The sequence below is a fragment of the Faecalibacillus sp. MSK20_93 genome, assembly GCF_020589945.1.
In the GTDB taxonomy this organism is placed as follows: Bacteria; Bacillota_I; Bacilli_A; order Erysipelotrichales; family Coprobacillaceae; genus Faecalibacillus; species Faecalibacillus intestinalis.
Genome location: NZ_JAJDKA010000001.1, coordinates 57672 through 115342 on the forward strand (window position 1 = coordinate 57672; position 57671 = coordinate 115342).

General features: G+C 27.4%; 69 protein-coding genes and 3 tRNA genes (2 of these 72 cut by a window edge). 67 read left to right on the top strand and 5 right to left on the bottom strand.

The annotated features are described in order from the left end of the window. From LJD34_RS00245 to LJD34_RS00420, 36 genes are all read left to right on the top strand, one after another. Positions 1 to 465: the 3' portion of an ACP S-malonyltransferase gene (locus LJD34_RS00245; RefSeq protein WP_227358888.1), read on the top strand. The gene continues 795 nt to the left of window position 1, outside the view; 465 of the gene's 1260 nt are visible here — the last part of the coding sequence; the start codon falls outside the window, past its left edge; it ends in the stop codon at positions 463 to 465. Further along, entirely contained in the window at positions 465 to 3986 is a 3522-nt protein-coding gene (locus LJD34_RS00250) for a beta-ketoacyl synthase N-terminal-like domain-containing protein (RefSeq protein ID WP_227358889.1), read from the top strand. The genes LJD34_RS00245 and LJD34_RS00250 overlap by 1 nt, the downstream gene beginning before the upstream one ends. 7 nt (positions 3987 to 3993) lie before the next feature. After that, complete coding sequence (locus LJD34_RS00255) at positions 3994 to 4458, top strand: nucleoside deaminase (protein WP_227358890.1); 465 nt, start codon at positions 3994 to 3996, stop codon at positions 4456 to 4458. Positions 4459 to 4469: 11 nt separating this feature from the next. Further along, complete coding sequence (locus LJD34_RS00260; RefSeq protein WP_227358891.1) at positions 4470 to 5147, top strand: 7-carboxy-7-deazaguanine synthase QueE; 678 nt, start codon at positions 4470 to 4472, stop codon at positions 5145 to 5147. 15 nt (positions 5148 to 5162) lie between these two features. Further along, positions 5163 to 6524: a coproporphyrinogen-III oxidase family protein gene (locus LJD34_RS00265; protein WP_227358892.1), complete on the top strand. Its 1362-nt coding sequence runs from the start codon at positions 5163 to 5165 to the stop codon at positions 6522 to 6524. After that, positions 6514 to 7686 (top strand): class I adenylate-forming enzyme family protein, encoded by a 1173-nt coding sequence (locus tag LJD34_RS00270; protein WP_227358893.1) that lies wholly within the window; start codon positions 6514 to 6516, stop codon positions 7684 to 7686. The genes LJD34_RS00265 and LJD34_RS00270 overlap by 11 nt, the downstream gene beginning before the upstream one ends. Then, positions 7683 to 8045: a 6-carboxytetrahydropterin synthase QueD gene (gene queD, locus LJD34_RS00275; protein ID WP_227358894.1), complete on the top strand. Its 363-nt coding sequence runs from the start codon at positions 7683 to 7685 to the stop codon at positions 8043 to 8045. Before LJD34_RS00270 ends, queD begins: the two co-directional genes overlap by 4 nt. A gap of 15 nt (positions 8046 to 8060) precedes the next feature. Continuing rightward, entirely contained in the window at positions 8061 to 8819 is a 759-nt protein-coding gene (folE2, locus tag LJD34_RS00280; protein ID WP_227358895.1) for a GTP cyclohydrolase FolE2, read from the top strand. 14 nt (positions 8820 to 8833) lie between these two features. After that, complete coding sequence (locus LJD34_RS00285; protein WP_227358896.1) at positions 8834 to 9100, top strand: hypothetical protein; 267 nt, start codon at positions 8834 to 8836, stop codon at positions 9098 to 9100. 13 nt (positions 9101 to 9113) lie between these two features. Beyond that, the gene (locus tag LJD34_RS00290; protein ID WP_227358897.1) at positions 9114 to 10166 is read left to right on the top strand and encodes a BtrH N-terminal domain-containing protein; all 1053 of its coding nucleotides are present in this window, start codon (positions 9114 to 9116) and stop codon (positions 10164 to 10166) included. A gap of 2 nt (positions 10167 to 10168) precedes the next feature. Then, positions 10169 to 11002, top strand: coding sequence for a 3-hydroxyacyl-CoA dehydrogenase family protein (locus tag LJD34_RS00295; protein WP_227358898.1), 834 nt, complete (start codon positions 10169 to 10171; stop codon positions 11000 to 11002). Between the two features lie 17 nt (positions 11003 to 11019). Further along, positions 11020 to 11262, top strand: coding sequence for a hypothetical protein (locus tag LJD34_RS00300; protein WP_227358899.1), 243 nt, complete (start codon positions 11020 to 11022; stop codon positions 11260 to 11262). After that, positions 11259 to 12383, top strand: a complete 1125-nt coding sequence (locus LJD34_RS00305) for an acyl-CoA dehydrogenase family protein (RefSeq protein ID WP_227358900.1) — start codon at positions 11259 to 11261, stop codon at positions 12381 to 12383. Before LJD34_RS00300 ends, LJD34_RS00305 begins: the two co-directional genes overlap by 4 nt. A gap of 6 nt (positions 12384 to 12389) precedes the next feature. Next, positions 12390 to 13421: an HAD-IIIC family phosphatase gene (locus tag LJD34_RS00310; RefSeq protein WP_227358901.1), complete on the top strand. Its 1032-nt coding sequence runs from the start codon at positions 12390 to 12392 to the stop codon at positions 13419 to 13421. Then, positions 13414 to 14853, top strand: a complete 1440-nt coding sequence (locus tag LJD34_RS00315; RefSeq protein WP_227358902.1) for an AMP-binding protein — start codon at positions 13414 to 13416, stop codon at positions 14851 to 14853. Before LJD34_RS00310 ends, LJD34_RS00315 begins: the two co-directional genes overlap by 8 nt. Further along, positions 14850 to 15110: a phosphopantetheine-binding protein gene (locus LJD34_RS00320; RefSeq protein WP_227358903.1), complete on the top strand. Its 261-nt coding sequence runs from the start codon at positions 14850 to 14852 to the stop codon at positions 15108 to 15110. Before LJD34_RS00315 ends, LJD34_RS00320 begins: the two co-directional genes overlap by 4 nt. Next, a complete protein-coding gene (locus tag LJD34_RS00325) occupies positions 15103 to 15660 on the top strand; it encodes a 4'-phosphopantetheinyl transferase family protein (protein ID WP_227358904.1) in 558 nt (185 codons plus the stop codon). Before LJD34_RS00320 ends, LJD34_RS00325 begins: the two co-directional genes overlap by 8 nt. An 85-nt stretch (positions 15661 to 15745) precedes the next feature. Further along, positions 15746 to 16291: an accessory gene regulator B family protein gene (locus LJD34_RS16690; RefSeq protein WP_227358905.1), complete on the top strand. Its 546-nt coding sequence runs from the start codon at positions 15746 to 15748 to the stop codon at positions 16289 to 16291. Between the two features lies 1 nt (position 16292). Then, a complete protein-coding gene (locus tag LJD34_RS00335; protein ID WP_227358906.1) occupies positions 16293 to 16382 on the top strand; it encodes an AgrD family cyclic lactone autoinducer peptide in 90 nt (29 codons plus the stop codon). A gap of 549 nt (positions 16383 to 16931) precedes the next feature. Beyond that, positions 16932 to 17237 (top strand): hypothetical protein, encoded by a 306-nt coding sequence (locus LJD34_RS00340; RefSeq protein ID WP_227358907.1) that lies wholly within the window; start codon positions 16932 to 16934, stop codon positions 17235 to 17237. Positions 17238 to 17320: 83 nt separating this feature from the next. Next, positions 17321 to 17488, top strand: a complete 168-nt coding sequence (locus tag LJD34_RS00345; protein ID WP_227358908.1) for a hypothetical protein — start codon at positions 17321 to 17323, stop codon at positions 17486 to 17488. After that, positions 17489 to 17671 carry a hypothetical protein gene (locus LJD34_RS00350; RefSeq protein ID WP_227358909.1) on the top strand — a complete coding sequence of 61 codons (183 nt, stop codon included), beginning with the start codon at positions 17489 to 17491 and terminating at the stop codon, positions 17669 to 17671. Positions 17672 to 17761: 90 nt separating this feature from the next. Then, on the top strand, positions 17762 to 18184 hold the full coding sequence (locus LJD34_RS00355; protein WP_227358910.1) for a LuxR C-terminal-related transcriptional regulator: 423 nt from the start codon (positions 17762 to 17764) through the stop codon (positions 18182 to 18184). Positions 18185 to 18642: 458 nt separating this feature from the next. Beyond that, entirely contained in the window at positions 18643 to 18990 is a 348-nt protein-coding gene (locus tag LJD34_RS00360) for a type II toxin-antitoxin system PemK/MazF family toxin (protein WP_227358911.1), read from the top strand. Positions 18991 to 19103: 113 nt separating this feature from the next. Beyond that, positions 19104 to 19295, top strand: a complete 192-nt coding sequence (locus LJD34_RS00365) for an excisionase (RefSeq protein ID WP_227358912.1) — start codon at positions 19104 to 19106, stop codon at positions 19293 to 19295. A 22-nt stretch (positions 19296 to 19317) separates the two neighbouring features. Beyond that, entirely contained in the window at positions 19318 to 20472 is a 1155-nt protein-coding gene (locus tag LJD34_RS00370) for a tyrosine-type recombinase/integrase (RefSeq protein ID WP_227358913.1), read from the top strand. Positions 20473 to 20841: 369 nt separating this feature from the next. Beyond that, complete coding sequence (locus tag LJD34_RS00375; RefSeq protein WP_227358914.1) at positions 20842 to 21429, top strand: TetR/AcrR family transcriptional regulator; 588 nt, start codon at positions 20842 to 20844, stop codon at positions 21427 to 21429. After that, on the top strand, positions 21413 to 21583 hold the full coding sequence (locus LJD34_RS00380; RefSeq protein WP_264474759.1) for a hypothetical protein: 171 nt from the start codon (positions 21413 to 21415) through the stop codon (positions 21581 to 21583). Before LJD34_RS00375 ends, LJD34_RS00380 begins: the two co-directional genes overlap by 17 nt. Before the next feature lie 32 nt (positions 21584 to 21615). After that, positions 21616 to 21924: a response regulator gene (locus LJD34_RS00385; RefSeq protein WP_264474760.1), complete on the top strand. Its 309-nt coding sequence runs from the start codon at positions 21616 to 21618 to the stop codon at positions 21922 to 21924. A gap of 124 nt (positions 21925 to 22048) precedes the next feature. Continuing rightward, positions 22049 to 23293: a diguanylate cyclase domain-containing protein gene (locus LJD34_RS00390; protein ID WP_227358916.1), complete on the top strand. Its 1245-nt coding sequence runs from the start codon at positions 22049 to 22051 to the stop codon at positions 23291 to 23293. 346 nt (positions 23294 to 23639) lie between these two features. Then, on the top strand, positions 23640 to 24242 hold the full coding sequence (locus tag LJD34_RS00395) for a cache domain-containing protein (RefSeq protein ID WP_227358917.1): 603 nt from the start codon (positions 23640 to 23642) through the stop codon (positions 24240 to 24242). Further along, complete coding sequence (locus LJD34_RS00400) at positions 24243 to 25106, top strand: diguanylate cyclase domain-containing protein (protein ID WP_227358918.1); 864 nt, start codon at positions 24243 to 24245, stop codon at positions 25104 to 25106. It abuts the gene before it with no gap. A 95-nt stretch (positions 25107 to 25201) separates the two neighbouring features. Continuing rightward, positions 25202 to 26089, top strand: a complete 888-nt coding sequence (locus tag LJD34_RS00405) for a DMT family transporter (protein WP_227358919.1) — start codon at positions 25202 to 25204, stop codon at positions 26087 to 26089. 18 nt (positions 26090 to 26107) lie between these two features. Continuing rightward, positions 26108 to 26971: a LysR family transcriptional regulator gene (locus LJD34_RS00410; protein WP_227358920.1), complete on the top strand. Its 864-nt coding sequence runs from the start codon at positions 26108 to 26110 to the stop codon at positions 26969 to 26971. Between the two features lie 87 nt (positions 26972 to 27058). Next, positions 27059 to 27343 carry an HAD family hydrolase gene (locus LJD34_RS00415; RefSeq protein ID WP_227358921.1) on the top strand — a complete coding sequence of 95 codons (285 nt, stop codon included), beginning with the start codon at positions 27059 to 27061 and terminating at the stop codon, positions 27341 to 27343. 57 nt (positions 27344 to 27400) lie between these two features. Next, a complete protein-coding gene (locus LJD34_RS00420) occupies positions 27401 to 28150 on the top strand; it encodes an arginase family protein (RefSeq protein WP_227358922.1) in 750 nt (249 codons plus the stop codon). 10 nt (positions 28151 to 28160) lie between these two features. Here LJD34_RS00420 and LJD34_RS00425 read toward each other — a convergent pair whose 3' ends face one another. Beyond that, entirely contained in the window at positions 28161 to 28910 is a 750-nt protein-coding gene (locus tag LJD34_RS00425) for a MurR/RpiR family transcriptional regulator (protein ID WP_032091397.1), read from the bottom strand. 142 nt (positions 28911 to 29052) lie between these two features. Here LJD34_RS00425 and LJD34_RS00430 point away from each other — a divergent pair, with 142 nt between their 5' ends. The 20 genes from LJD34_RS00430 to LJD34_RS00525 all read left to right on the top strand — a co-directional run bounded on the left by LJD34_RS00430 (position 29053) and on the right by LJD34_RS00525 (position 47500). Next, entirely contained in the window at positions 29053 to 30525 is a 1473-nt protein-coding gene (locus tag LJD34_RS00430; RefSeq protein WP_032091396.1) for a glycoside hydrolase family 1 protein, read from the top strand. A 77-nt stretch (positions 30526 to 30602) separates the two neighbouring features. Next, a complete protein-coding gene (locus LJD34_RS00435) occupies positions 30603 to 31736 on the top strand; it encodes a cysteine desulfurase family protein (protein ID WP_227358923.1) in 1134 nt (377 codons plus the stop codon). Beyond that, a complete protein-coding gene (locus LJD34_RS00440; RefSeq protein WP_227358924.1) occupies positions 31723 to 32547 on the top strand; it encodes a tRNA 2-thiocytidine biosynthesis TtcA family protein in 825 nt (274 codons plus the stop codon). Before LJD34_RS00435 ends, LJD34_RS00440 begins: the two co-directional genes overlap by 14 nt. Beyond that, entirely contained in the window at positions 32537 to 33211 is a 675-nt protein-coding gene (locus LJD34_RS00445) for an AzlC family ABC transporter permease (RefSeq protein ID WP_227358925.1), read from the top strand. Before LJD34_RS00440 ends, LJD34_RS00445 begins: the two co-directional genes overlap by 11 nt. Next, on the top strand, positions 33204 to 33518 hold the full coding sequence (locus LJD34_RS00450; RefSeq protein ID WP_227358926.1) for a branched-chain amino acid transporter permease: 315 nt from the start codon (positions 33204 to 33206) through the stop codon (positions 33516 to 33518). Before LJD34_RS00445 ends, LJD34_RS00450 begins: the two co-directional genes overlap by 8 nt. 93 nt (positions 33519 to 33611) lie before the next feature. Beyond that, positions 33612 to 34412 carry an SDR family NAD(P)-dependent oxidoreductase gene (locus LJD34_RS00455; RefSeq protein WP_032091392.1) on the top strand — a complete coding sequence of 267 codons (801 nt, stop codon included), beginning with the start codon at positions 33612 to 33614 and terminating at the stop codon, positions 34410 to 34412. A gap of 73 nt (positions 34413 to 34485) precedes the next feature. Next, positions 34486 to 35766: an amidohydrolase family protein gene (locus LJD34_RS00460; protein WP_175300709.1), complete on the top strand. Its 1281-nt coding sequence runs from the start codon at positions 34486 to 34488 to the stop codon at positions 35764 to 35766. 10 nt (positions 35767 to 35776) lie between these two features. Further along, the gene (locus LJD34_RS00465; protein WP_227358927.1) at positions 35777 to 36562 is read left to right on the top strand and encodes an HAD-IIB family hydrolase; all 786 of its coding nucleotides are present in this window, start codon (positions 35777 to 35779) and stop codon (positions 36560 to 36562) included. Positions 36563 to 36676: 114 nt separating this feature from the next. Then, positions 36677 to 37468 carry a MerR family transcriptional regulator gene (locus LJD34_RS00470; RefSeq protein WP_147579992.1) on the top strand — a complete coding sequence of 264 codons (792 nt, stop codon included), beginning with the start codon at positions 36677 to 36679 and terminating at the stop codon, positions 37466 to 37468. Positions 37469 to 37480: 12 nt separating this feature from the next. Next, positions 37481 to 38122: a GyrI-like domain-containing protein gene (locus LJD34_RS00475; RefSeq protein WP_227358928.1), complete on the top strand. Its 642-nt coding sequence runs from the start codon at positions 37481 to 37483 to the stop codon at positions 38120 to 38122. 221 nt (positions 38123 to 38343) lie between these two features. Next, positions 38344 to 38949 carry a 30S ribosomal protein S4 gene (rpsD, locus tag LJD34_RS00480; protein WP_117812041.1) on the top strand — a complete coding sequence of 202 codons (606 nt, stop codon included), beginning with the start codon at positions 38344 to 38346 and terminating at the stop codon, positions 38947 to 38949. Between the two features lie 49 nt (positions 38950 to 38998). Then, positions 38999 to 39349, top strand: a complete 351-nt coding sequence (locus LJD34_RS00485; protein WP_032091383.1) for a DUF3783 domain-containing protein — start codon at positions 38999 to 39001, stop codon at positions 39347 to 39349. A 61-nt stretch (positions 39350 to 39410) separates the two neighbouring features. Continuing rightward, entirely contained in the window at positions 39411 to 40121 is a 711-nt protein-coding gene (pyrF, locus tag LJD34_RS00490) for an orotidine-5'-phosphate decarboxylase (RefSeq protein WP_022001157.1), read from the top strand. Positions 40122 to 40123: 2 nt separating this feature from the next. Beyond that, the gene (gene pyrE / locus LJD34_RS00495; protein ID WP_022001156.1) at positions 40124 to 40756 is read left to right on the top strand and encodes an orotate phosphoribosyltransferase; all 633 of its coding nucleotides are present in this window, start codon (positions 40124 to 40126) and stop codon (positions 40754 to 40756) included. A gap of 116 nt (positions 40757 to 40872) precedes the next feature. Next, positions 40873 to 41691: an ABC transporter permease gene (locus LJD34_RS00500; RefSeq protein ID WP_119363195.1), complete on the top strand. Its 819-nt coding sequence runs from the start codon at positions 40873 to 40875 to the stop codon at positions 41689 to 41691. Between the two features lie 9 nt (positions 41692 to 41700). Beyond that, positions 41701 to 42528 (top strand): ABC transporter ATP-binding protein, encoded by an 828-nt coding sequence (locus LJD34_RS00505; protein WP_032091380.1) that lies wholly within the window; start codon positions 41701 to 41703, stop codon positions 42526 to 42528. 10 nt (positions 42529 to 42538) lie between these two features. After that, the gene (gene tagD, locus LJD34_RS00510; protein WP_032091379.1) at positions 42539 to 42931 is read left to right on the top strand and encodes a glycerol-3-phosphate cytidylyltransferase; all 393 of its coding nucleotides are present in this window, start codon (positions 42539 to 42541) and stop codon (positions 42929 to 42931) included. 14 nt (positions 42932 to 42945) lie between these two features. Beyond that, entirely contained in the window at positions 42946 to 45177 is a 2232-nt protein-coding gene (locus LJD34_RS00515) for a CDP-glycerol glycerophosphotransferase family protein (protein WP_227358929.1), read from the top strand. Positions 45178 to 45212: 35 nt separating this feature from the next. Next, entirely contained in the window at positions 45213 to 46391 is a 1179-nt protein-coding gene (locus LJD34_RS00520; RefSeq protein ID WP_264472079.1) for a CDP-glycerol glycerophosphotransferase family protein, read from the top strand. Between the two features lie 8 nt (positions 46392 to 46399). Next, positions 46400 to 47500: a CDP-glycerol glycerophosphotransferase family protein gene (locus LJD34_RS00525; RefSeq protein ID WP_227358930.1), complete on the top strand. Its 1101-nt coding sequence runs from the start codon at positions 46400 to 46402 to the stop codon at positions 47498 to 47500. Here the strand turns inward: LJD34_RS00525 and LJD34_RS00530 are convergent, their stop codons facing one another. Further along, positions 47501 to 48151 carry an HAD family hydrolase gene (locus tag LJD34_RS00530; protein WP_117347120.1) on the bottom strand — a complete coding sequence of 217 codons (651 nt, stop codon included), beginning with the start codon at positions 48149 to 48151 and terminating at the stop codon, positions 47501 to 47503. It lies immediately after the preceding gene. 115 nt (positions 48152 to 48266) lie between these two features. On the opposite strand from LJD34_RS00530, the gene LJD34_RS00535 reads away from it, so the two are divergent. Genes LJD34_RS00535 through LJD34_RS00545 form a run of 3 tightly spaced genes read left to right on the top strand, consistent with a single transcriptional unit; the run spans position 48267 to position 50279 of the window. After that, a complete protein-coding gene (locus tag LJD34_RS00535) occupies positions 48267 to 48602 on the top strand; it encodes a type II toxin-antitoxin system PemK/MazF family toxin (RefSeq protein WP_022001148.1) in 336 nt (111 codons plus the stop codon). Positions 48603 to 48654: 52 nt separating this feature from the next. Then, positions 48655 to 49530, top strand: coding sequence for a DUF975 family protein (locus LJD34_RS00540; protein ID WP_227358931.1), 876 nt, complete (start codon positions 48655 to 48657; stop codon positions 49528 to 49530). Between the two features lie 14 nt (positions 49531 to 49544). Then, on the top strand, positions 49545 to 50279 hold the full coding sequence (locus LJD34_RS00545; RefSeq protein ID WP_227358932.1) for a CPBP family intramembrane glutamic endopeptidase: 735 nt from the start codon (positions 49545 to 49547) through the stop codon (positions 50277 to 50279). Between the two features lie 19 nt (positions 50280 to 50298). Here the strand turns inward: LJD34_RS00545 and LJD34_RS00550 are convergent, their stop codons facing one another. After that, positions 50299 to 51015, bottom strand: coding sequence for an N-acetylmuramoyl-L-alanine amidase (locus LJD34_RS00550; protein WP_227358933.1), 717 nt, complete (start codon positions 51013 to 51015; stop codon positions 50299 to 50301). Between the two features lie 75 nt (positions 51016 to 51090). After that, positions 51091 to 51288, bottom strand: a complete 198-nt coding sequence (locus LJD34_RS00555) for a helix-turn-helix domain-containing protein (RefSeq protein WP_022001144.1) — start codon at positions 51286 to 51288, stop codon at positions 51091 to 51093. Positions 51289 to 51388: 100 nt separating this feature from the next. On the opposite strand from LJD34_RS00555, the gene LJD34_RS00560 reads away from it, so the two are divergent. The 5 genes from LJD34_RS00560 (at position 51389) to LJD34_RS00580 (ending at position 53758) form a co-directional block, all read left to right on the top strand. Continuing rightward, the gene (locus LJD34_RS00560; RefSeq protein WP_032091374.1) at positions 51389 to 51646 is read left to right on the top strand and encodes a hypothetical protein; all 258 of its coding nucleotides are present in this window, start codon (positions 51389 to 51391) and stop codon (positions 51644 to 51646) included. A gap of 58 nt (positions 51647 to 51704) precedes the next feature. Beyond that, positions 51705 to 51780 (top strand) — tRNA-Lys (locus tag LJD34_RS00565). A 246-nt stretch (positions 51781 to 52026) separates the two neighbouring features. Beyond that, positions 52027 to 53508, top strand: a complete 1482-nt coding sequence (locus LJD34_RS00570; protein ID WP_032091372.1) for an HAD hydrolase-like protein — start codon at positions 52027 to 52029, stop codon at positions 53506 to 53508. Positions 53509 to 53582: 74 nt separating this feature from the next. Further along, a tRNA-Ser gene (locus LJD34_RS00575) sits at positions 53583 to 53673 on the top strand. A gap of 8 nt (positions 53674 to 53681) precedes the next feature. After that, positions 53682 to 53758: transfer RNA gene (locus LJD34_RS00580), tRNA-Asp, on the top strand. 31 nt (positions 53759 to 53789) lie between these two features. Here LJD34_RS00580 and LJD34_RS00585 read toward each other — a convergent pair. Next, a complete protein-coding gene (locus LJD34_RS00585; protein ID WP_117347116.1) occupies positions 53790 to 54323 on the bottom strand; it encodes an NUDIX hydrolase in 534 nt (177 codons plus the stop codon). 253 nt (positions 54324 to 54576) lie between these two features. Here LJD34_RS00585 and LJD34_RS00590 point away from each other — a divergent pair, with 253 nt between their 5' ends. The 3 genes from LJD34_RS00590 to mnmA all read left to right on the top strand — a co-directional run. Then, positions 54577 to 55557: an RluA family pseudouridine synthase gene (locus LJD34_RS00590; RefSeq protein ID WP_147580002.1), complete on the top strand. Its 981-nt coding sequence runs from the start codon at positions 54577 to 54579 to the stop codon at positions 55555 to 55557. 48 nt (positions 55558 to 55605) lie between these two features. Beyond that, entirely contained in the window at positions 55606 to 56523 is a 918-nt protein-coding gene (locus LJD34_RS00595; protein ID WP_032091369.1) for an ROK family protein, read from the top strand. A 91-nt stretch (positions 56524 to 56614) separates the two neighbouring features. Next, a protein-coding gene (mnmA, locus tag LJD34_RS00600; RefSeq protein WP_227358934.1) for a tRNA 2-thiouridine(34) synthase MnmA crosses the window boundary here: on the top strand, positions 56615 to 57671 show its 5' portion. It continues 77 nt past the right edge of the window; only the first 1057 of its 1134 coding nucleotides appear in the window; its start codon is at positions 56615 to 56617; the stop codon falls past the right edge of the window.

A 57671-nucleotide genomic window follows, 5' to 3' on the forward strand; every position in this document is an offset into this window, starting at 1 on the left:
AATGAAAAAATAGATGTTTTTTATGAATTGGGACCTAGAGATGTTCTTAGAAATCTCTATTTAGATCAAAATGTTAGTATTTTCTCTTTAGATAATCCTAAAGATTTAAATGATGTGATTTGTAAATTTGATAATAATTATGAAATTTGTACGAACGTCAAATATAAAATTAATGCTATCAAACAAGTTATAAAGTATATTTTAGGTTGTAAAAATTTCGAATATGATGTTAATAGTTACAGAAGTAATATTGAGATTCCATACATAAAGCTATATGCATATATATACCCATTTCTTGATGAAATAGATATACCTAGTTTATATCAAATTGTGAATATATATTTAGCTGCAAATAAAATTATTAGGCATAAATTTAATAGTGAAAAAGATGCTAATAAATACTTGAATAGGTTGATTATAAATATGAGACTTTATGATTTGCTACATTTGGAGGTGATGAATTGATGAGTGGTATACAAGATTTTTCGGAAGGTGATATTGCTATTGTAGGAGTTGGTCTAAAATTTCCTAATGCGAACAATCTTGAGGAATTATATATAAATTTAAAAGAAAAAATTGAATTTATTTCCGAATGTCCTCCTAATAGAAAGAAACTTATTTTAGATAATTTAAAGGATTTAGAGAAAGAGTCTATTAAATTTCCTAAAGCTGCATTTTTAGAAGATATAGTTGGATTTGATAATGAACTATTTAATATTTCTCCTAAAGAGGCAAAACTAATGGATCCAATTCAAAGAATAACGTTAGAAGTATGTTATTCTGCATTAGATGATGGTGGGTATACAAGTGGGAAAGAACAAAACATAGGAGTTTTTATTGGGTGTCCAACTGAATATTCACGGAATTCATATCAAAATCTAATTATGAAATATTCTACAGAATTGGCTAACGATTCATTTTCGGGAAACTTACCAGCCGTAATTAGTTCGAGAATCTCATATTTCTTAGATTTGCATGGACCTTCGATGTTAATAGATACATCATGTTCTTCATCATTAATAGCTTTTGATGTAGCTATTAAATATATTTTATCAGACTCATGCAAAATGGCCCTTGTAGGTGGAGTAAATATTATGGTAGACCCTTCAATAAATAGTATTGTTGACTCAATTGGTATACTTTCATCTGATGGTAAAACTAAATCTTATGATGATAGTAATAGTGGAGTTGGTCAAGGAGAGGGGTGTGGAATAGTACTTATAAAAAAACTTTCAGATGCTATAAAAGATAAAGATCATATCTATTCAGTAATTAAAGCTATAGAAGTAAATCAGGATGGTAAATCAATTGGGATTACAGCACCAAGAAAAAGTGCACAAGTTGATGTTATAAAAAGAACGTGGGATAAAGCAAATATTGATCCTAATGATATTGGTTTTATAGAAGGTCATGGAACTGCAACGAAGTTAGGGGATTTAACAGAAATCGGTGCATTGAAAAGTGCTTTCTTATCGTATACTAATAGGAGACAATTCTGTGCATTAGGATCTGTTAAATCAAATTATGGACATACTGTGGGTGCAGCGGGGGTTTTAGGAGTTCTAAAATGTATACTTAGTTTAAATAAGAAAACTATTTTTCCAAATTCCAATTTAGATATACCTAATAGACGTGTTGATTTTATTCAATCACCATTATACATAAGTTCAGATTTAGAGAAATGGATAAGTTCATCACCATTAATCTGTGGCGTTAGTTCTTTTGGGATAAGTGGAACTAATTGTCATATGATACTTCAAGAATGGGATAATGAAAGATATGTTGATTCTATAAATTGTATGTATCCAATCCTTTTATCTGGTAGAAACAATCAAGAAGTGTTGGCATCTTTGAAAAAATTACGTAGTTATATTATCAATAAAAATATAAGACTGGAAGATGTATCATATTCGTTATGTACTAGAAAAAAAAGATTTACAAATAAACTTATACTTACAGTGAATAGTTTGGATAGTTTATTAAGTAAAATTGAAAATATATTAAAAATTTGTAGTATTAATTCAAATAATATTACAAAATTTGATGAATATAAATTGTTACAAAAAAATAGTGGTTCTGACCAAGCAATATTAGCAATGTTAAATGATCCATATTTTCAACTTCCATGTTGGATTAATTCTCAAAATATTCCTATAAGTTTGTATTCATATGAAAAAAAGAATTTTTGGTTTAAAGAGATAAGTTCAAATCAAGATTTTTATCATATTATTAGTCTTGAAAAGCGAAATATTAATAATCAAGTAAATGACATTATGAGCAGGGTTATGATTATTTCAGAAAAAAATTTTTTAGTAAATGTTATTAAAAGTCAATTGAAAAAAGATGCTATTATATTCAATTCTAAATTTAGAATTAAAGATGATGTGCTGATTACAGGTAATAAAAGAATATATCTAAATGATAATGACATTATTATTTATCCTGTGAATGTAGAAAATAGTACAATGACTTATACTACAGAAAAACAAATAATATGTAAATTTATAAATATAATTCAAGAAATATATAAAATAACTAAAAAAGTTAAATTAATATTTATTGGTATAAAATCTATGGAAGATTGCAAAATTGATCCACTATTGAATTCTATGTATTCGTTTCTTAAAACTTTTAAGTGGGAAAAAACTAATATTAATTGTAAATGTATAGACTATAGTTTTAATTGTAGTGTAGATATGCTTATAAATAATATTAATGAAAAAGATAATTATTTTATATCTATATTAAGAAATAATAATAGATATATTGAGACAATAAAGAATATTAAAACAGAATTAGCTAAAGGAAGTATTGGTTTCAAAAAAACAGGAACATATGTGATTTTTGGTGGATTAGGTCGAATTGGGGTTAACATTACCAGGTTTCTTGTTACAAAATTTGATGCAAAAGTAATTGTTTTGACTCATCGTAACATAACAGAATATGAAAGAAATTTGAGAAGTGATGATAAGCAATTTATTAAAGAATTTCTTGATACAAATATAGAAATAAAAAAATGTAATATTAAAGAATACTTAGAAATAAATAAAATTTTTTCTGATATACTTAAATACAATAAAACAATAGATGGCATTTTCCATTGTAGTGTCAATGATAAAAATAATTTTATCAATGAATTGAGATTAGAGGATTTGATTGAAAGCTATGAAGTTAAGGTTAATGGGGCAAGGAATATTTATGAAGCAGTTAAAAATAACGAAAATAAAATAGGTTTTGTAGTTCTATTTTCGAGTGTTATGACATTAATTTCTGGAAATTGTAACGCTAGTTATAGCATGGTCAACTCATATTTAGACTCATTAGTATATTTCTTCAATAAAAATCTTAATCAACAACATTTTGTAGTACTTAACTGGTCTGAATGGGAGAATATTGGTTTAACAGAAGAATTAAAAAATGAAGAAAATAAATCGTTATTCCATAAAATTGATGTAAAAGTTGCTATAAATTTGATGGAAGAAGCGTTAAAAAAGTATTATGGCTTTGAGCGTATTATTATCGGAAAAGAGAATGACAATAGCAAATTGTATCAATTGAAAGATTATATCCCTATTAAATTCTATAAAGATTTACCTGATGATACTATTTTAGTTTCAGCACAAGATAATGAAGATCTCAAGTTAGCAAAAAGTGATAAATCAACCTCAATTGAGGTATACAATAAAAATATTAATAATATAATAATGGAAAATAAATTGAATATAGAATTAATTGGTAGAGAAGATAAAAAATTCACAAAAAATGAAATGATTATTGCAGAAAGTTATTCAAAGATAATGGGATATCAATCTATTGATATAAACAAAAAATTTATTGAAATGGGAGGAGATTCAATCTTTGCGTTTAAAATTTCATTTGATCTTAGTGAGCATGGTGTAAATCTTGATGCAAATAAAATTTTGAAATACCAAACTATTAAAGAAATGGGAAAATATTTAGAAAATGAAGAAACAACTAGAAGATAGATATTATATGGATTTAGCAATACATGAGGCTTATAAAGCAATGAATATGGGAGAATACCCATTTGGCTGCTGTATAGTTAATGAAAAAGGTAATTATATTTCTACTCATAATTTATGCTCAAAAAAAGGAAATTCAATTGAGCATGCTGAAGTTTTAGCGATAAAACAAATGTGTAATTTTTTGAAAACAAGCGATTTGTCACATTGTACTATTTATACTACCACATTTCCATGTTTAATGTGCTTAGGTGCCATAGGCTGGTCTAAAATTTCAAGAATTGTGTATGGAACAACAATATCTGATTCATTAAAAGCTGGATTCAAGGAAATAAAATACAAAAAAAATGAAATATTAAGGGGATTTCCGTATTTAGTTCAATGTGATCATAGTGATTTGAATCATGAATGTGAGAAAATTTTATGTGAATGGCGAAAGAGGAAAAGATTAATTGAAAAATTATATAGGAGATGATGATATTTAATATGATAAAATTTGAATTTTGTGAAATTTTTAAATCTATACAGGGTGAAGGAAAACTAGAGGGAATTCCAACTGTATTTTTAAGATTTATAAGATGTAATTTGAATTGTAGTTGGTGTGATTCTAAAGACTTAATGAAAAAAAACACAAGAATTTCATTATCTATTTCTGAAATTTTAGAAAAATTAAAAGAAAGCAAATGTACATATGTTGTATTAACGGGTGGAGAACCATTATTAGATAAAAATATAGAAATATTAGTAAAAGTACTAAAACAGAATGGGTATCATGTTACTGTTGAAACAAATGGTACAATTTTTAGAAACATAAACTGTGATTTAATTAGTATTAGTCCAAAATTAAATCATTCTAATAACTTAGAAATTAATATAGATAAAAATATACGTACAATACTACAATTAATTAATAATTGTGATGACTATCAAATTAAATTTGTAGTGAGACCAGATGAAACTGATTTTGAAGAGGTAAAGAAGTATGTAAATTGCATGAATTTACAAGATTCATATTTAGATAAAGTAATGGTAATGCCTTTATCAAATTCTAAAAATGAATTAGAAGATGTTCAAGCAGATGTGGTAAGGCTAAGTATTAAATATAATTTTAGATATGCCGATAGATTACAACTGCATATTTGGGACAATGAAGAAGAAAAATAGAAAGTGAGAATATGTATGAATAAAGAAAAGTTATTTAAAGAAAGAGTAGATGATTTTTGGGTTTATCCTAAACTCACAAAGATAGTTGATAAAAGAGATTTTAATGATGATTTTTTTAGTTTTCTTCAAGTAGCAAAAGAAAATAATAATAGAACAAATCTGTATATTCATATACCATTTTGTGATTCGGGTTGTGTTTTTTGTCCATATTATAAAATAATATGTACAAGAAATAATAAATTAATTAATGAATATGTAGATTATTTACTAGAGGAATTGGAAAAATATTCAAAAACAAAATATATTAAAACCACAAAAATTGAATCTATACATTTTGGAGGAGGTAATCCACTATTATTATCAAAATTTAATTTTAAAAAAATTATTGAATTTATTAAAGATAATTTTTATTTGAAAGAAAATGTTAGTTGGACTTTGGAAGCATCTATGAATTCAATTACAGATCAAGTTATGATTGATTTATTGGAATTAGGGTTTTCACGTATAAGTTTAGGTATTCAAACCTTTAATGAAAAAATAAGAAAAGATATGGGAATTAAAACAACTATAGATGACATAAATAGATGTATTAACATCTTTAAAAAGTATCAATTTAAAGAATATTGTTTTGACTTAATGTATAACATGCCAAATCAAACAATGGATGATTGGTTAAATGATTTAGAAAAAGCCGATCAATTAGATCCTTATCACATAGATTTATATAATTTAGCAATTTTCCCAAATACAATTTTGGATGAAAAAATAAAAAAATCAGACAATTTAATAGTTAATCCATCAAATAGTAATCAAATTTTAATGTATGAGAATGCCCAAAAGTGGTTGTTTAATAAGGGATATAAACAATTAACGACTAATACATTTTCAAAAAGCCAAGAAAAAATTCATATTGGAGATCAAACATATTTAGATAATGGAGATGTCTTAGGTATAGGAGCATCATCAAGAGGATTTATTAATAAAAAAGCATATAAGAATGTCTGTGATATTAATACATATATGAGAGAATTAAATAAAGATAATTTTCCGGCGGATTTATGTAGAAATGTGACAGAATTAGAAGATATGGAAAGGAAAATGGTTTTTTTCCCTATTAAGTTAATGATTTTAAAAAAAGATGTTCCAGAAAAAATATATGATGATATTTTTGAATTTTTGATTCAAGAAAAAATTATAAAGGAACAAAATGATCGTTATATATTAACTCAAAGAGGTACAGTATGGTCTGGAAATATTGCTCTCATGTTCATTTCAGAAAACAACTGGAAGCTTTACATAAAATCATTTTTAAACTCCTTAAAAGAAAAAACTAATCCATATAATGAAGACTACATGGGTACTAAGTATGGAAAATAATAAGTTGCTTTCTTTATATCATAATTTATCAAACAATTCAAAAAATCATCTAGATAAAATTGCTATTAAGTATGGCGATATTAATATGTCATATGGTGAATTAATTAGAAGGATAGATCAATTTTCTAATCAAATATTAAGAAATTATCCTAATAAAAAAAATTTCGGATTACTTGAATATAATTCTATAGAGTTCATCGTTTCTTTCTTTGCACTTGAAAAATTGAATAAAGTTATTTATCTATTTAATCCATATTTAAATCAAAAAAAGATTAAAAGTATCTTCCAAAATATACAACTAGACTGTTTAATTGTTAATAAGGATATTTATAAGACTATAGAAAGTAAAAATATTAAAATAATTAAAACGGATCAAATAATATTTGATGGTAAACAAAAAAAAGAATGTCTTAACTGCACTATTAATCTCAAAGATGAAAATTCAGTAGTTGCAATACAGAGTTCATCTGGTACAACTGGAATTGCAAAATATGCTAAAAGAACACTTAATAATTATCATTATGATATCAAATCTATTATTACTACATTATCATATAATGAAACTACAACTATTTATTGTCCGGTTTCATTAAGTCATGGATATGGACTTACAATGGGGATGTTGGCTTCACTACTTTCAGGGGCAACATTGATTCTAGATAAGTGGTTTATGCCAAATCATGTTCTGAAAACTCTATCAACAAGTGATATTGATATTTTTTTAGGAACACCTACTATTTATGAAACCTTAAATAATTATGAAAATGATAAGTATAATGTACGAAACGCTAAGATGTATTTAAGCTCTAGTGATTCCTTATCTTTTGAAATTGCAAAGCAATTTAATTATAAATATGGTTGTTGGATTTCACAAATGTATGGATTAATGGAGGCTAGTACTGTGACTGTTAATCTTAATCCTGAAGAAAGTAATGTGATAAGTGTAGGCACAGCAGTAAATGGAGTAAAAATTAAGATATATGAGGAAAATGTAGAAGGGTTTGGAGAAGTTATTATTTATAGTAAAGCAATTTCTGATTCATATATCGATAAGAAAACAGATAAGGTATTTATTGAAAATAAATATTGGTATAAAACAGGTGATATAGGATTTATCAAAGAGGGAAATTTATATATAACAGAAAGGAAGAATATAAAATGATTATGACAATTGGTAGCACTTTTACATTTGAAGCAGCACATAAACTTCCAAATGAAGAAGTATATGGAAAGTGTAAAAAACTGCATGGACATAGATACGAATTAACTGTAATTGTGAAAGGAGATATGTGCGATAAGGGATGGATTTGTAATTTTAGTGAAATTAAAATGGTAACCAATAAAATAATTCAAGAATTAGATCATTCCTATTTGAATGATTTAATTGAAATTCCTACAGCTGAAAATATACTTTTATATTTTTTAGAACAAATTAAAGATAGTTTTGGAAAAGAGGTTTCGATTTATAAATTAAAACTATATGAAACCCAAAATAATTTTGCTGAGATTATTATTGATTAAATGGGAGGAATCTTTATGAAAGACGTACAAGAAGAAAAAGATTTAAGGAATATAATGATTAATCAAGTTGGTGTTTCAAATGTTATTTTACCAATCATTATAAATCAGATTACAACTAATGGTAAATTCAATTTATTTGTTGAATTAGATTCTAATAAGAAAGCAATTCATATGAGTCGTTTAATAGAGGTGCTAAATACTCACTTTACTGAGATTAATATGACTGAAATAGAAAATATATTATATGATTCCAAAGTTTGTTTAAATAGTAAAAAAGCATTACTAACAGTAGAATTTAGTTATTTTAGAAATAAAGTTGCTCCAATATCCAAAAAAACTGCTTTGATGAATTATGGTTGTAAAATAATAGCTGAAATGAATGAGTATGATACTATGACAGTTATGTGTATTTTAAATGTCCCTATAACGTCAGTATGTCCTTGCTCGAAAGCAATTAGCAATTATGGTGCACACAACCAAAGAGGAATTATAGAGGTAGAATTTAAATTGGAAGAACTTGATTTAATTGATAAAATCATAGGAATTTTAGAAAGTTCTGGTTCTCAAGAATTATATACTTTATTAAAAAGAGTTGATGAGAAATTTGTTACTGAAAAGGCCTACGAAAATGCAAAGTTTGTTGAAGATATTATAAGAGATGTAGTTAATGGTTTAGAAAAATCAAAGATCATATGGAAATATATTACTGTGGAGAACTATGAGTCAATACATAATCATAATGCAATTTCAAAAATCACTAATTCAAATTTTTAGAAGGAGAAAGAAAAATGAATAAAAATTTAACTCAAGAAATTGAAAATATTGTAATTACCGAATTAAAACAAGAGAATATCTCTTTTGAAAATGTGGATAAAGATACTGAACTAGTGGAGAGTCGATTATTAAAATCTTTATCGTTGATCAACATTTTAGCTACTATTGAGGAAAAATATGATATTGATTTATTATCAGAAGATACCAGCATTGATGATTTTACAACTATCAATAAAATAGCACATATAGTAGAAAAAATTATAGAAAAGAAAATGTACTAAGGATGGATAATATATGCTTTTAGATATAACTAATAAAGAGTTAGAAGTAGATCCAGAGTATGAATACTATTGTTTTCAAAATTGTTTTAGAATAGTTTTAGAATATTTAAATGTAAAAGATCCATTATATTTTTTGAATTGTGGATTAGTTTGGAAATTTGAAGAAAATTCAAAATTTGATTATAATTATCATTTTTGTACTGCAGATAACAGTATTGATTTTTTACCAGAGTTTCAAAATTTAATAATGAGATATGATTTAACAAAAAATTCGTTGAGTGAAATTGAAGAAAATAACAAATTGGCTTTAGAATCAGGTATTCCAGTAGTCTTAGCAGTAGATATCTTTTATCTTCCATTTACACCATATTTTCAAAAGACTCACTCTCATCATTCTATTATTTTATGTGGCTATTCAGATAATGGAGAAGATGCATATGTAATTGATTGGTATCCTTTATGGAAATACAAAGGTGCTGTTAGTAGTAGTATATTAAAAACGTCACGATTATCAACCAATGATGATGATGGTATATTGGGTGGAATAAACCCTAATGCAGAAAGTATTGTTTTGAATAAAAGTGGATGGAATTACGATAAAAAAGACTTAGTTATTATCCAATTTAGAAATTATATTAATAACTATTATTGTGTTAAAACAAGAACAAATACAGAATATGGAATTCATGCTTTAAACAGACTGTTTAATTTTGTTAAAAAATATATTATGGATAATCATGATGATATTAAAGAATTTATGATTGATTTACATAAGCAATTATATTTTGTGCATACAAGAAAAAGATTATTTAAATATTATTTAAATAATCTTAAAAATGATTTTAGGGATTTAAAAATTGACATAATTATTACCCAATTAGATTATACATACCAATTGTGGAATGACTTGCTGAATATTATTTTAAAAGCTAGCATTAGAGCAAATAGTAAAAATTGTAAAAAAGTAATTTTGAAATTGGAAGAAGCTGTTTTAGCAGAGAAAGATTTATCAGTTTATGTATATGAATTTTATCAAGAGTTTACTTTTGAGAAAGGAGAAGATTAATTATGATTGGTATAATTGGAGCAGGAGTTATGGGAAGAAGTATAGCTACTAGACTATTATTATATAGTCAAGAGATTTTATTAATTGATAAAGAGGAGTCAATATTGGATGCAGCACTAAAAGAAATAGAAGTTAATTTATGCTTTAAAAGTATGCTCAATAATGAAATAACAGTAAATAGAATTTTATCAAATATAACTACATCTACAAACTTATCAAGTATTACTAAATGCAATTATATAATTGAGAATATATCAGAAAATATCGAACTAAAAACAAAATTGTATACAAATCTCAATAAATATATATCAAAGGATTGCATAATTGCAATAAATACGTCTTGCATATCTATTACTAGTTTATCTAAATTACTTAATAATCCATCTAAAGTAATAGGTATACATTTCATGAATCCTGTAACTGAAATTAGTACTGTAGAAATAATTAAAGGATATTTTACTGATACGGAAACAATTGATAGGGTATCAAATTTTCTTAAATTAATAGAAATAGATGGAGTTATAGTAAATGATAATGTAGGGTTTGTCTCAAATAGGCTATCACATGTGTTTATGAATGAAGCTGCATTTGTATTATCTGAAAAAATAACATCTGCTGAAAATATTGATAGGATATTTAAGGATTGTTTTAACCATACGATGGGTCCTTTGGAAACAGCGGACTTAATTGGGATTGATACAGTTGTAAATTCTTTAGATGTATTATATGAATATTATCATGATACAAAATTTAGATGCTGCCCATTACTTAGAAAAATGGTTGCTTCTGGAAAGTTAGGAAGAAAATCTGGTGAAGGATTTTACAAATATTATTAGAGAGAGGATTATGTAAAATGGAAGATATTAAAGAAAATGTAAGAAACTTTATTTTTAAAACATTACGAAATGAATGGGAAGATAATGATGATATATTAGAAAGTGGAGCCATAACTTCTTTATTTTCAATGCAATTAATTTTGTTTTTAGAGAGAAATTTTGATATCCATCTTGATCGAAATGATTTAAATAATGAAAATTTTAGAAGTATTAATTCAATTACTTTGTTAGTAGAAAGAAAGGTTAAGGAAGAAAAATGAAAGAAAAAGGTTTATTTAGAGAAGAAGTAAAAAAATTTGTGAAAGAACAAATAGAACCATATGCGGAGAATTTTGAAATAGAAGAGTCTATTCCAAAATCTATAATACAGCTTCTTGGAGATAGAGGATATTTAAGTTTGAGTGATTCTTCAAACTCTAATTTAAAAGTAGATTATGATAAGGTAGCAATATTAAACGAAGAAGTATGCAGAGCAAGTTCTGCAATCAGAAGTCTATTTACAGTTCAAGGGATGAGTATTTTATCAATTGAAAGATGGGGCACAATTGAACAAAAAGAAAATTATTTAAATAAGTTAAAAGCTGGAGAAATTATCGGGGCATTTGGAATGTCTGAAGAAAATGTAGGTAGTGATGCTAGTACCGTCTACACTACAGGAGTTTTACAAAGCAACTCAATATTGATTAATGGCAGAAAAAAATGGATTACTATGGGAGCTATAGCAGATGTATTTATTATGTTTGTGAATATTGATGAAAAAGTCACAGCAGTTCTTGTAGAAAAGAATGATGTGGGAGTTAAAGTTATACCTACACATGGTATGTTTGGTGTTAAAGGTTCAATGCTAGCAGAAATTGAAATGGTAAATTGTATTGTTCCAAAAAGTAGGATTTTAGGTGAAATAGGCGGAGGAACACCTTATATTTCTCAAACATGTTTAGATTATGGAAGATTTACCATTGCATGGGGATGTATTGGAAGTGCTAAAGAATGTTTAGAAATTGTTTGTGCACATACTGATAAAAGAAAGCAATTTGGGAAAAAACTTTGTGAGCATGAATTAATACAGAAAAAAATAACTCAAATGTATTGTGAATTACATGCTTGTGAATTGTTATGCCAACAATGTACTGAAATGAAAAAAGAAGGAACGCCTGATTCAATATTAGAAAATTGGATTGCTAAATATAAATCATCAAAAATGATAAATTTTGTTGCAAATGAAGCAATGCAGATACTAGGAGCGTATGGTTTGAATGATGATAGCACATTACCTAGACATTTTAGAGATTCTAGAGCAAATGAAATAATAGAAGGTACTTCTGAAATACATGAAATGATGATTGCTAAAGAAGTTGTTAATTTACTAAAAAATGGGTGATAATATATGAAAAACAAAATTAAATGTGTTGTTTGGGATTTAGACAATACAATATGGCATGGAGTTCTTTTAGAGGATAAAGAGGTTCATCTTAATGATGATGTTACTAAAGTAATCAAAGATCTAGATAAAAAAGGTATTTTGCAATCTATTGCAAGTAAAAATAATTGTGATATGGCATTAAAAAAACTTGATGAATTTGGAATAAAAGAGTATTTTTTATATCCTCAAATTAATTGGGAACCAAAATATACATCAGTAAAAGAAATCTCAATATTATTAAATATACCATTAGATTCTTTTGCTTTTGTAGATGATCAAAATTATGAAATAGAAGAGATGAAGTATTTTTTACCTAATGTAAATGGAATATTAACTAACAATTTATTCGATGAGTTAAAAACGGATAGATTCAATATAGAATTTATTACTGATGAAACTAAAAAAAGAAGGATTTTATACCAGACTGATAATATTAGAAAAATGGAAGAAAAGAATTTCAAGGGAACTCAAGAAGATTTTTTAAGAAGTTTACAAATGGAACTAACTATTTCAAAAATGACAGAGGCGGATTTGTGCAGAGTTAGTGAGTTGACTGTACGTACTCATCAATTAAATTCGACAGGATATACTTATTCTTTTGAAACATTAAAAAATATGTTGAACTTACCACAATATATGATTTTAGTAATTGAATTAGATGATAAGTATGGAACATATGGGAAAATAGGGATAGCTCTACTGGAATTGAAAGAAGAAGTGTGGATTATTAAATTATTATTAATGTCGTGTAGGGTCATGTCTAGAGGTATTGGAAGTCCATTTTTAACATATTTAAAAAGACTTGCTAAAAATAACAACGTTAGACTTCAGGCTGAATTTGTTTTTACAGATAAAAATAGACAGATGTATATTACGTATAGATTTTCTGGGTTTAATGAAATTGAGGTAAATGATAAAAATGTGATTTTGGAGGCAAATCTTATTAATATTGAAAAATATCCTGATTATATAACCATGAATAGTTTTTATGATTAGAAATGAAACTATAGCTGATTATCTTTTTATCAGGAATCCTCAAAGTACTAATATTATTGAAAATTCAGATATAATATGTAAGTATTCAAAATTGGTTGCAGTTTCATTAAAAATAGCATTGTTTTTACAAAAAAATGGTATTAAAAATAATGATGTAGTTGTAGTGATTGGAAGTAATAGTTTAGAAACTATATTTGCAGTATTAGGAATTATTAAGTCAGGAGCAGCATTTGTACCTATTTCAGACAAATTACCTATTGATAGAATACAAGTAATTATTGAAGATTGTAACTCTAAGATGTCTATAATTACAAGTGTAGATAAGACATTAATAAAAATTGGTGTATATATTTATGATATAATTGATGATAATATTTCTATAAATAATTCAAATTTTAATAATATAATAAATTATCCTGATGATCTCCAATATATTATGTATACATCTGGAAGCACAGGAGTTCCTAAAGGTGTTAAGATTTCTAAATACAATTTGGTATCATTTTTTAAAGCATTTTATAAAAGAATAGAATTTAAAAATGATAATAAAGTATTATTTCATTCATTAATCTCATTTGATATTTCATTGGTAGAATATATTGTATCAATTGCATATGGATTAGATATTGTTATTTATCAAAACGATAAAGCAAATTACTTTAAATTTGTAAAATATTTAATACAGTATCCAGTTGATATTTTACAAGTAACTCCAACTGAAATAAAATTAATAAATAAGATAGATAAAGATTTAAAATGTTTAAACAAAGTCAAGTATTTATTAATTGGTGGCGAGCAATTTCCTACTAATTTAATAAAAAAATTTCTTGAAAAAAAATGTAAAGTATATAATCTATATGGTCCTACTGAATTAACAATTTGGTCTTTTGTAAAAGAAATTACTAGTGATTCTGATGATGATTTAGGTGAACCATTAGATGGAATTACGTACAAAACAATAAAATTTGAAACAAATTGCTTTGAATTGTTGATTAATGGTAATCAACTTATGTTGGGATATACAAATGACAATAATGAATGCTTTATATTGATTGATAATCAAAAGTATTATAGAACAAATGATTTAGTAATATTGCATGAGAATCGTATTATTTTTAAAGGAAGAAAAGGAAACCAAATAAAGATAAATGGATTTAGAGTAGAGTTAGAAGAAATTGAAAATATATCAAATAAATATATTGGTGTTAGAGAATCACTAGTAGTTCCGGTATCAACTAAAAATAGTGGTGTACATTTGTTATTGTATTATACAAGTGATGATTATGTTAATGAAAAACTATTTAAAATTTTTCTTAGTTCCAAGTTGCCATATTATATGGTACCTGAATTCCTAAAAAAAATAGATAAATTCCCTTTAAATGATAGAAAAAAAATTGACAGAATAAACTTCTTAGAAAGGATAAAAAAATGAATGATGATTTAATAAAAATAAGGCAAAATATTTCAAGAATATTAAATGATACTGTTAAATCCAATAGTATAAATACTGACATAAATGATGGAATAGAATTTTCTGGTTTTTCTGTAAACTCTATTACATTTGTTATGTTAATTTTAAATATTGAAGATGAATACGAAATAGAGTTTGATGATGATGATCTTGATATTAATAAGTATCATAGTTTAGATGATCTAGCTGAATATGTTTATGTCAAGGTTAATGAATAATAGTAATAATTATATTGATTTATTCATATTTAAAAACGAAGGATATTCAAGGAATAATACTATTAAAAAGATATTTAATACATATTACGGATATGATGTACAGGATAATAATATTTTGGTAAGTAAGCTTGGAAAGCCGTTTTTAGATTCTAATAAATATTATTTTAATATAAGCCACTCTGGGGAATATGTGATTTTTGCTGTAAGTGATGATGAAATTGGAATAGATATTCAAAAAATGGATGAAATTAATTTGGGAATAAGTGAAAGATTTTTTTCTCCATATGAAGATAAATTTATAAAAAAGTGTAATAGTTTTAAAAGATTTTATATTATTTGGACTATAAAAGAGGCATATATTAAATATAGTGGACAAGGATTAAATAAAACTTTAAATTCTTTCATCGTATTACATTATAATAATAGTTATTATATATATGACTCTTGTTTACGATCAGATATAGTGATATCTTCGTTTGATTGGGAGAAAGAGTATAGAATATCTATATGTTCTAAATATAAAAATTTTAACTTATTTAAAATAGAATAAAATTCATGTATCATTTTTTATGAATTGATGTACCAGTAAAATTATCGAATAGAATTTTATGTTATTATAGGGCTGGTGATAGAATATGCTAAGTTTTATTTCAAGTCATATTGTTAAGAAAATGATTTTAAATAACATGATAGATAAGAATGAGAAAGAGTTATTTATATATGGAATAGAGTTAATAATATCAAATATATCATCAATATTTATAGTTTTATTATTGGGTATTTTGTTTCATAAACTAATTGAAGCAATAACATTACTAATTTTATTATGGATATTAAGATATTATGCTGGTGGCTATCATGCTAAAACAATGTTACGTTGTTCTTGCATAACTATACTTACTTTTTTATTGTTTGTTATATATTTAAATATCTTTTCATCATCATCAAATTTATTAATGTGGTTTTTTATTATATTGATTTATATATTTAAAATACCTAATAATCTAGATATACAAATTAATAAAAGAATATATTTTAAGACTATAAATTTAATACTTTTGGTAATGGGAATAATGACTTCAATTACATTAGAACGATATAATTTTACAAATTTATATACAGTAATAACTTATTCATATTTTCTTACATCTATTGCAAATTTAATATATAGGAGGGATTAATATGGTTAAATTAATAAGAAGAATTGCTTTAAAGAATGTTAATGTATGTTCACCATGGCATTTTTTTAAACCAAAAAAGCCTAAGTATTAATATCGTAGAATAACTTATTATTTGTGGATGTATATATTTTCTCTAAGATTCAAGTGATTTTTAACTAAGTATAATACTAATTTGAAATTGTATTGAAATACTTGGTATGGTTTCTAATTGCTTTATATTTTCTTTTTACATACATCACTTATTGTAATGATAACATATTTTTCTTATTATAGTGATGATATTTATATTTTACTATAAAGTATTCTTCAGACTTAAATAGTCGATAAAAGATGAGTGAATTAAAATATAAATTATCATAATTATTTTAAAGATAGTAATGGTATAAAAAATATATTTTATAATTTTTTATAAAGAGTAAGAGTTTAAGTATATATTTAAACATCTTATTCTTTTTTTGTTTTTTAATTCATTATTTTTTAAGAATCAAAATATCACTAAATTTCTTTTTTCAAAATATTGAAAGAAGAAAACCAGGTGAAGAATGATTATAAAAAGTCTTAATTTTGGGTTAAAGATATAAATGATAAAAAAACTTATTATTTAAAAGTTAATATGCAGTAGATTGAACTGTCTAAGGAAATGCAAGCAGTATGTAGAAATAGTTATCAAAAAATGAACTATGAAACAAAACATGATATAAATAACCTACGATATTCAGATATAAATCATATTGATTCATATGGCTACTTCCATGACTATGATTATATAGATAAGATTTATCAAGATGATATCCAAATAAAGCTGTATAAAGTGTTGAATGAATTAGATGAAGAAGAACTTTATATTATGAAGTGTATTTATTTTTGTGATATAAGGGAAATTGAAGTAGTTAAGAAACTGGATATATTACAACAAAGATTAAATTATCAGAGAAAAGAATATTAAAAAATTTGAAAAAATTTTGTTAAAAATATTTGATTTTACATCCTTTTATGAGAAGTGTTTGCTTTTTATGGGAGAAAGCAAAATTGGAAAAATCAAAAGTGTTTATTTATTGTCAAGTATCAAGTTGCGAATTAAGAAATCTACTAGATTATCAGGAAAATACATTAAGAAATTTAATCTGTTCTCTTGATATAAATGTGGTTGCAGTAGTTAGAAAAGTATCAACTGGTAAAAAAACTTATATAGGGTGAATGCAAGCTCTTATTCATTATATTACCAATCAAAATATTGATTGTATTGCGGTATATGATCAGACAAGAATTTGTATTTTTGATGATTTATATGTGGAGTTTCAAATGATTTGTGATAAATACAATGTTGAAATTATGACGGTTAATAGTAAGAAAGAATTATGTAGTGTTAGATTATTTTAACTTGCTATGATGAGATGTCATAGTTTTTTGTGCTTTCATTGTCGCTCACCTCCTTTGTTCTTGCTTCAAGGATAAAAGGAGGAAAAATAAATGTATAATAAAGCATCAGAGGAAAAGAAATGGAAAAAATGGAAAGAAAATGAAGAAAAAATATTAAAAGAAAATGGAATGTCAGAAGATAAAATCATGGAACTGCGTTGTTATGATTGGAAAGATTTTAATGCTGAAAGAAGATTTAAACAGAGACAGTTTACTAATTTCCAATCTATTGATGAACAGATATTCGATGATATAAAGTTGCCCATCAATAATATTGATGATCTAGTACATCAACTAGATAGTAAGGAACTATATGAGTTTATGAAGAGCATCAATCATCAAACAATGCAAATTGTATATTTGTTGATTTGTGGTTTTAGCGTTAAAGAGATAGCGTTAAAGTGTAATTTGAGTGAAGATACAATTCGTTACCGAATAAGAAGTATGAGAAAAAAATTAAAAAAATTTGAATAAACTTTCATATTTTAGACGTTTTAAACGGCTTATATATGAAGGGAATTAAATCCCTGATAGTTTTTTGATAATTGAATAGCAGTATTGATAACGTTCCTTATATATAAGCCCATGTTATAAATACGCCGTCATAGATAATGTTTTATCTTAGCGATTAATATTTGATAACAAAATAGAATGCTAACTATTGGCAATGAATATATAAGGGGATAATGATACACATAATGAGTCCTAGTCCGAGCAGTTATAATCTGTCACAGGCAAGACATTATATAGGTGGAAGTCCTATAAGATTGTATGTCGATATAATCTTGTGGAACTGTACTAGCAAAGCAGTCTATCAATAGTGCATAAACTTATAAATATTATATTGAAAAGTATCTTCGGTAATATTTTTAAAATTAAGCAAAAATTGATGCTTTTCAATTTTACATAATAAAGCGAGGTGATTAACTATTATGATTGAAAACATAAAACGTGGGGAAATATATTTAGCGAATCTTAATCCTTCTGTTGGGAGTGAACAAAATGGTGTTAGACCAGTTCTAATTATTCAAAATGATATTGGGAATATTTATAGTAATACGACCATTGTTGCCTGTATGACTTCACATATGGAAGGTAAACCGAAATTACCTACACATATAGCTATTACAGCAAGAGATAGTCTTAAACATGATTCTATTATTATGATGGAACAGTTAAGAACAATAGACAAGTCAAGATTAATCAGAAAATTAACTAAACTCAATCAAGTGGAATCAGCAAGTATAAAGATGTCACTTAGAGTGAGTATTGATATATAAAATATAATTGTCAAAGGTACGTTTATAAAAATCGTACCTTTGTTTTTTTGTGAAAAAGGTTTTATGATTTTAGTGTCATGACAAGCCAAATTAATTAAAAAAGGAGAATGCATATGCAATTAAGTGAAGAATTACCATTATTATTAAGCGTTAAAGAGGCTTCAAAATATAGTGGCTTAGGTATTAATAAAATAAGAGAGATTTCAGATAGTTCAAAATGTGATTTTGTAATATGGAATGGAAATAAAAGGATGATTAAAAGAAAACAGTTTGAGGAGTGGCTACAAAAAGAAATGTATATTTAGTTTAGGAAAGGAATGGATTAATATGGGTAAAGGTTTAAATGGTACTGAATTAGGAGCAGGAATTTCACAAAGAAAAGATGGCATATATTGCGCAAGATATGTTAATAGATTAGGAAAACGAAAATATATATATGATTCTAATTTAAGAAGAATAAAACAATTATTAAAGCAAGCAATAAAAGAAGATAAAGAAAAAGCAAGTCTAGAATATGACTATACATTAAATCAATGGTTTGATTTTTGGTTTGAAAATTATAAGAAAAAAGAAGGCATGAGTCGACGTTATTTAGAAAATATTTCTCATAACTATGATCTTTATGTACGAGATGTTGGAGATATTGACATTACTAAATTTAAAAACATTGATGCTTTAAGAATAGTTAAAAAAGCATTAAAAGTGTCAAAGACTGCTGGAGAAACAGTTAGACATACATTAACTCAAATGATGGAAAAAGCATTTCTCAATGATATTGTTAGAAAAAATGTATGTAAAAATATAGATGCACAACCTAGAAATAGAACTGTAAAACAACCTTTAAGTAAGAGAGATGAAAAAATGCTTCTTAAAGGCTGTACTAATCAGTTGCATAAAGACATGATTGAATTCAATATTAATACCGGTTTAAGAATAAGTGAGTTATTGGGATTATCATTTGATGAAGTAGATTTAGATAAAAAATTTATATATATAAAACATCAAATTTCTGATTATCCAGATGATAAAGGCAATTATTTTTTTAGAGAAACAAAAACAAAAAATGCGAGATATGTTCCTTTGAATGAAAGAGCATTAATTATATTAAGAAGAAATATAAAATTACGTCAAAAACAACTTGAAGAAGGAACACATAAACGTTACTATAAACAACATAGTGATATAAGCAAAGAACTAATCTTTGTTAATACAAGAGGAGACTGTTTCACAAGAGCAGGATTTCATTCAGTACTAACGTATATTAAAGATAGAGCAATTGAGGATGGGTATAGATATGATTGTAAAAATATTTCACCACATACATTTAGACATACTTTTGCCACAAGATGTATGGAAGCAGGCATGACACCAAATACTGTTAGTACGTTATTAGGTCATACATCAGTAAGAATGACATTACATTATGTACACAATAGTATAGATCAATTTAATGATGACATTGTTCTTATTGAAAGCATTTAAGAGTGCATCATGTAAGTTATTATATGTTTATTCAAACAATGGTGTAGTAAGTGGTGTAGTAGAGATGTGGATATTAAAAAAACGTTGATTATATGGTATAAATTTGATTAGCAAAGCAATCTTGTCAACATTGTCGTTAAATAAAATATTACAAATGTTTAAGTAGAGATACGTCTCAAAAACCTTGAAAATCAAGTTTTTTGAAAAAGTGTCTCTACTTTTTTGTGAATATATGTATTTTTTTTGGTGACAAATAAAATCTTTATAAGAATGTCATGAAATAATGATTAAAGCTTGGAAATTGTTAAATTTTTATTGATTAAACTAACGATAGGTAGCAATATAACTAACATAAGGAAGTGAATGGATATGGAGAGGAAAGAAGAAATTATTCAGGCGACATTTATGTTAGCGTCTAAAAATGGAATAGACAATGTTTCAATGTCACAAATAGCGACACAATTAGGGATAAAGAAACCATCATTGTATAATCATTTCCGTTCGAAGGATGAAATTGCAAAGGCAATGTATGATTATTTAAGAACACAAGCAAAAGAAAAACTAAAAATAACGGATCTTGATTATGGAAAACTTGTCAAAGATAAAAGTCTAGAAGAAGTTTTAAAATTAGCGGTTCATAATTATTGTAAGATGAGTACACAAAGTGAAATGTTTTCATTTTATAAAATCATTTATTCAACACGTGCTACAAATTGTGTGGCTGCCCAAATTATGTGTGAGGAAACAGAAAAAATGCTTTTAGCAACAAAAAATCTTTTTTATGCATTACAAGTTCATCAAAAAATATTTGTAAAAGACATTAATCAGGCAGCTATCTCTTTTACAATGACAATACATTCTTTGATTGATTATCAATTAGATAGGAAAAGTTGCAGGAACTGGACTAGGAATGTCTATTGTCAAAAAGCTTGTAGATGTAATGAATGGAAGTATTGAGGTTGAAACAGAACTAGGTAAGGGAACGAAATTTACCCTGATTTTACAACATAAGGTTGCTGATAATAATTTATTTTTGACAAAGATAGATATGTCTTTAGTTGATGAACAACAAATTTTACAAGGGAAACACGTTTTATTGGCAATGATTTGAATGCAAAAATAGCGATAATGATTTTAGAAGATATGGGATTAATAGTTGAACGTGTTGAAGATGGGATTCAATGTGTGGCTAAAATGGAACAAATGCCTGCTAAAAACTATGATTTGATTTTAATGGATGTTCAAATGCCTCATATGGATGGTTATAAAGCAACGGAAACAATCAGAGAATTATCTGATGAAGGAAAGGCTCATATTCCAATTGTTGCTTTAACTGCTAATGCTTTTGAAGAAGATAGAAAAATGGCAATTTCAAAAGGAATGAATGATCATATTGCTAAACCAATTGATGTAAAAAAGGTTGAGGAAGTTATTATTTCTGTTTTAAAATAATATTTTCAATAAAAAGAAAAAGGGTGTTATTTATCTAAAATCACATATTCTTCTCTTTTTTAGATATATTCATTGAATTTTTCTGCTTCTTTTTTTAAAATAAAACCATATCGAGGAGAAAAACATGCAAAATAGTAAAATAACAATGAAAGAACTTTTATATAAAATGGCTTGTTATCAAGAACTATATCCAAATGTACATCTTTTTGAAAAAACAGATTTAAATCAAATGAACTCTAATTTTTTAAGCAATACAATAGAAGCATTTCGTTTAAAAAAAGATTGTACAAAATTAGAATATTGCAAAGATAAACTTTATCATGTCATTTCTAAATACTATGTTGTAGATCAAAAAGAATATGTAATGGAAATTATTTGTTGTTTAGACGAACAACTAGAGCTATCGCGACAAGAAAATAGCAGTCTTATTTTAAAGTATTTGGGTAAACACGGTGATTTTTATTTAGATGTATTAACAGGTGCTTATAATAGACGTTTTTATGAAGAAAAAATAAAACATCAAACAACTCCTGCAGGAATTGTTATGCTCGATGTGGATGATTTTAAGATTTATAATGATACATTTGGTCATGATTTCGGAGATAGGGTTCTTAAAATGATTGTTGAACATATTAAGGATTCACTTAGAAATCAAGACAAACTTATTCGCTATGGTGGAGATGAATTCATTATTTATTTGCCAAATATTGAAAAAGAAGATCTTTATTTAATTATGCAAAATATTTTAAAAAATATTCATCATGCAACAATCAAAGGGTATGAAAGTGTTCAATTTTCTATGAGTGCAGGGATTACAATGTATCAAACAGGGACAATTGAAGAAGCAGTTTCTTTGGCAGATCATTTATTATACCATGCTAAAAGAAAAAAGAATTGTATATTTACAGAATTAGATCATCAGTATTATTCTGATAGAAATGATACTAAACAAACAATTCTTATTGTTGATGATTCTGAGTTAAATCGTGCAATTCTTTATGAAGTATTAAAAGATGATTTTTATTTATTGGAAGCTACAAATGGGCAAGAATGTATTGACTATATTAAACAATATGGTTCGGGAATTTCTTTGATTTTATTAGATATTATTATGCCTGAAATTGATGGCTTTGATGTTTTACAATGGATGGAACAAGAAAAATGGTTAGATGATATACCTGTTATTTTAATTTCAAGTGAAGATTCAGCAAATATCATTAATAAGGGTTTTGTGATGGGAGCATCTGATTACATTAAAAGACCTTTTGATTATCGAATTGTTTATCGACGTGTTTATAATATAATTAAACTCTACGCTAAACAAAAAAGATTAATGGATTTATTAAAAAAACAAGTAGAAAAGAACTAAACGTTATTAATGATTTTATCGTATTGAATTTGGAAAATATATTTGATTTTTATCATAATGTTTTTATGGACAGGATAAACATCACAGTGGTCAAACTTTAAGGTTTATCCTTTTTTCTGTAAATTATTTTGATTTTAAGAAGATGATATAACATTTGTGAAAATAATAGAATAGTTAAAAAAGTTGATAACCAACAGAAAAAGCCAAAAGTTGATTTCCTGAGTTATTTGTAGCTCAAGAAATCCTCAAGTTTTTCAATTGATTGAATTATAGCGATGCTATAATTTTTTTTATTAAAATCTTTGTTTAAATATGGTAAAATATTTTAAAGGAAGTTGGTGACGATATGAAAAGAAAAGCAATTTATAAACTTTCTTTTAAAGAATATTTAAAAGCAATAATGATTTTTATTGTTTTTATAATGATTTGTTCTATTTCGTTTTTCTTTTATATAAAAAAAGATATAGAAAATGAATCTGTTAATAAAGTTGTTGTTAAGACAGAAAAACAAACTGAAAGTTTAAAACAGTATATAGATATTCAATATCGATATCTTGAAGGTATTGGTAATCATATAAGTCAGCAAGATTTATTTTGCGAAGATAATATAAATTTAATTCATTCCATTAAAGAATATACAAAATTAGAAAATGTTGGAATTATTGATAAAAATGGAGAAAGTCATTATGATAATGGTGCCGTAAAGAATGTAAGTCATCGTGAATATTTTCAAGAAGCACTAAAGGGAAATAGAGTCTTAAGTGCTCCACTTGAAAGTGTTATTGCAGGGAAGACACGTGTTATTATAGCGGTACCTATTTATGATCAACAAAAAGAAATTGTAGGAGTTATAGGTGGTAGCTATGATATCGGGGATCTAAATAAAATTGTTTTTAGAGGTATTTATGATGGAAAAGGATCGGCCTTTCTTGTTTCTAAAGAAGGGTAGTTGATTACTTATGATAATGCTGTTAAAAATAAAGATTTTTTAGCTTCTGAAAGTATTTATAGTTATTTTGCTGAATACAATGTTTTATCTCCGGATGATCTTCAAAGTTTAAAACAAAAATTTATTAAACAAGAAAAAGGTTATATGACTTTAAATAATAATAATAATAAAACATCTTATATGGCTTATTATCCATTAAAAATCAATGATTGGATCATGTGTTATAACATTGATACAAATGTAGCACAGGAATCTTATACATTTATCATTTATGCTGAATATTTACTTTTTGCTTTATTTGTTTTTGCGTTAGTGATTTTGTTATTTACAATTTATAAAGTAAACAATAAACATCAAAAAAGATTATTAGAATTTGCACGTATCGATGCATTAACAGGTATAAAAAATAAGGAAACATTGCAAAATGAAATTAGTACATATTTAAAAAATGACTCTTCTCAACAATTAGGGGCACTTTTTATGATCGATGTTGATAATTTTAAAACAGTAAATGATTTAAATGGCCATGTTATTGGTGATGAAGTTTTAAAAAACTTTGGCTCAATTTTAAAAGAGTCTTTTACAGTAGAGGATATTGTAGGGCGTGCAGGTGGTGATGAATTTATTGTTTTTGTTAAAGATATTCAAGAGCATGGAAATGCGATAAATAGAGCCCAAGAAATATGTCAAAAGATAAGAAATATTGAAATTGACAATTTTAAAGGAACAATTTCTTGTAGTATTGGGATTGCCTTTTATCCTGAACATGGAACAACATTTAAAGGCTTGTATAATTTAGCTGATCAGGCTTTGTATCAAACAAAGAATCAAGGTAGAAATGGTTATACATGTTATACAAAATAATAAATTATAGATAAAAACTATCAAATTGATAATTTTTATCTATTTTTATTTATATAAATAGAAATGTATACTGTAGAACTAAGGGAGAGAAGAAAATGAAAAAATCTTATGTATATTTATTGACAACATTTATGTTATGGGGAAGTTTATATGTTGTCAGCCAATTTGTTTTAGGAAAGATTCCTACGTTTACAGTAGCAATGTTTCGCTATTTAATTGCTTTTATAGCACTAAGTTTAATCTCGTTAAAAAGTGAAAAAGAAAAAATAGAAAAAAGTGATTATAAATATTTCTTTATTATGGGATTTATTGGTTATTTTATTTCTGTTGATTGTCAACTTTTAGGAACTAAGATTGCCGGTGGATCAATGGCTTCACTTATTAATTCATTAAATCCAGTGATTATTAGTGTGATGGCAATGATTATTTTAAATGAAAAATCAGAAATGAATAAAATTGTTGGTATTGTATTATCGTTGGCTGGGGTTTATATGATTATAGGTACAGGAGCTAATATTCAGTTTTTAGGAGTTCTTATTTCTTTTATTGCAGTTATTGGTTGGGCTTTTATGTCTGTTATTTCAAGAAAGATTTCTAATAAATATAGTGCATTAACACTTACAAAAGTATCCATGTTGATTGCAACAATTTGTAATATCCCCGTGTCATTTTTAGAAGTACAAATGACACATCCTCTTATTCAAGTAGATTTAGGTGCTGTTTTAGGACTTGTTTATATGGGAGTTGTTTGTACGGCATTTACGAATATTTTATGGAATAAAAGTTTATCATTATTGCCTGCTAATACTTGTAGTGCTTTTTATCCAATTCAAACATTAACTTCTTCATTTTTAGGAGTTGTTGTTTTTCATGAGGTTTTGACAACTTCATTTGTATTGGGATCAGCTTTTATTATCGTTGGTGTTTTAATTAGCTTATTATTTAAAAAACGTACTCGAAAAGAAAAAGAAGTCCTAGTATAATCATATTAGGTGATACACATGAATTTATATCAATTACGTTATTTTACAACATTAGCACAAGAAGAACATTATACAAAGGCAGCTTTAAAATTACATATTACTCAACCGAGTTTAACGCATGCCATTCATTTATTGGAAGATGAACTAGATGTTGCGTTGTTTGAAAAAAAGGGAAGAAATGTTGTTCTAACAAAGTATGGAAAACTTTTTTTAAAAGAAATCGGGCCAATTCTTAATCGTTTAGATGATTCTATAGAAAATATTAAACAAATTTCAAAAGGAAAAGAAACTTTAAATATTGGTTTTGTAAGAAGACTAGGGATGAGCTATATTCCCCAACTGATTTCTTCTTTTCAAAATGAAAATGTGACCTTTCAATGCCATAGTGGTTTTTCTTATGATCTTATTCATGATTTAAAGAAAAATGATTTAGATATTGTTTTTTGTTCCTATGTAGATGATCAAGATATATTTTTTAAACCTGTTATAACACAAGAGTTTTATGTAATCGTCAGTCTTAATCATCCACTTGCTAAAAATGATGAAATTGATTTAAAACAAATAGAAGATCTACCTTTTATTACTTTTACTAAAAATAGTGGAATTCGTCCAATGATCGATCATCTTTTAGAAAAGGCAAAAATACATCCTCATATATCAATGGAATTAGAGGAAGATGAAGTCGTTGGTGGTTTTGTAGGTCATGATTTAGGGGTAGCGATTGTTCCTGATATGGCAGTTTATGATTTGTTGCCAATCAAAAAAATAAAAATTAAAGATATAGATGAAAAACAAACATTTTATATGGCTTATTTAAAGAATACGCAAAAATCAAAAGCATTTCTTGAATTTATTGAGCATGTAAATTGTGATGTATTGTAGAAAAACAAGTCTTTTTTCTAAAATGGAAAGAGATTTTTTTTAATTGATTAAAAATGATACACTATCATTTGTAGTAGAGAAAGTCGTATGGAATATAAACTAATAGTTTTTGATATGGATGGAACATTATTAAATTCTAATAAACAAATTTCAAAGAAAACCCAAGAAGCAATTGCTAGAGCAGTTGCGCATAATAAAATTATGATTTTAAATACAGGAAGAAACCCTGCAGAGCTTGAAGAATTTTATGATATTTTACCAGGTGTTCGTTATTTAAATTGTATCTCAGGCGCACTTGTTTATGATTTAAAAGAAAAGAAAGCCTTATATCAAAAAAGTTTTGATGAAGATATTTTGAAAAATATTTATTAAAAGAGTAACGGAAGTTACTTTTTTTATGCTAGGATAAAAACAAAGGAAGTGTTTAAGATGTTTAAAAAACAAAATAACATGACGGTCATGGATTTTACAGGAATTTATGAAAATGAAAAGTTTTATAAACATAAAAATATTAGATGGCTTGATTTACATGAATTACAAGGTGTTTATGGTTATTGTAGTCAAGAAGCAAGAAGAACAATAGAAGCTAAAATAAGTAATCTATCTCCTGAAGGCATACATTTTATAGATTCTGGTAATTTTCATTATGTTAGTGAGTTTTGGATAGAAAAAATGAAACATGATTTTATTTTAGTTGTTTTTGATCATCATAGTGATATGATGAAACCGATGTTTGATGATATTTTAAGCTGTGGATCTTGGATTTTAAATAGTTTAGAAAATAATAAATATTTAAAAAAAGTGATTTTAATAGGTATTGATGAAAAACAGGTTTCATTGATTAAACGCCAAGATAAGGTTCTCTATTTAACAGATGATGATTTAGAAAATAGAGAAGTGTGGAAAAAAGTTGATGATTTATTACGTCAATATCCTTTATATATTTCAATTGATAAAGATGTTTTGAGTCAAAATGTTATTCAAACAGATTGGGATCAAGGTTCTATGCAACTCATGGAATTTAAAATATTACTCGCTTATTTATTTAAAAACAGTCAAACAATTGGAATTGATATTTGTGGAGAATGTGCTAATGAAGTAGGACAATTAAATGAAATTAAAGAAGATGATGCTTTTAATGAAAAAATACTTTCCTTTTTAAAAAAAGAAGAGGATTAAGTAAAAAGTCTTAATCCTCTTTTAAAGTATTATGAAACATATTTAAAAGTAATTCTACAAAGATTACAACAATCGATTGTAAATCAACAATTGATTGTTTTGATAAAGTATATCCTGGAAGAATAAGTGTATTTTCAATCAATAATTTAGGCTTTGGATTTAAAGTAATCATATATGTATTTTTAGAGGCGTTTGTAAGGTCAAAAAAACGAGAAACATTATTTTGATTACCTTCAATAGAAAAATAAATCAAAAGGTCATCTTCATGAATTGTATTATAAAGATGACTTGCTTGCATATAATCATAAGCAAAATAAGTATTAATACCTAAATCTTGTAATCCTAAAACTAAATGCTTTGCTGGTAAAGATGAATAATGAACACCAATGATATAGATGTTTTTGGTGTTTTTTATTTGTTTAATAAGTTGGTTGAGCTTATTTTGATCAATGTTATTGAATTGACGAATGACTGATAAATATTTAGATGTTAATTCATCAAATAGATTTTCAAAATTTACTTCAACATGTTCTTGATGCAAATAATGAAGCATGTCAAAACGAAAATCTTTATAACCTTTATAACCTAAAACTTGACAAAATCTTAAAATTCCAGAAGTTGAAACTTGACATAGTTCAGCAATTTTAGTAATCGTCGCTGTTTCAATAGCTGTAGGTTTTTGAACAATATAATCGTAAACTTTACGTTCTGTTTTAGAAAAATCATTTTTATGTAAGTGGATGGTTTCCATTAAGTTCATAGTCTCACCTCATGTTTATTTTATATAAAAATGATAAAATTGTCAAAATAATATGTAACTATTGACAAAAGAAAATAATAAGATTATGATTTGCTTGTAAAAATTATCAAAATAAAACGTAAAAAGTTACAAGGAGACTATTATGAAACAATTACCAGAAGGATTTTTATGGGGTGGCGCAACTGCTGATTTCCAATATGAAGGAGGATTCAATGAAGGAGGAAGAGGACTTTTATCACATGACTTTGAAACAGATGGATCAATGGAAAATCCAAGACATCATACATTTCAAATGCCTGATGGAACAATTTTAAAACCAAGAAGTTCATTTTTCTATGCTGATCCTGTTCCTAATGAAGCAAAGCCAGTTTTTTTAGATGATGAATATTATCCAAGTCATCAAGCGGTTGATTTTTATCATCATTATAAAGAAGATATTGCTCTAATGGCAGAAATGGGATTTAATGTTTTCCGTTTTAGTATTTGTTGGAGTCGTATTTATCCTTTGGGAGACGAAGAAACACCTAATGAAGAAGGATTAAAATTTTATGATGAAGTTATTTCGGAACTTGAAAAACATCATATGGAACCACTTATTACTATTTGTCATGATGAAATGCCAATGCACTTAGCTTTAAAATATGGTGGATGGTCAAATCGTTTTGTTATTGATTGTTATGTAAAATATTGTAAAACACTCTTTGAAAGATATGGAAAACGTTGTAAATATTGGTTGACATTTAATGAAATCAATGCTGTTAGAGGATTTGGGCCATGTGGAACAAAAGAAAGTGATGGAAAAGTGAGATATCAAGCAGATCATCATATGTTTGTTGCTAGTGCTAAAGCTGTTATTTTAGGACATCAAATGATGCCAGGTAGCATGTTTGGAACAATGTATGCAATGAGTGAACTTTATCCAGCAACGTGTAAACCAGAAGATATGTTTAAACGTCTTCAAGCAAGAAGAGAAAACTGGTATTTTATTGATACGATGGCAAGAGGTTATTATCATCCTTATGCTAAAAGTGTGTGGAAACATCATGGCTTTGATTCATTAGAAATCACAGAAGAAGATAAAGAAATTTTAAAAGAAGGACAATTAGACTTTGTTTCATTTTCTTATTATCGTTCAAATACAGTAAAAAAAGATGATCCATGGTTTAATGTTGGAGGTTCTTCAAATCCTTATTTGGAAAATACACCTTGGGGATGGCCTGTTGATCCACTTGGGCTTAGACATTGTATGAATGAAATTTATGATCGTATTCAAAAACCAATTTTTATCGTAGAAAATGGTATGGGAGCTATTGATCAAGCAGATGAAAATGGATATGTTGAAGATGATTATCGTATTGATTACTTACAAAAACATTTATCAGCTATGGCTGATGCGATTAATGAAGATGGTGTTGAATGTTTAGGATATACGATGTGGGCACCAATTGATCTTGTTTCTTTATCAACTGGAGAAATGAAAAAACGTTATGGATTTATTTATGTTGATATGGATGATAAAGGAAATGGAACTTTAAAACGTACAAAGAAAAAATCATTTAATTGGATGAAACATATTATTGAAACAAATGGGAAAGCCCTTGATGAAAAGCTCTAGCAATCAGCTAGAGTTCTTTTCATTATTGACACTTCTTTATAATTCCTATAATATTAGTAGGAAAAGAGAGGTACCTTATGATTTATTTAGACTATGCAGCCAATACACCAATAGAAAAAGAAGTACTTGATACGTATTATCAAGCAACCATGAAATATTTTGCTAATCCTAATGCAAGTCATACACTAGGATTACAAGCAAAAGAAGTTATTGATCAAACAACAAAGTACATTGCTGAACAATTACATGTCTTACCTGAAGAAATCATTTATACATCAGGAGCTAGTGAAGCCAATAACCTTGCAATCAAAGGTATTTTAGAAAGATATAAACATCGAGGTAAACATGTTTTAATTTCACCTTTAGAACATAATTCAATTTTATCAAGTCTTACAAAAATGCAAGAAAATGGTTTTATTGTTGAAATGATTCCTTTAAAAGAAGATGGACAAGTCAATGTTGAAAAAATGAAATCAATGATTCAAGAAGATACGATTTTAGTAAGTGTTTGTAGTGTGGATAGTGAACTTGGAATTAGACAACCGATTGAAGAAATTGGAGAAGTTTTAAAAGATTATAAATATTGTTTTTTTCATAGTGATGCTTCTCAAGCAATTGGTAAAGTAGCTATTGATTATCGAAATGTTGATTTGATTACTATTGCACCTCATAAGTTTTATGGTATGTTGGGAACTGGTATGTTAATTAAAAAGAAAAAAGTTGGTTTAAAAACACAAATTGATGGGGGAAAGTCAACAACTGTTTTTAGAAGTGGAACGCCTGAACTGGCACATATTGTATCGATTGAAAAAGCTTTAGAGATTGCTCTTTCCAAACAACAAGAACGAGAAATTTATGTAAAATCAATCAATCATCAAATGCTTGAACAATTAAAACAATATGATCAAGTATTAATAAATCGTACAAAATATTCTTTACCTCATGTTATTAATATTTCCTTAAAAGGAATGAAAGCTACAAAATTTGCACAAATGCTCGATCAACAAGGTATCTATATTTCTACTAAAACTTCATGTTGTCCTGTAGAAATACCTTCTAAAATGGTTTATGCGCTTTATCAAGATCGTCAAAGAGCGATGTCTTCTTTTAGAATTAGTTTATCGCATTTAACAACAGAAAAAGAAGTTCAAGATTTTCTAAAAATCTTTGATCAATGTTACAAGGAGTGCTTTGGAAATGGAAAAATATAAAGAAATAGAAAGAAGTATCATAAAAACATATCGTAAAGAAATTTGGTCTAAATTTATAAAAGCTGTTAAAAATTATCAACTTATCCAAGAAAATGATAAAATTATGGTTTGTATTAGCGGTGGAAAAGATTCTTTTTTAATGGCTAAGTGTATTCAAGAATTACAAAGACATGGGCGTGTTCCTTTTGAAGCTCATTATGTTGTGATGGATCCAGGATATAACAGTTATAATCGTGATTTTATTGAAGATAATGCAGATTTATTGAATGTACCTATTAAAATCTTTGAAAGTAATATTTTTGATGTGGTTTCAACAGTTGATAAAAGTCCATGTTATTTATGTTCAAAGATGAGAAGGGGCTATCTTTATAGTAAAGCACAAGAGTTAGGATGTAATAAAATTGCTTTAGGACATCACTTTGATGATGTGATTGAAACAATACTTCTTTCGATGTTTTATGGTTCTGAAATCAAAACGATGATGCCTAAATTACATAGTGAAAACTTTGAGGGATTAGAGCTTATTCGCCCTTTATATTTAGTAAAAGAAGAAAGTATTATTTCTTGGCGTAAACATAATGATTTGACTTTTATCAATTGTGCATGTCGTTTTACTGAAGGATGTTTTTTAATTAATGATGGAACAAGTAAAAGAAAAGAAGTCAAAGAACTCATTAAAACAATGAAACAAGTAAACCTAAATGTTGATCAAAATATTTTTAAAGCTTTAGATAATGTTAATTTAGATTGTATTTTAGGAACGAAAAAGGATAAAGTTTACCATAGCTTTTTAGAGGATTATGAAAAATAAAGAAATTATAAAAAAAGCTTTTGAAAAATCGATACCTATTATGTGTAGTTATCTTTTTGTATCGATTGCTTATGGAGTGATGATGAACGAAGCGGGCTTTTCTTGGTATGTAGCACTACTTGTGAGTTTTTTGATTTATACGGGTGCTTTTCAATTTCTTTTGATTACTTTATTAAGTGGGGGAACTTCTTTACTTACAATTGGTGTTACAGCTCTTTTAATGAATAGCCGACAACTTTTTTATAGTTTATCTTTTATAGATGTTTTTAATAAAATGAAGCAAAAATGGTATATGATTTTTACCATGACTGATGAAACTTATGCGGTTAATTGTAATCTAAAAGATCAAGATAAAGAACAAGTTATGTTTTATATCGCACTTTTTTCAAGATGTTATTGGCTTATTGGAACTGTTTTAGGAGCGGTACTTGGTAATTTGATTCCGTTTGATTTAACAGGAATTGATTTTTGTATGACAGCCTTGTTTATTATTATTTTTATGGATCAATTAGAGAAAAATAAAGATCATTTTCCTGCTGTTGTAGGAATTGTTATCGCTATTATTTGTTTGATTGTTTTTGGCAGTCAAAATTTTATGTTACCTTCATTGATTATTTCTTCAATGATTTTACTTGTTAAACAAGGAGGAACATCTTATGAATAGTTATGTACTTTCAGCAATTATTCTTTCTGCTTTAATTACTTTTTTATTAAGAGCTTTTCCTTTTCTTTTATTTAAAGAAAAAGAACTTCCTAAATGGTTTGAAAAACTAGAAAAGCATTTACCAATGACTATTATGGCAGTTCTTATTGTTTATTGTCTAAAAGATTTAAAAACGCAATTAACAACACTTTTTATTCCTTATCTTTTAGCGTGTTTAACAGTTGTTTTTACTTATAAATGGAAAAAGAATACTTTTTTAAGTATTATTTTATCAACTCTTGTTTACATGATTTTTATCCGTCTATAGTTTGTTAAAAATATCACAAGCTATAGATTTTTTATTTTGGTAGTGCTATAATTATATCAACACTTAAAAATTGTATTTAAGGAGGAAATATAAATGGGATTTTTAACAGGTAAAACAGCAATTATTACAGGAGCAGGACGTGCTGTCTTAGAAGATGGAAGTTGTGGTTCTATTGGTTATGGAATTGCGACAGCTTATGCTAAAGAAGGAGCTAATCTTGTCATTACAGGACGTAATGTTAAAAAATTAGAAGCTGCTAAAGAAGAATTAGAAAGATTATATGGTATCAAAGTTTTAACAGTTCAAGCAGATGTCAATGCTGGTGCTGATAATGAAGCCGTTGTTAACAATGTTGTTAAACAAGCAATGGATACTTATGGAAGAATCGATGTTTTGATCAATAATGCGCAAGCATCAGCATCAGGGGTAACATTAGCTGATCATACAACAGAACAATTTGATCTAGCAATGTATTCAGGACTCTATGCAGCCTTCTATTATATGAAAGCATGTTATCCATATTTAAAAGAAACAAAAGGATCAGTTGTCAACTTTGCTTCTGGAGCAGGATTATTTGGAAACTATGGACAATGTTCATATGCTGCTGCCAAAGAAGGAATCCGTGGATTAACACGTGTAGCTGCTAATGAATGGGCAAAAGATGGAATCAATGTCAATGTGGTATGTCCTTTAGCTTGGACGGCACAATTAGAACAATTTGAAAAAGCATATCCAGAAGCCTTCAAAGCAAATGTTAAAACACCACCAATGGGACATTTTGGAAATAATGAATTAGAAATTGGACGTGTCTGTGTACAACTTGCTAATCCTGATTTTAAATATATGACAGGAGAAACACTTACATTAGAAGGTGGACTTGGTTTAAGACCTTAATAATTAATCACTCTTAGGGGTGATTTTTTTATGTATTCTTTTATAATGAATATATAGGAAAGAAGGAATGGTTATGAAGTATGCATTAATTAATGGAAAAATTTTAAATGGTCATCAGGATATGGAAGTAGAAACAGGGAAAGCAATTTTTATTGAAAATGAAAAAATTGTGGCTATTGAACCTTATCGTAATTTAGATAAATCTTATCAAATTATTGATTTACAAGGAAAATATATTTTACCAGGACTCATCAACATGCATGTTCATCTTGCAGGAAATGGAAAACCACAAAAGAAACAAAAAGATAATGAAAAGACAGTTAAAATGTTGATGTCTAATCCATTATCACGAAAAATTACGTATAAAGTGGTTTCTAATTTCGCTAAGATCGAATTAATGAGTGGGGTAACAACAATTCGTACAGTTGGAGGAATTGCTCATTATGATTCTAAATTAAGAGATGAAATTTTAAAGAGAAAAGTTATTGGTCCAAGAATTGTTGCCAGCAATGAGGGAATTTCTGTTCCTCATGGTCATATGGCAGGATCAGTCGCCATTGCTGCCCATAATAATGAAGAAGCTCTAGCTTTAGTGGATAAAGCAAAAAGTCAAAATGTTGATTTGATTAAACTTATGATTACTGGCGGGGTTTTAGATGCAAAAGAAAAAGGTGTGCCTGGTGAATTAAAAATGCCTCCTGAAATGGTAAAAGCTGTTTGTGATAGAGCACATCAACTTGGTTATAAAGTAGCTGCTCATGTTGAATCATCTGAAGGGGTACGAGTAGCTTTAGAAAATGGTGTTGATTCGATTGAACATGGAGCAAAATTAGATGATGAAATGATTGCTTTATTTAAAGAAAAGAAGGCTTTTTTATGTACGACGATTTCACCAGCACTTCCGTTTGCGTTGTTTGATCCAAGTATTTCCAATGTTTCAGAAATAGAAAAATACAATGGTGAACTCGTTTTCAATGGTATTATTGATTGTGCAAAGCAAGCATTAGAAAATGATATACCTGTTGTTTTAGGAAATGATGTAGGATGTCCATGGGTGAGTCAATATGACTTCTGGCGAGAACTTTATTATTTCCATAAATATATTGGTGTTTCTAATCGTTTTGCTTTATATACAGCAACTTCACTTGCTTCTAAATACGCTGGTCTTGAAAATATTACAGGAAGTATTGATGTTGGTAAGGATGCAGATATGATCGTTGTAAGTGAAAATCCTTTAGATGATTTAAAAGCTTTAAGATATGTTGAAAAAGTATTTACACGTGGTAAATTAATTGATTATCCAAAGGTAAAAATCAATAAAACAGTAGAAACAGAATTAGATAAGTATTTATAAGGAGTTAGTTATGAACAGAAAATTTTTCTTTTTTGACATTGATGGAACATTAGCAGTAGGAACACCAGGAAGACAATACATTCCTGAATCAACAAAAAAAGCAATTCGCATGTTAAAAGAACAAGGTCATTTTGTGGCTATTGCGACAGGAAGAAGTTATGCAATGGCAGTTGATCATATGAGAAGTCTAGGTTTTGAAAATATGGTGAGTGATGGTGGTAATGGAATTACAATTGATAATGAACTTATTACCATTAAACCATTAGATTATCAAAAATGTTTAAATCTCATAGATGAATGTAAAGAAAAAGGATTTATTTGGGCTATTTCACCAGATAATAAAACAAGAAGATTAGCTCCGGATCAACGCTTTTATGATTTTACACATGATGTCTATATGGATACTGAGGTTGTAGATGGTCTTGATCCTAGAAATTATGATCAAATTTTTAAAGTTTATGTAGCTTGTTTTGCACCTGAGGAACAAAAATTAGAAACACTAAAAGAATTACCTTGGTGTCGTTTCCATAAAGAATATTTATTTGTAGAACCAGGTGATAAATCAGTTGGTATTAAAATGATGGTTGATCATTTTAAGGGTAATTATAAAGATGTTGTTGTCTTTGGTGATGAAAAAAATGATTTAAGTATGTTTAGAGATGAATGGACAAGTATTGCGATGGGAAATGCTATCGATGAACTAAAAGAAAAAGCAACTTATGTAACGACACCATGTGATCAAGATGGTATTTATAATGCTTGTGTACATTTTGGGTGGATAAAAGAAAATGATTAAAAGTAATAAAATGACGGAGTGAACACCACTCCGTATTTTTTAATCATAGAAAAAATGTTGACTCTCCCCTTAGGGGATAATTCATAATTTGAAATAGGAAAGGAGAATAGGAAAATGTTAAAAATTGGAGAATTTTCAAAGTTGTCTCATTTAACAGTTAAAGCACTACGCTTTTACGAAAGAAAAGGCATTCTGATTCCTAAAAAAGTAGATGAACAAACAGGGTATCGTTTTTATGAAACAAGTCAACTTAAAGAGGCAGCAAGAATTAAGTCTTATCGTCAATTAGGGCTAACAATTGAAGAACTACAAGCAACTAATAAAGGTATTAATCTAAAGGAAATCCTAATATCTAAAGCAGAGTCCTTGAAAAGTCAAAAAGAAGAAATTGAAAATAGGCTTTTGATTATTCATCATCTTTTGAATGCTAGTGAAATGCAATATCAAGTAATTGAGAAAGTAATACCTGAAACAATTGTCTATTACAGCGAAGTAAAGATAAAAAATTATTCGGATATGATGAAAATTATTCCTAACCTTGCAAGTGAATGTATAAAATTGAATCCAGATATAAAATGTACAAGACCGCCGTATGAATTTTGTGAATATTTAGATAAAGAACATAAGGAAAATAATATTTTGATTCGACACAATGAAGCAGTGGAATGTATGGGTAAAGAAAGTGAACGCATAAAGTTTAAAATAATTCCAACAACAAAGGTATTAAGTATCTTTTATAAAGGGGCTTATGATGAAATTGGTGTGGCGTATAGTTTTCTTATGAAATATGTAGAGGATAATGGTTATCAAGTATCGGGACGATCAAGAGAATGTTATATTGATGGTATTTGGAATAAAGAATCAGTTGATGAGTGGCTTACAGAAATTCAAATACCCATTGTTTAGGAGGAAAGAAAGATGGCTTTTGATTTTAAAAAAGAATTCAAAAAATATTATAGACCTAAAAATAAACCAGAAATTATCAATGTACCATCATTTAATTTTATTGCTATAAGAGGAAAAGGCAATCCTAATGAAGAAAACGGGAGTTATCGACAAGCCATTCAAGTACTTTATGCAGTAGCTTATACTTTAAAAATGAGTTATAAAACAGATTATCAAATTAAAGGTTTTTACCAATTTGTTGTACCGCCACTTGAAGGTTTTTGGTGGCAAGAAAATGTTGAAAATGTTGATTATTTACATAAAGAAAATTTTAACTGGATTTCAGTAATTAGACTTCCTGACTTTATTACAAAAAAAGATTTTGATTGGGCAGTAAAAAGAGCCACTATTAAAAAGAAGATAGATTGCTCAAAAGCGGAATTTTTTACTTTTGAAGAAGGATTATGTGTGCAAATGATGCATCAAGGATCTTTTGATGATGAAATAAATACAGTAGAAATAATGAATCAATTTCTTCAAGAAAAGGAGTATCAAAATGATTTTAGTAAATCAAGATTGCATCATGAAATTTATTTATCAGATGCAAGAAAAAATGCTCCGGAAAAATGGAAAACAGTGATTCGTCATCCAATATGTAAAATCGACAAAAAATAAAGATTTTATGGATGAAAATAATGTTTGACATTGGTATAAATATATAGTATGATGACAAGGCAGTAAATGAATAGCAGCACATAGAGGATTGAAAAAATGCGTTAATATCAAATGATTGCAAAGTACCTGGCTGCAATGGGAAATGCTTAATATTAACACTTATCGATTGATCTATGCAATGTTATTGCTTTATGCAAATAAAACAATACGGAGGAAAATTTATGGCACGTTATACAGGACCACAATGGAAAATCTCTCGTCGTTTAGGATTCTCAATCTTAGAAAACGGGAAAGAATTAAACAGAAGAGCTTATGCTCCAGGTCAACATGGACAAAAAAGAAAAAAACAAACTGAATATGGATTACAATTAGCAGAAAAACAAAAAGTAAGACATATGTATGGAGTTAATGAAAAACAATTCCACAACACATTTAATCAAGCAGGTAAAATGGAAGGTATCCATGGTTACAACTTCTTATGCTTATTAGAAAGAAGATTAGACAATGTTGTTTATAGATTAGGTTTTGCTTCTACAAGAAGACAAGCTAGACAATTAGTAAACCATGGTCATTTCTTAGTAAATGGTGTTAAAACTGATATCCCATCATACAGAGTAAATATTGGAGATGTTATCGAAGTAAGAGAAAAATCATTAAATTTAGCAGTTATTAAAGAAGCTTTAGAAAACAAAGTTGCAACTCCAGCTTTCGTTGAAGTTGATACTAATAAATTAACTGGTAAATTAACTCGTTTACCTGAAAGATCTGAATTAAACTCAGAAATCAATGAATCATTAATCGTTGAATACTACAACAGACTTGGTTAATAAGAAGAACAGCTTTTATAGCTGTTTTTTTGTATATAAAGGAGAATTTATGAACGCAAAGCTCATTATTTATTGTAAGGAAAAGATTCAAAATTATGAATCATTAAAACAATTATGTTTGTTGATGAACATTGAAATAATTTTATTGAATGAACAGATGACACAAAATAAAATTAAAGATATTTTAAATAAAAAGATTAAAAAAACAAAAAAGAATAATTTAGAACCAGCGGTTGTTGTTTTTTCAAACGTTGCATCTTTACAAATGGATCAAATATTATCAAAATTAAAAAATAATTCAACACTTTGTTTAAAAGCTGTTGTAACAGCAACAAATTATAATTGGACATTTGAAAAGTTAGTTTTACATTTACTAGAAGAATATCAAAAAAATAAATAAATCGTGTAGAATAGAGGTAGTAATTTTGGTATAATAGTAAAAGAATAATAAGGAGGTTTTTATGAACGAAAGTAGAATTTGTATTGCTCTTGATTTTAAGACAAAAAGTGACGTTGAAAACTTCTTAAAACAATTTGAGGGAGAAAGTCTTTATGTAAAAGTAGGGATGGAATTGTTTTATGGAGAAGGAATTGAAATCATTAAAATGATTAAAGAAATGGGACATAAAATCTTTTTAGATTTAAAATTACATGATATTCCAAATACTGTAAAAAGTGCCATGAGACAACTTGCTAAGTTAGATGTCGATATGGTCAATGTTCATGCTTCAGGTGGTATTGAAATGATGAAAGCTGCTATTGAAGGATTAGAAGAAGGCAAAACAAGTGGTAAAAGACCATTATGTATTGCTGTAACATGCTTAACATCTTTAGATCAAGATGTTTTAGATAATCAGTTACTTATTCATGAACCATTAGAAAATGTTGTATTAAAATGGGCTGAAAATGCAAAAGCTGCAGGATTAGATGGGGTTGTATGTTCACCATTAGAATCAAAAATCATTCATGATCATTTAGGAAAAGAATTTTTGACAGTTACACCAGGAATTCGTCTTGCAAGTGATAATGTCAATGATCAAAAACGTGTAACAACACCAGCTATGGCAAAAGAACTTACTTCAAGCTATATTGTTGTTGGTAGAACAATTACAGGAAGTCAAGATCCTTTGGCGACATATAAAAAAGTTTATCAAGATTTTCAAGGAGAATAGAAATGAAAAAAATTATTGCTAAAGATTTATTAGATATTAAAGCTGTCTTTTTAAGACCGAATGAACCATTTACTTGGGCAAGTGGTATTAAATCACCAATTTATTGTGATAACCGTTTAACTTTATCTTATCCAAAAGTAAGAAAAGATGTTGAACAAGGACTTGCTCAACTTGTAAAAGATAATTTCCCAGATGCAGAATGTTTAATGGGAACAGCTACTGCTGGGATTGCACATGCTGCTTTAGCTGCTGATATTTTAGATTTACCAATGGGGTATGTTCGTGGAGGAGCTAAATCTCATGGACGTAATAACCGTATTGAAGGTGTTGTTAAAGAAGGAATGAAAGTTGTTGTTGTTGAAGATTTAATTTCAACTGGTGGTTCTTCTTTAGAATGTGTTGAAGCTTTAAGAGAGGCTGGATGTGAAGTTTTAGGATTAATTGCTATCTTTACTTATGGTTTAGATAAAGCAACAGTTAATTTTGAAAATGCACATTGTCCATTTGTGACTTTATCAAATTATGATACTTTAATTGAAGTAGCAAAAGAACATGATTATATTAAACATGAAGATATGGAAAAATTAAAAGCTTGGAAAGTTGATCCAAGTGATGAATCATGGATGAATAAATAAGTATTTTTAGGGAATGATGGTTATTTAAAGCCATTGTTCCTTTTTTTTTGTTTTTATTTGCAAAAAATAGTGGTATGATGTAAAAGTAATAGTAGGTTTACTTTTTGGAGGTAAGTATGTTTAAAAGTATTCGATATGTATTAAAAGAAAACTTTACAAATTTGTATCGTATATATTGTATTTCAAAATATGAATTGCTTTCTGATATGCGAGATTCAAGATTAGGTGTTTTTTGGAATTTTGCTAATCCAGCAATTCAAATTATAACGTATTATTTTGTGTTTGGTTTAATTATGAATAGAAAGGCTGTAGGAAAGATTCCTTTTATTCAATGGATGTTATGTGGGATGGTGGTATGGTTTTTTATTAGTCCATGTATTACTAATGGAGCCAATGCTATTTATGCTAAACGTAATGTCATTACAAAAATGAAATTTCCGGTATCCGTTTTACCAGCTACAGTTGTTGGAAAAGAATTGTTTAATCATTTTTGTTTGATGGCTATCTTAGTTGTCTTTTTGCTTACACAAGGGATCATGCCTTCACTTTATTGGCTTGAACTTATTTATTATCTTTTTGCAGCAATTTGTTTGACAATTTCACTTGCGATGATTACATCTGTTTTAAATATGTTAGCTCGTGATACAAGAAAGCTTATTTTAGCGTGCATGCGTTTATTACTTTATTTAACACCAATTTTATGGCCAATTTCACGTTTACACAAATATGGGTGGCAAATGACAGTAAGATATATTATGAAAGCTAATCCAATTTATTATATTGTATGTGGTTATAGAGATTGTTTCTTATATCATCATGGAATCTTATTTTATTGGAAACAAATGCTTTTCTTTTGGGTGTTTGTCATTGTGATTTTTACAATTGGTAGTATGATGATGTATAAATTTAAACATAAATTTATTGATATGATTTAGGTGGTAATAATGGAAGATTATGCAATTAAATTTGAACATGTTTCAAAAATATATAAATTAAAAAAGAAAAATGATGGTAAATCAAAAAGCTCAGTTACACAAAGATTCTATGCTTTAAATGATATTACTTTTACAATTCCTAAAGGAGAAGTTGTAGGAATTTTAGGAACAAATGGTTCGGGTAAATCAACATTATCATTGATTTTAGCAGGTATTTCACAAATTGATGAAGGTACAATGGATATCAATGGAGAACAGGCTTTAATTGCAATCAATACAGGATTGGATATGCAGCTTACAGGGCTTGAAAATATTAATGTTAAAGGAGCATTGCTTGGACTTTCTAGAAAAAGAATTCAAGAAATTACGGAAGGTGTTATTGAATTTGCTGAAATTGGTGATTTCTTATATCAACCCGTTAAGAAATATTCAAGTGGGATGAAATCAAGATTAGGTTTTTCAATTTCTCTTTATTTAAATCCTGATATTATCATTGTCGATGAAGCTTTATCGGTTGGGGATAAAGGATTTGCTCAAAAGTGCTTAGATAAAATGAATGAACTTAAAGATCAAGGAAAAACAATTGTCTTTATTTCTCACTCTTTGCCACAAGTAAGAGGATTCTGTCAAAAGGCTATGTGGATTGAAGGTGGACGTTTAAAAGAATATGGTGACGTTGAAGAAGTATGTGATGAGTATGCCGAATATGTTGATTTTTATAATAGTTTAAAGAAAAAAGAAAAGAAAAAATTAAATGATGAAAAATTTGCAAGTCGAATTGTTCAAAATCCTAAAATTGGTTTTTGGGAAAAATTATTAGATAAAATGAAAAGATAGGAGAGATAGGATGAAGAAAGTTATCACATATGGAACATTTGATTTGTTTCATGTAGGTCATTTAAATATTTTAAAAAGAGCAAAAGCTTTAGGCGATTATTTAATTGTTGCGGTAAGTAGTGACGCTTTTAATGCACAAAAAGGTAAGAAAGCTTATCATAGTGATCAAGATCGTATGGCTATTTTAAAAGCTATTAAATATGTAGATGAAGTTATTTTAGAAGAATCATGGGATCAAAAAATAAAAGATGTTCAAGAACATGATGTTGATGTTTTTGTTATGGGTGATGATTGGAAAGGCCAATTTGATTTCTTAAAAGATTATTGTGAAGTAGTTTATTTACCTCGTACAGAAGGTATTTCTACAACTAAAATCAAAGATGATTTAAAAGATAAATTATAATAAAGGAGAGTTGTATGAAAATTAGTGTGATTGTCCCTTATGAAGGATATTATCAATATTTAAAAGATTGTTTAGAAAGTTTAAGTGAACAAGAAAATGTTGAAATTGAAACATTATTAGTGGGAAGTCAAGATGACCAAAAATTTCAACAATTAGTAGACACATATAAAGATAAAATATCTTTGAATGTTATTCCTTGTTCAATAGAAGAAGGCGTTGCTAAAAAAAGAAATCTTGGTTTAGAAAATGCAACAGGAGATTATATTTATTTCATTGATAGTGATGATTATATTATGCCTCAAACATTATCTTGTTTGCTTCAAGATGCTATGCAAAAAGATTTAGATTTAGTTGTTGGTAGAAGATGGATCACATGGTTTAAAAAACAAGTTTTTGAAACCATGGGTGATGAAAAAAATGAAGAATTAAATTTGAAGGATAAAGATGATGATCGTAATCATAAATTCTTAGAAAAAGATTATTCTGACATAGATGATAGTGATGAACAAAGAAGAATTGATTTATTAATTAGAGCGAAAAAAGGGATTCGAAATATTTCAGTTTTAAATATTTTAATTAAGCGTACTTTAATTGAAGAAAATCATTTACGTTTTAATGAAGATTTCATTTATTATAGTGATTTACCTTTTGTAGAAGGACTTGTTATGTATGGTCATAAGATAGATTTCAATGACAAAACACTCTATGCAAAAAGAAAACATAATGATCCAATCAATACACCAGCTTTGTCGCAAATTAAAGATGAAACTAAATTTGATGAATTTATTAATGTCTATAAGTATGCTATTTCTTTAGTAGATAAAGAAAGTAGAATTCGTTATTATTTAGATTCTAAAATGATTAAATATTATAGTAATTTCTTTGCTAAGAAAATTAGACGATCTAAAGATGATTTTTGGAGAGATGAAAGATTTGATCAAATGTCTATTTTAATGCAGGATGTAAGAGATGATTTATTGAAAAATATGTCTCATTATCAAAGAAAGATGGTGAAACTTGCTAGAAATCATGATCTACAACAAACACAAAAAGTGATTGCTAAACATCTTGCTAAAAATAAGATGAAAAAGATATTAAAAAATAAAAATGAAATTAATAAGTATTTATATCGTCATAAATATATCAATGAACCAATTGAAGAAAATTGGATCATGTTTGAAACTTTTATGGGTAAAAGTTATGCGGATTCACCAAAGTATATTTATGAATATTTAGCTAAAAATTATCCAGGAAAATATAAATTTATTTGGGTTTTAAATGATCCTAAAGAAAAACTGCCTTATGAAGGAATCATTGTTAAAAGATTTACGAAGAAATATGCTTATTATTTAGCTAAATCTAAATATTTTGTTTTTAATATCAGACAACCTTTATGGTTTAGAAAAAGAGAAGGTCAAGTTTTCTTAGAAACATGGCATGGAACACCACTTAAACGTTTAGCTTTTGATCAAGAAGAGGTGACTGCAGCTTCTCCAACTTATAAATCTCAATTTTATCGTCAAAAACAAGAATGGGATTATTTAATTGCAGCAAATAAATTTTCAAGTGATATTTTTAAAAGTTGTTTTATGTATACCAATGGAACAATGCTAGAAATTGGTTATCCTCGTAATGATTTATTGTATGCACCAAATAAAGATCAAATTGCATTAGATTTGAAAAAGAAACTTCATATTCCATTAGATAAGAAAACAATTTTATATGCACCAACATGGAGAGATGATGAATACTATGGGAAAGGGCAATATAAATTTAAGTTGAAATTAGATTTAGAAATGATGAAAGAAGAGTTAGGAGATGAATATGTCATCCTACTTAGAACACATCATTATATTGCAGATGCGTTAGATGTTACAGGAGTTGAAGATTTTGCTTATAATTTATCTAAATATGATGATATTACTGAAATTTATTTAATTTCTGATATTTGTATTACAGATTATTCAAGTGTTTTCTTTGATTATGCTAACTTAAAAAGACCAATGTTATTCTATACTTATGATATAGATAAATATCGTGATGTTTTAAGAGGTTTCTATATTGATATGGAAAAAGAACTTCCTGGTCCACTAGTTTATTCGACTAAAGAAGTAATTGATCAAATTAAACATCTTGATGAAATGAATCAAAAATATGCTCAACGTTATGAAGTATTCTATGATAAATTCTGTTCTATCGATGATGGAAATGCTTCACAAAGAGCAGTTGAAGCAGTTTTTAAATAAGGGGGTTACCCCTTATTTTTATAAGGAGGTTTAAAATGATTAGATTAATAAAAAATATCTTGGGTAAAACAATTAAGTTTATTTATCGAATAACTTATAAGTTAATACCAACTCATAAAAAAACAGTCTTGTTTATTGCTTTTCATGGTAGGGGATATAGTGATAATCCTAGAGCTATTTATGAATATATGAGACAACAAGATCAATTTAAAGATTATCGTTTTATATGGGCTATTAAGCACCATAAAAAGAAAAACATTTCTATTGAAAATGCTAAAGTGATTGAATATTTTTCAATTCCTTATTTCTTTTATCTTGCAAGAAGTCAATATTGGATTGCTAATTGTAAATTACCAATGTATGTTTTAAAAAAGAAAAATCAAATATATTTACAAACTTGGCATGGAACACCGCTTAAAAAATTGGCTTTTGATATAGAAGTTCCTGAAGGAACTACTTTTTATCGAAGTGGCATGAATGAAGAAATGATGCATGAAACATACGCACAAGATGTTAAAAAGTATAACTATATGATTTCTCCAAGTGCTTTTACAACTGAGATTTTCCAAAGTGCTTTTAGAATTAATAGAGAAAGATTAATTGAAACTGGCTATCCGCGAAATGATTTTTTAACAAACTATACAGAAGAAGATGTTTTAAATATTAAGAAAAAATTAGGAATTCCTCTTGATAAAAAGGTACTTCTTTATGCACCAACGTGGAGAGATAATTCTTATATAACCAAAGGGTATACTTTTAAATTAGAAGTTCACTTTGATAAATGGCAAAAAATATTAGGGGATGAATATGTTATTGTATTTAAACCTCATTATTTAATTGTTAATGATTTTGATATTGATCAATATCAAGGATTTGTTTATTTTGTAGAAGCTAATGAAGATATTTCTAATTTATATATTATTGCAGATGCTTTAGTTACTGATTATTCAAGTGTTTTCTTTGATTATGCTATTTTAAAAAGACCTATTTATTTCTATATGTATGATTTGATTCATTATCGAGATGAATTAAGAGGTTTTTATTTAGATGTTTATCATGATTTACCTGGAGATATTATTGAAGATGAAAATCAACTATTAGAAGAAATTAAAAAAGGTTACGATTATCAACGTTTAGATAAGTTTAATCAACGTTTTAATAATCATGAAGATGGTAAAGCTTCTAAACGAGTAGTTGATATTGTTTTTAAGTAGGTGCTAAGATGGGATTACAAAAATTAATATTAAATATTATTTTGGGATTTTTAAATATTTTTGTTAAGAGATTTAAAATAAAAGAAAATCAAGTTGCCTTTGTTTCTTTGGAATCTAAATATTTAGATTCTGATATGAAATTGATTTATGATGTTTTAAAACAAGATAAACAATTAAATCTCAAAAAAGTTGTTATTGAGTATGATCAACAAGGAATAAAACAAAACTTTTTATATATGCTTAATTGTATTCAACAGCTTTTTGTAATTAATACATCAAAAGTGGTTATTATAAGAGATAATAATTATGTTGTTTCTACGTTTAAAAGAGAAGGAGTTAATGTGATACAAGTATGGCATGCTTGTGGTGCGATAAAAAAATTTGGGAATGCACTTGCTAGAAAATATCCAATTAAAAATTATGATTATGTGATAGCAAATAGCTCTTATTGGAAAAAACCGTATAGTGAAGCTTTTTCTGTTAAAGAAGAAAATGTGGTTGTTACTGGTATGCCAAGGGTAGATTGTTTATTTGATGATAGTTATTTAAAAGCATCTAAAAATAAATTGTTAGCTAAGTATCCAATTTTGAAGGATAAAAAAATTATTTTATATGCTCCTACTTTTAGGGGAAATATTTACCAAGGTTTTTCAATGCTTCCATTTGATGGTGAAAAGTTAATAAATTCTTTTGATGAAAATACGTATCTCATTTATAAATTACATCCATTGTTAAAAAATGTTTGTCTTCCGCAACACCCTCGTATTATTGATATGTTTAATGAAGATACACATGAATTGTTTGCTTTAAGTGATCTCTTGATTTCAGATTTTTCATCGATTGTTTTTGATTATTCTATTTTAAATAAAACAATGTATTTTTATGTTCCAGATTTAAATGATTATTTAAAAGATGTTGGATGTTATGTAAATATAGATTTATTTCCAGGAAAGATTTGTAAAAATATTGATGAGTTGATTCAAGGAATACAAAAGAATGAAGCGGGAAATTTAGAAGCTTTTAAAAATACATTTTTTGAATATCAAGATGGTAAAAATACAAAACGTGTTGTTGAATTGATTTATGATATATTAAAAAAGTCTCTTTAATTAGAGACTTTTTAAATACGCTGTAACTTCAGTTAAATCTTTTAAAATTTTAAATGTTTTTTCTTCATATTGTTTTTCTGGATATTTCATATCAGGAATGCAAATTACTTTGATGTTTGCATCATAGCTTGCTTGAATTCCTGCTTCACTATCTTCTAAAACAATAGCTTCATCAACATTAACGCCAAGTTTTTGACAAGATTTTAAGAAAACTTCAGGATTTGGTTTTCCTTTAGTAACTTCGTCACCACAAATAGAATCATCGAAGAATTCTGTGATTTTAGCTTGTGCTAAAATTTTATCTACACGATCACGATTACTTGAAGTAGCAACGATTGTTTTATAATTATTATCTTTTAAATAATGTAATAATTCAACAAGTCCTTTTTTTACAGGAACTCCTTCTGTTTCAAAACGTTCAGCCATTAATTGATGTACATCTTGAATCACGTTTTCAATAGGAAAATCATTTCCATAAACATCATAAAATCTTTGATAGATTCCTTTAATAGGTTTCCCTAATAATGTTTTATAAAATTCTTCATCCATTGTTAAATTCATATCTTTTAATCTTTCTTGATAACATTCAAAAGTCACTCTTTCGCTATCAATCATTAAACCATCCATATCAAATATTATTGCTTTAATCATTTTAGTATCTCCTTTTTTTATTATTCGTGATATATCATAGCATAAATCAAGGTGTTAAAGAAGCAATTATCATAATTTGAAAAACGACTCATAAAATTCAATAGGAGGTTATTTTATGATTAGTAGGGGAGATATTTATTATGCTGATCTTTCACCGGTTATAGGAAGTGAACAGGGTGGAATAAGACCTGTTTTAGTATTACAAAATAATAAAGGAAATAAATTTTCAACAACTGTTATTGTTGCCCCAATTTCGTCAAAACTCACCAAAAATCCTATTCCCACGCATGTCATTATTCGTTGTGATTCTTTAGAAAAGAAATCTGTTATTTTACTTGAACAAATAAGGACGATTGACAAAGTTCGATTTCAAGAAAAATTAGGTACTTTAGATGATTATTTTATGAAGAAAGTAAATGAGGCTATTAAAACAAGTTTGGATTTAAAATAGTTTTCATCAAATATAATATTTGTTATAATGCCTTTATAGGATGGTGAAAGAAATGAATATATATGATATCAAAAATAAAGCAAATGAAGTATTAAGACAACCTAATCAGTTATTTAAGGTTATTTTATATGTTGGTATTATTCAAGCTTTATTTTCGGCTTTATCAGGATTATTTGATGGCATTTTAGGAAGTATTATAAGTTTAATTTTAAGTATTTTAACAGTTACTTTGGGACATGGAATTATTGTAGCGTCTTTAAAGGTTGTTAATAATAATGGAAATTTAGTTGATGAAAAAGAAGATTCACTTGTAGGAATTAAACGATTTGGTCAACTTTTTCCAACATATTTTTTGTATAGAGTTGTTGTTGCTTTAGCGGGTATTGTTGTAGGGGTTATTGGAATGCTTTTGATGTATACAATGATTACAGATGCACAATTTTCAAATTTATCTCAACTTGTTTTAATGTATGCTAATAAATCAACGATTTCTCAAGATGAAATTGTTAATATTGTTGCTTCATTATCAAATGTGTTTTCATTTGTTTTTATACTCGTAATTATTATTTCGATTTTATCTGTTTATTTATCATTAAAATTTGGATTATTTAACTACATTTTACAAAAATATAATTATACTGGATTAACAGCCTTAAAAGAATCCAGTCGCTTAATGAAAGGAAATAAATGGACTTTGTTTAAATTAGAATTTTCTTTCTTTGGATGGATGATTTTAGCTGGTTTGGTTTCAGGCGTTGTGGCAATGTTTGTAGAAACGATTATGCCTATTCCTTTTTTAGCAACATTTATAACAGGGGTTGTTTCTACTTTCTTTAGTGCTTATTTTTATGATGTAAAGCTTAATACATGTTTTGCTGTTTTCTATGAAGAATTAGATTATGCAGATAAAAATAGTGTTGAGCTATAGTTGAAGGGATGTTTATGATGACTGAAAGCTTTGCAGGAAAGATTAATGGAAAACAAAAAGCAATTGGATTTATTCTTTTATTTCCGTTATATTTATATGTCATACCAAGGTTTGCTAATTTTGGTATTTATCTTTTATTAAAGTATACAAATATTACAAGAGATACGACAATTTTAGGAATCTACTTAAATTTGATTTGTTCATTATTGAGTTTTGTTTTGGTTGTATGGCTTTTAAAAGATTTTTTGATAGATAATATAAAAAGATTTAAGGAACATTTTACAGATAATTTTGTTTATTCTATTACAATTGGTATTGTAATGATTTATGGAATTTCAATTGTTGCTAATATGATTATTAATTTTGTATTGGGTGGAGGATCAAATGATTCTGCCAATCAATTATTATTTGAAGATTATCTAAATAATGGTGCCTTATTGATGGCTTTTCAATCGGTTGTTTTAGCACCTATATTAGAAGAACTTTTATTTAGAGGACTTGTTTTTAGAAGTCTTAGAGATAAAAGTAAATGGTTAGCTATTTTTGCAAGTTCATTCTTATTTGGCTTTTTACACATTTATTCTGCTTTATTTGCTGGTGATCTATCGCAACTAATTTATTTGCTTTCCTATGGTGGAATGGGGTTTGCTTTTTCCTATGCTTATGAAAAAAGAAAAACAATTTGTGTACCTATTTTAATGCATATGATCAATAATTTGGTTGCCATTATATTATTAGTTTTTATGTAAAACTCCGTATAGGAGTTTTTTATACTTTTATACCTTTTATTAGATAAGACCATGTTTTTTTACCAACGATGCCATCTACTTTTAAATTTCTATTATTTTGAAATTTCTTAACAGCTTTTTCGGTATTGATACCAAAGATACCATCAATTTTTAAGTTGAATCCTACAAAGTTAAGGCGTTCTTGAATGAGTCTTGTAATTTTTCCTTGGGCACCTCTTTTAACAGTAGGATACGTGCGAAAGCCTTGTTTTTTAATTTCTTGATTTAAACGTTGCAACCAAGTATCTTCTAAAACAATATGATTTGAAGAAATAATTGTAGAAAATGGAAAATGGGTTCCTGGGCAATCTGTAGAAGCAACATCTTTATGTCTTTTAATGCTAGAAAGGTGATATTTATTTTTTATATAAGAAACTAAATCAATTAAGGCATTGAGTTGTAAAGGATTCATTTCTTCTTTCATGAAATCTCCTTCAGCACAAATACCGATTGAATCATGATTTGCACCTTTAGCATGCGCTCCGATTGTATCTTCAGGTCTACCTTGATAAATCGTACCATCTTTTCTTACTAAGAAATGATATCCAATTCCACTCCAACCTTTTTTTAAATGCCACTGATGGATATCTTCTACACTACATGTTTTTGCTTGTGCATGATGCAAAATAATTTTATTTGTTTTATTTCTTTTGAACAATGGAGAAGCCCAGTTGTATTTTTTACGAATGATTTGCATAGTTCACCTCCCTATAGTACTTATATGCTTAAGATATAAGATGATATAGGTAAAATAAAAAATAGTTTATTAAAACTATTTTTGTACAAAGGTAATTACATCATTAGGTTGACAATCAAGAATCAAACATAATTTTTCAAGAGTGAGAGCTGTAATATTACTATTCTTTTTTAATCTGTCTAAAGTTTTATGATCAATACCACTTTTTAGAAGAACATATTGAGAAATCTGCTTTTCTTCCATTGTATGCCATAACGGTGAATAATCAATCATTGTTATGTCCTCCTTATATGTATAATTATATAGAATTATTCTTGCAAAAATATTGTGAACATATACACAATAACGTATAATATGATTTAGGTGATCAAAAATGGCAATGTATACTTTAAAAGGGATTGGTGAAATATCAACAGATGCTTTTGATGAAAAAATTACTTTAAGAAATCTATTACAACATTTTAGTTTTTATGATTTTATTATTGTAGATACAAAACAAAATATTCTTTTTCAATATAATTCAAATGATGATTGGTTTCATAATCTAATTAGTTTAAAGAAGTTTTATAATCAAGAAGTTATTACAGTATATAAAAAAGAAAATCATTTTTATATTTCAATAGATTTTTAAGAAATTTAATGATTTTCCTTGATTTTAAAAATAGATTGTATTAGAATATCATTGTTATCTCTCCGTAGCTCAGTTGGTAGAGCATCTGACTCTTAATCAGAGGGTCCACGGTTCGAGACCGTGCGGGGAGACCAATTGATAAAATGGCTTAAACACTAGGTTTTACTAGAGGTTTGAGCTTTTTTTATATCTTGTTTTAGAAACTTTGCTTGGTTAAACTAGGGTATATTAGGTTGAACTAAAAGTGTGCAAAAAAATGAAATATAATCTTATAACAAAATATTTAATGAAAAAAATGTAATTCTAAGTGAAAGTTCTACATTTTTTTATCATATATTTAATAAAATGTATGCTATAATTACAAAAGGGAGGGTGATTTTATGTTTTATAGTCAAACATGTGAAAATATAAAATTAATTATTTTTACGTTAGATGGTGGCTTATTAGATCTCAATAGACTAAGATATAATTATTATCGAAGTACATGTGAAACCTATCATAAAGTTGCTACTCGTGAAGATTTTTCTAAAATGCTTGGAAATATGAATACGATGTATGATCATTCTTTACTGTCTGATTATATTTCTGCTAAAGATTTTAATAGAATGGTTGAAAAGGATTTATTTGAATATATTAAATTAAAACCTAATATTAAAAGAGAAGGCGTTGATGAGTTGATTCAATATTGTAAACAAAAAGATATCAAGATTGCAGTATATACGACTCATAAAACAAAAAGAGCTATTCAATATTTACAACTTGCAAAGATCTATGAAAAAATTGATTTTTTAATTGGTGGAGATTCACGACTTAAACCTTTACCTGAAGTGGATGTTTTAGAGGTGACATGCCAACAAATGAACATTGATCCTTCTCATACAATGGTGGTTGCTAATTTTGAATCAATGGTTGAAGCGGCTAATCATTTACTTGCAAATGTTATTTACATGCCAGATTTAGTGCCGGCCAGTGATAAGATCAAGGCCAGTGTTTATAAAATGACTAAAAATCATTTAGAAATTATGAATATGTTTTTATTTTCTAAGTATGATTCTGTGGAATTGTTTTCACCGCTTCTTGGAATGAATGCACAAATGGATTTAGAAACTTTGACACATACTCGAAATCAATTATTGGATAAATATAAAGATGATGAGCAATTAATTGCATTGGTTAATAGAACATATGATTATTTCAATGAAATCTTATCAAAACAATTTTTAATTAATGAGTTAGAAAAACAAGAAACAAAGAGATTTTCATTTGATGATGAACAAAATGATAACGTTCAAGAGGTTCATGATAAATTTAATGATGTTGTTTTAGAACAAGAGCAAGAAGATGAAATTTTACCTGATGAACAGGATGATACGTTTCTATTTTCTAAGGCATCTTCTTTGGATCCCCAAAGAATGAGTGAATTAATGGATATTATAAATGGAGATGCCGTAGATGAAAAAAGTCATGAAGAGAATAAAACAAATGAAGAAAATAAAAATAATACGATAGAACAAGAACATTGGTTAAATAAAGTAATTGATGTTGTTTATAATTTATTGATTTCGGTTATTATTGTATTTTTTGCTTTAATTGTACAAATTTTATTTCAAGGAAATTCTTCTAAACTTTCACAAATTATCAATATGATAATCGATGGTTATGTAGGAATTATAAATTTTATTTTTGGTGTGTTGTTTGATATTTTACATAGTTTTATAAGTGTAATACCATCATATAAAATGTTTGTTTATCATAATTCATCGCTATCATCAATGGCAGTAATTGCGTTATTGGCTATTATTTCAAATTTTATTTTAATAACTTTAATTAAGAAAATTGTTCAAATGTTGAAAAAAGACTAAAAATTAGTCTTTTTTTTAAAAAACTATTTACAAATGTAAAATTAGATGATATTATAAATGGGCACTGATGTGATGGAGACATACTCAAGAGGCTGAAGAGGCGCCCCTGCTAAGGGTGTAGGTCGGGAAACTGGCGCGAGGGTTCAAATCCCTCTGTCTCCGCCATTTTATTTGGTCTGGTAGTTCAGTTGGTTAGAATGCCGCCCTGTCACGGCGGAGGTCGCGGGTTCGAGTCCCGTCCAGACCGCCAAATAAAAAATAAACTGCTTATACAGCAGTTTTTATTTTATATATTTATCATTGTATGCTTTCATAATAGCGATGATTGTTTTAGAATCATGGATTTCATTATTCATGATTTTTTTATAGGCTTCATCTATTGGCATAGAGATAACGTCTATAAATTCATCTTCATCTCCTTCAAGGGGATTTTCAACTTTAAATAGACCTTTTGCTTCATATAAATGAATAACTTCATCACAATATCCTGTTGTTGGATATATTTCATTAATAAGTTCCATGGATTTACAACTATAACCAGTTTCTTCTTCCAATTCTCTTTTACCGGCAGGCCCTGCTTCTTCACCTAATTCTAATTTACCAGCAGGAATTTCTAAAGTATCTTTATTGTAGGCATATCTAAATTGTTTGACGAGCAAGATACAATCATCGACGACTGCTAAAATACCTACACCGCCATGATGTCTTACGATTTCTCTTGTTGCGAGCCTTTTGTTAGGACATTCTACCTGATCTTTATAGACTTTGATGATTTTTCCATCGTAGATTATTTCACTTTTAACTTTTTTTTCCATCTTTTTTACCTCGTTTATATTTTATAATTCTATTATACGTTATTTTGAAATGAATAAAATAAAAAAAGTATGCGGGGGTGCATACTTTTTTTTCATCTATTATTTACGTAAGGATGATAATAGGGGGATGTTAGAGTGAATGCGTTTCACTTAACAAATATATTATAACACGTTTATTTTTAATGTAAAGGGTTTCATAAAAATAAAAGATAACTTTAGCTTAGTCTATGTTATAATGACGTTGGTGATAGAAATGAAAAAAATAGTAATTAAAGAAAATGATGCAAATCAAAGAATCGATAAATATTTAAAAAAATTATTATGTAATGCACCTAGTAATTTTATATATAAGATGTTTAGAAAAAAAGATATTAAAATTAATGGTAAAAAAGTAAATGAAAAATATATTCTACAAAAAGATGATATTTTAGAAATGTTCCTTTATGATGATAAATTTAATGAATTTACAAAAGAAAAAGATATTTATGATTTAAAAAGAGAATTTAAAGTATTATATGAAGATCAAAATATTTTAATTGTTGATAAACCAGTAGGTTTATTAGTTCATGGGGATGCTAAAGAAAATGTAAATACGCTTTCTCATCAAGTTTTAAGTTATTTAAAAGAAAAAGGTGAATTGGATGTAGGCAGAGAGAGTACCTTTACTCCAGGACCAGTCCATCGTTTAGATCGTAATACAAGTGGGATCGTTATTTTTGGAAAGACTTTAGCTGCTTTGCAGGATTTAAATGAAATGATGAAAAAACGACATCATATTGAAAAATCATATATGACGATTTGTAAAGGAAAGCTTACTAAACAACAAGAACTCGTAGGATATGTTAAAAAGATAGATAATGAAGATCGTGTACGTTTTGTTAAAAAAGATGATAAAGATGCTCTAATGATGAAAACAATTGTAAAGCCAATCAGAACTACAAATGATTTTTCTTTAGTTGAAGTTAAAATTATTACAGGAAGAATGCATCAAATAAGAATACATTTATCAAGTATTGATCATCCAGTTATAGGTGATCGTAAATATGGTGATTTTGCTTTAAATAAACAAATGAAACAACAATTTGGATTAAATAATCAACTTTTACATGCCTATAAAATTAATTTTGTTGATCCGTTTGGTTCACTTAGTTATCTAAAAGGGAAAAAAATTATTTGTCCTAAGCCAACACAATTTAAAAAAATTGAAAAAAGTTTATTTGAAAGCGTTCTCTAAATACATATTTTATTGTATAATTTAGCTATAGTTTTAGGAGGAAATAGAATGAAATATTATATCGGTATCGATTTAGGTGGAACAAATGTAAGAACACTATTAGTAGATGAAAATGGTGAATCTTATAGTGAAGTTAAAGGACCTACTGAATGTCAAAATGGTCCGGATTATGTATGTGATAAGATAATAAAACAAATCGAATCATTAGATACATCTGTATGTGGTGGTTTGCAAGGTGTTGAAGGTATTGGAATTGGTGCTCCAGGGCCAGTAGATACAGAACTTGGTATCATGATTATGGCAAGTAACTTACCAGGATTTGAAAACTATCCAATTTGTCATAAATTAAAAGAAAAATTTGGATTACCAACTTTTATTGATAATGATGCCAATGTTGCAGGTTTAGCGGAAGCTATATTAGGTGCAGGAAAAGATTATAAAACAAATTATTTTATTACTTGTTCAACTGGTGTTGGTGGAGCATTTGTTGTTGATAAAAAATTAGTATCTGGTGGTAGAGGTCACGCTGGTGAAATTGGAAACATGATTCTTGTACCAGGTGGTTATAAACAAGGTGCTTTAAATCCAGGAGCTGTTGAAGGAGAAATTTCTGGTACTGCTCTTACAAGAAAAGGAAAAGAAGCTAAAGGCGATTTAGTAAAACATGCAGGTGATGTTTTCAAATTAGCTGCTGAAGGAGATGAAGCTTGTCAAAAAATTGCTGAAGAATTTATTGATGGTTTCTCTACATTACTTGCTAATGTTGCTCATACTGTAGATCCACATTGTTTTGTATTAGGTGGAGGAGTTTTCAAATCTAAAGCTTATTTCTGGGATGAACTTGAAAAAAGATTTAATAGTAAAATTCATGTAGGTATGAGAAATCATATTCCTCTATTATTTAAAGAAATTGATGATTGTGGTGCAATCGGTGCTGCCATGTTACCAATGTCTCAATTAGATTAATAAGAAATAGCCCCTTAAAGGGGCTATTATTGTGTCTTATTGTTTTACTTTAATTTTGTTTTTGATATAATACACGAGAAGGAGGACGATTATGAAAAAAAGAGTCGTTTTAGGATTAAGTGGAGGTGTTGACTCTGCTGTAGCAGCTTATTTACTTAAACAACAAGGATATGAAGTTATTGGCGTATTTATGCGAAACTGGGATAGCCAATTAAATAATGATATTTTAGGTAATCCCACAAATGATAACGATATTTGTCCTCAAGAACAAGATTATAATGATGCTAAAGCAGTAGCTAAACATCTTGGAATAGAAATTAGAAGAGTCGATTTTATTAAAGAATATTGGGATAAAGTTTTTACGTATTTTATTGATGAATATGCTAAAGGAAGAACACCAAATCCTGATATTTTATGTAACAAACATATTAAATTCAAAGCGTTTTTAGAATACGCTGAAGAACTTAATGCAGATTTTATCGCAACAGGACATTATGCGCGTGTTGAACATCATGAAGGTAAAGATTCAGTGATGTTAAAAGGAATTGATCAAAATAAAGATCAAACATACTTTTTATGTCAACTTAATCAAAAGCAATTACAAGCTTCTTTATTTCCTTTAGGAAATATTACAAAACAAAAAGTTAGAAAAATTGCTGAAGAATTAGATTTACCGGTAGCTCATAAAAAAGATAGTACAGGAATTTGTTTTATTGGAGAAAGAGACTTTAAACAATTCTTACAAAATTATATTCCAGCAAAACCTGGAAAGATGGTTGATATTCAAACTGGTAAAGTGATTGGTGATCATATTGGAATTATGTACTATACGATTGGTCAAAGAAAAGGTTTAGGTATTGGTGGTTCAGGTGACGCTTGGTTTGTTGTTGGGAAAAACTATGATAAAAATATTTTATATATTTGTCAAGGGAACCAAAATGATTGGTTAATGTCTACAGGTGCTTTAATTACAGATGTTAACTGGATACCAAGTATTAAACCTCAAGAAGCTATTAAATGTAATACAAAGTTTAGATATCGTCAAAAAGATAATCCAGTAACTCTCACTTTTATTGATGAAAATACTGTAAAATTAGAATTCGATCAACCTGTTAAATCTGTAACTCCAGGACAAGCAGCTGTTTTCT

Coding starts and splice junctions, on each gene's coding strand:
- LJD34_RS00410 (WP_227358920.1), top strand. CDS start 26,108: ATGAATTTATATCAATTACGTTATTTTACAACATTAGCACAAGAAGAA.
- LJD34_RS00540 (WP_227358931.1), top strand. CDS start 48,655: ATGAATATATATGATATCAAAAATAAAGCAAATGAAGTATTAAGACAA.
- LJD34_RS00260 (WP_227358891.1), top strand. CDS start 4,470: ATGATAAAATTTGAATTTTGTGAAATTTTTAAATCTATACAGGGTGAA.
- LJD34_RS00585 (WP_117347116.1), bottom strand. CDS start 54,323: ATGGAAAAAAAAGTTAAAAGTGAAATAATCTACGATGGAAAAATCATC.
- LJD34_RS00505 (WP_032091380.1), top strand. CDS start 41,701: ATGGAAGATTATGCAATTAAATTTGAACATGTTTCAAAAATATATAAA.
- LJD34_RS00325 (WP_227358904.1), top strand. CDS start 15,103: ATGAATAATAGTAATAATTATATTGATTTATTCATATTTAAAAACGAA.
- queD (WP_227358894.1), top strand. CDS start 7,683: ATGATTATGACAATTGGTAGCACTTTTACATTTGAAGCAGCACATAAA.
- LJD34_RS00390 (WP_227358916.1), top strand. CDS start 22,049: ATGCAAAATAGTAAAATAACAATGAAAGAACTTTTATATAAAATGGCT.
- LJD34_RS00415 (WP_227358921.1), top strand. CDS start 27,059: ATGGAATATAAACTAATAGTTTTTGATATGGATGGAACATTATTAAAT.
- LJD34_RS00450 (WP_227358926.1), top strand. CDS start 33,204: ATGAATAGTTATGTACTTTCAGCAATTATTCTTTCTGCTTTAATTACT.
- LJD34_RS00340 (WP_227358907.1), top strand. CDS start 16,932: ATGCAAGCAGTATGTAGAAATAGTTATCAAAAAATGAACTATGAAACA.
- pyrF (WP_022001157.1), top strand. CDS start 39,411: ATGAACGAAAGTAGAATTTGTATTGCTCTTGATTTTAAGACAAAAAGT.
- LJD34_RS00310 (WP_227358901.1), top strand. CDS start 12,390: ATGAAAAACAAAATTAAATGTGTTGTTTGGGATTTAGACAATACAATA.
- LJD34_RS00590 (WP_147580002.1), top strand. CDS start 54,577: ATGAAAAAAATAGTAATTAAAGAAAATGATGCAAATCAAAGAATCGAT.
- LJD34_RS00525 (WP_227358930.1), top strand. CDS start 46,400: ATGGGATTACAAAAATTAATATTAAATATTATTTTGGGATTTTTAAAT.
- LJD34_RS00385 (WP_264474760.1), top strand. CDS start 21,616: ATGGGATTAATAGTTGAACGTGTTGAAGATGGGATTCAATGTGTGGCT.
- LJD34_RS00465 (WP_227358927.1), top strand. CDS start 35,777: ATGAACAGAAAATTTTTCTTTTTTGACATTGATGGAACATTAGCAGTA.
- LJD34_RS00440 (WP_227358924.1), top strand. CDS start 31,723: ATGGAAAAATATAAAGAAATAGAAAGAAGTATCATAAAAACATATCGT.
- folE2 (WP_227358895.1), top strand. CDS start 8,061: ATGAAAGACGTACAAGAAGAAAAAGATTTAAGGAATATAATGATTAAT.
- LJD34_RS00560 (WP_032091374.1), top strand. CDS start 51,389: ATGGCAATGTATACTTTAAAAGGGATTGGTGAAATATCAACAGATGCT.
- LJD34_RS00530 (WP_117347120.1), bottom strand. CDS start 48,151: ATGATTAAAGCAATAATATTTGATATGGATGGTTTAATGATTGATAGC.
- pyrE (WP_022001156.1), top strand. CDS start 40,124: ATGAAAAAAATTATTGCTAAAGATTTATTAGATATTAAAGCTGTCTTT.
- LJD34_RS00265 (WP_227358892.1), top strand. CDS start 5,163: ATGAATAAAGAAAAGTTATTTAAAGAAAGAGTAGATGATTTTTGGGTT.
- LJD34_RS00460 (WP_175300709.1), top strand. CDS start 34,486: ATGAAGTATGCATTAATTAATGGAAAAATTTTAAATGGTCATCAGGAT.
- LJD34_RS00430 (WP_032091396.1), top strand. CDS start 29,053: ATGAAACAATTACCAGAAGGATTTTTATGGGGTGGCGCAACTGCTGAT.
- LJD34_RS00375 (WP_227358914.1), top strand. CDS start 20,842: ATGGAGAGGAAAGAAGAAATTATTCAGGCGACATTTATGTTAGCGTCT.
- LJD34_RS00355 (WP_227358910.1), top strand. CDS start 17,762: ATGTATAATAAAGCATCAGAGGAAAAGAAATGGAAAAAATGGAAAGAA.
- LJD34_RS00250 (WP_227358889.1), top strand. CDS start 465: ATGAGTGGTATACAAGATTTTTCGGAAGGTGATATTGCTATTGTAGGA.
- LJD34_RS00305 (WP_227358900.1), top strand. CDS start 11,259: ATGAAAGAAAAAGGTTTATTTAGAGAAGAAGTAAAAAAATTTGTGAAA.
- rpsD (WP_117812041.1), top strand. CDS start 38,344: ATGGCACGTTATACAGGACCACAATGGAAAATCTCTCGTCGTTTAGGA.
- LJD34_RS00350 (WP_227358909.1), top strand. CDS start 17,489: ATGCAAGCTCTTATTCATTATATTACCAATCAAAATATTGATTGTATT.
- LJD34_RS00300 (WP_227358899.1), top strand. CDS start 11,020: ATGGAAGATATTAAAGAAAATGTAAGAAACTTTATTTTTAAAACATTA.
- LJD34_RS00515 (WP_227358929.1), top strand. CDS start 42,946: ATGAAAATTAGTGTGATTGTCCCTTATGAAGGATATTATCAATATTTA.
- LJD34_RS00425 (WP_032091397.1), bottom strand. CDS start 28,910: ATGAACTTAATGGAAACCATCCACTTACATAAAAATGATTTTTCTAAA.
- LJD34_RS00295 (WP_227358898.1), top strand. CDS start 10,169: ATGATTGGTATAATTGGAGCAGGAGTTATGGGAAGAAGTATAGCTACT.
- LJD34_RS00285 (WP_227358896.1), top strand. CDS start 8,834: ATGAATAAAAATTTAACTCAAGAAATTGAAAATATTGTAATTACCGAA.
- LJD34_RS00370 (WP_227358913.1), top strand. CDS start 19,318: ATGGGTAAAGGTTTAAATGGTACTGAATTAGGAGCAGGAATTTCACAA.
- LJD34_RS00360 (WP_227358911.1), top strand. CDS start 18,643: ATGATTGAAAACATAAAACGTGGGGAAATATATTTAGCGAATCTTAAT.
- LJD34_RS00545 (WP_227358932.1), top strand. CDS start 49,545: ATGATGACTGAAAGCTTTGCAGGAAAGATTAATGGAAAACAAAAAGCA.
- LJD34_RS00455 (WP_032091392.1), top strand. CDS start 33,612: ATGGGATTTTTAACAGGTAAAACAGCAATTATTACAGGAGCAGGACGT.
- LJD34_RS00435 (WP_227358923.1), top strand. CDS start 30,603: ATGATTTATTTAGACTATGCAGCCAATACACCAATAGAAAAAGAAGTA.
- LJD34_RS00320 (WP_227358903.1), top strand. CDS start 14,850: ATGAATGATGATTTAATAAAAATAAGGCAAAATATTTCAAGAATATTA.
- LJD34_RS00500 (WP_119363195.1), top strand. CDS start 40,873: ATGTTTAAAAGTATTCGATATGTATTAAAAGAAAACTTTACAAATTTG.
- LJD34_RS00470 (WP_147579992.1), top strand. CDS start 36,677: ATGTTAAAAATTGGAGAATTTTCAAAGTTGTCTCATTTAACAGTTAAA.
- LJD34_RS00445 (WP_227358925.1), top strand. CDS start 32,537: ATGAAAAATAAAGAAATTATAAAAAAAGCTTTTGAAAAATCGATACCT.
- LJD34_RS00520 (WP_264472079.1), top strand. CDS start 45,213: ATGATTAGATTAATAAAAAATATCTTGGGTAAAACAATTAAGTTTATT.
- LJD34_RS00555 (WP_022001144.1), bottom strand. CDS start 51,288: ATGATTGATTATTCACCGTTATGGCATACAATGGAAGAAAAGCAGATT.
- LJD34_RS00595 (WP_032091369.1), top strand. CDS start 55,606: ATGAAATATTATATCGGTATCGATTTAGGTGGAACAAATGTAAGAACA.
- LJD34_RS00395 (WP_227358917.1), top strand. CDS start 23,640: ATGAAAAGAAAAGCAATTTATAAACTTTCTTTTAAAGAATATTTAAAA.
- LJD34_RS00550 (WP_227358933.1), bottom strand. CDS start 51,015: ATGCAAATCATTCGTAAAAAATACAACTGGGCTTCTCCATTGTTCAAA.
- tagD (WP_032091379.1), top strand. CDS start 42,539: ATGAAGAAAGTTATCACATATGGAACATTTGATTTGTTTCATGTAGGT.
- LJD34_RS00365 (WP_227358912.1), top strand. CDS start 19,104: ATGCAATTAAGTGAAGAATTACCATTATTATTAAGCGTTAAAGAGGCT.
- LJD34_RS00570 (WP_032091372.1), top strand. CDS start 52,027: ATGTTTTATAGTCAAACATGTGAAAATATAAAATTAATTATTTTTACG.
- LJD34_RS00380 (WP_264474759.1), top strand. CDS start 21,413: ATGAATGGAAGTATTGAGGTTGAAACAGAACTAGGTAAGGGAACGAAA.
- LJD34_RS00315 (WP_227358902.1), top strand. CDS start 13,414: ATGATTAGAAATGAAACTATAGCTGATTATCTTTTTATCAGGAATCCT.
- LJD34_RS16690 (WP_227358905.1), top strand. CDS start 15,746: ATGCTAAGTTTTATTTCAAGTCATATTGTTAAGAAAATGATTTTAAAT.
- LJD34_RS00255 (WP_227358890.1), top strand. CDS start 3,994: ATGGATTTAGCAATACATGAGGCTTATAAAGCAATGAATATGGGAGAA.
- LJD34_RS00485 (WP_032091383.1), top strand. CDS start 38,999: ATGAACGCAAAGCTCATTATTTATTGTAAGGAAAAGATTCAAAATTAT.
- LJD34_RS00535 (WP_022001148.1), top strand. CDS start 48,267: ATGATTAGTAGGGGAGATATTTATTATGCTGATCTTTCACCGGTTATA.
- LJD34_RS00270 (WP_227358893.1), top strand. CDS start 6,514: ATGGAAAATAATAAGTTGCTTTCTTTATATCATAATTTATCAAACAAT.
- LJD34_RS00290 (WP_227358897.1), top strand. CDS start 9,114: ATGCTTTTAGATATAACTAATAAAGAGTTAGAAGTAGATCCAGAGTAT.
- LJD34_RS00475 (WP_227358928.1), top strand. CDS start 37,481: ATGGCTTTTGATTTTAAAAAAGAATTCAAAAAATATTATAGACCTAAA.
- LJD34_RS00420 (WP_227358922.1), top strand. CDS start 27,401: ATGTTTAAAAAACAAAATAACATGACGGTCATGGATTTTACAGGAATT.
- LJD34_RS00405 (WP_227358919.1), top strand. CDS start 25,202: ATGAAAAAATCTTATGTATATTTATTGACAACATTTATGTTATGGGGA.
- LJD34_RS00335 (WP_227358906.1), top strand. CDS start 16,293: ATGGTTAAATTAATAAGAAGAATTGCTTTAAAGAATGTTAATGTATGT.